49 protein-coding genes and 1 pseudogene (1 of these 50 running past the window's edge) are annotated in these 57671 nt (G+C 65.0%); 34 read left to right on the top strand and 16 right to left on the bottom strand.

Going from position 1 to position 57671, the window contains the following annotated elements; genetic code table 11:
* A protein-coding gene (locus IHE57_RS12185) for an LLM class flavin-dependent oxidoreductase (protein ID WP_209373306.1) crosses the window boundary here: on the top strand, positions 1-644 show its 3' portion. The gene continues 343 nt to the left of window position 1, outside the view; only the last 644 of its 987 coding nucleotides appear in the window; the start codon falls outside the window, past its left edge; it ends in the stop codon at positions 642-644.
* A gap of 9 nt (positions 645-653) precedes the next feature.
* Here IHE57_RS12185 and IHE57_RS12180 read toward each other — a convergent pair whose 3' ends face one another.
* Positions 654-1595, bottom strand: coding sequence for a LysR family transcriptional regulator (locus IHE57_RS12180; protein WP_209373304.1), 942 nt, complete (start codon positions 1593-1595; stop codon positions 654-656).
* A 77-nt stretch (positions 1596-1672) separates the two neighbouring features.
* Between IHE57_RS12180 and IHE57_RS12175 the strand changes: the two genes are divergently transcribed.
* The 5 genes from IHE57_RS12175 (at position 1673) to dld (ending at position 8862) form a co-directional block, all read left to right on the top strand.
* Positions 1673-3457, top strand: a complete 1785-nt coding sequence (locus tag IHE57_RS12175; protein WP_209373302.1) for an FAD-binding protein — start codon at positions 1673-1675, stop codon at positions 3455-3457.
* Positions 3458-3581: 124 nt separating this feature from the next.
* Positions 3582-4235: a GntR family transcriptional regulator gene (locus tag IHE57_RS12170; protein WP_253720244.1), complete on the top strand. Its 654-nt coding sequence runs from the start codon at positions 3582-3584 to the stop codon at positions 4233-4235.
* Between the two features lie 90 nt (positions 4236-4325).
* On the top strand, positions 4326-5609 hold the full coding sequence (locus tag IHE57_RS12165) for an MFS transporter (RefSeq protein WP_253720219.1): 1284 nt from the start codon (positions 4326-4328) through the stop codon (positions 5607-5609).
* Positions 5610-5722: 113 nt separating this feature from the next.
* Positions 5723-7054 (top strand): replication-associated recombination protein A, encoded by a 1332-nt coding sequence (locus IHE57_RS12160; protein WP_366933941.1) that lies wholly within the window; start codon positions 5723-5725, stop codon positions 7052-7054.
* 86 nt (positions 7055-7140) lie between these two features.
* Positions 7141-8862 carry a D-lactate dehydrogenase gene (gene dld / locus IHE57_RS12155; RefSeq protein ID WP_209373298.1) on the top strand — a complete coding sequence of 574 codons (1722 nt, stop codon included), beginning with the start codon at positions 7141-7143 and terminating at the stop codon, positions 8860-8862.
* Between the two features lie 260 nt (positions 8863-9122).
* On the opposite strand, the gene IHE57_RS12150 is transcribed toward dld, so the two are convergent.
* The 6 genes from IHE57_RS12150 to IHE57_RS12125 all read right to left on the bottom strand — a co-directional run bounded on the left by IHE57_RS12150 (position 9123) and on the right by IHE57_RS12125 (position 13773).
* The gene (locus IHE57_RS12150) at positions 9123-9692 is read right to left on the bottom strand and encodes a hypothetical protein (RefSeq protein WP_209373296.1); all 570 of its coding nucleotides are present in this window, start codon (positions 9690-9692) and stop codon (positions 9123-9125) included.
* The gene (locus tag IHE57_RS12145) at positions 9689-9901 is read right to left on the bottom strand and encodes a helix-turn-helix transcriptional regulator (RefSeq protein WP_209324968.1); all 213 of its coding nucleotides are present in this window, start codon (positions 9899-9901) and stop codon (positions 9689-9691) included. Before IHE57_RS12145 ends, IHE57_RS12150 begins: the two co-directional genes overlap by 4 nt.
* Positions 9902-10095: 194 nt before the next feature.
* Complete coding sequence (locus tag IHE57_RS16590; protein ID WP_301541238.1) at positions 10096-10872, bottom strand: DUF3618 domain-containing protein; 777 nt, start codon at positions 10870-10872, stop codon at positions 10096-10098.
* A 16-nt stretch (positions 10873-10888) separates the two neighbouring features.
* The gene (locus tag IHE57_RS12135; protein WP_209373294.1) at positions 10889-11356 is read right to left on the bottom strand and encodes a phage holin family protein; all 468 of its coding nucleotides are present in this window, start codon (positions 11354-11356) and stop codon (positions 10889-10891) included.
* A gap of 13 nt (positions 11357-11369) precedes the next feature.
* A complete protein-coding gene (locus tag IHE57_RS12130) occupies positions 11370-12212 on the bottom strand; it encodes a hypothetical protein (protein WP_209373292.1) in 843 nt (280 codons plus the stop codon).
* Positions 12213-12534: 322 nt separating this feature from the next.
* Positions 12535-13773 carry an MFS transporter gene (locus IHE57_RS12125; protein WP_209373290.1) on the bottom strand — a complete coding sequence of 413 codons (1239 nt, stop codon included), beginning with the start codon at positions 13771-13773 and terminating at the stop codon, positions 12535-12537.
* 191 nt (positions 13774-13964) lie between these two features.
* Here IHE57_RS12125 and IHE57_RS12120 point away from each other — a divergent pair, with 191 nt between their 5' ends.
* On the top strand, positions 13965-15005 hold the full coding sequence (locus IHE57_RS12120; protein WP_209373288.1) for an LCP family protein: 1041 nt from the start codon (positions 13965-13967) through the stop codon (positions 15003-15005).
* A 72-nt stretch (positions 15006-15077) separates the two neighbouring features.
* Here the strand turns inward: IHE57_RS12120 and IHE57_RS12115 are convergent, their stop codons facing one another.
* Positions 15078-15545 (bottom strand): hypothetical protein, encoded by a 468-nt coding sequence (locus IHE57_RS12115; protein ID WP_209373286.1) that lies wholly within the window; start codon positions 15543-15545, stop codon positions 15078-15080.
* Positions 15546-15973: 428 nt separating this feature from the next.
* Here IHE57_RS12115 and IHE57_RS12110 point away from each other — a divergent pair, with 428 nt between their 5' ends.
* Together IHE57_RS12110 and fdxA (IHE57_RS12105) are read left to right on the top strand one after the other, a co-directional pair.
* Entirely contained in the window at positions 15974-16723 is a 750-nt protein-coding gene (locus tag IHE57_RS12110; protein WP_209373284.1) for a Crp/Fnr family transcriptional regulator, read from the top strand.
* Positions 16724-16896: 173 nt separating this feature from the next.
* Complete coding sequence (gene fdxA, locus IHE57_RS12105) at positions 16897-17229, top strand: ferredoxin (protein ID WP_209324976.1); 333 nt, start codon at positions 16897-16899, stop codon at positions 17227-17229.
* An 85-nt stretch (positions 17230-17314) separates the two neighbouring features.
* On the opposite strand, the gene pgm is transcribed toward fdxA (IHE57_RS12105), so the two are convergent.
* Both pgm and IHE57_RS12095 read right to left on the bottom strand, forming a co-directional pair.
* Positions 17315-18955 carry a phosphoglucomutase (alpha-D-glucose-1,6-bisphosphate-dependent) gene (pgm, locus tag IHE57_RS12100; protein ID WP_209373282.1) on the bottom strand — a complete coding sequence of 547 codons (1641 nt, stop codon included), beginning with the start codon at positions 18953-18955 and terminating at the stop codon, positions 17315-17317.
* A 147-nt stretch (positions 18956-19102) separates the two neighbouring features.
* Complete coding sequence (locus IHE57_RS12095; RefSeq protein ID WP_209373280.1) at positions 19103-19408, bottom strand: hypothetical protein; 306 nt, start codon at positions 19406-19408, stop codon at positions 19103-19105.
* A 294-nt stretch (positions 19409-19702) separates the two neighbouring features.
* Here IHE57_RS12095 and glsA point away from each other — a divergent pair, with 294 nt between their 5' ends.
* Both glsA and IHE57_RS12085 read left to right on the top strand, forming a co-directional pair.
* Positions 19703-20704 carry a glutaminase A gene (gene glsA / locus IHE57_RS12090; protein ID WP_209373278.1) on the top strand — a complete coding sequence of 334 codons (1002 nt, stop codon included), beginning with the start codon at positions 19703-19705 and terminating at the stop codon, positions 20702-20704.
* Between the two features lie 70 nt (positions 20705-20774).
* Positions 20775-22415, top strand: a complete 1641-nt coding sequence (locus IHE57_RS12085) for an MFS transporter (RefSeq protein ID WP_253720217.1) — start codon at positions 20775-20777, stop codon at positions 22413-22415.
* Between the two features lie 272 nt (positions 22416-22687).
* Here IHE57_RS12085 and IHE57_RS12080 read toward each other — a convergent pair whose 3' ends face one another.
* A complete protein-coding gene (locus IHE57_RS12080; RefSeq protein ID WP_209324980.1) occupies positions 22688-23017 on the bottom strand; it encodes a rhodanese-like domain-containing protein in 330 nt (109 codons plus the stop codon).
* Between the two features lie 256 nt (positions 23018-23273).
* On the opposite strand from IHE57_RS12080, the gene IHE57_RS16585 reads away from it, so the two are divergent.
* From IHE57_RS16585 to IHE57_RS12035, 9 genes are all read left to right on the top strand, one after another.
* Positions 23274-24485 (top strand): pyridoxamine 5'-phosphate oxidase family protein, encoded by a 1212-nt coding sequence (locus tag IHE57_RS16585; RefSeq protein WP_301541237.1) that lies wholly within the window; start codon positions 23274-23276, stop codon positions 24483-24485.
* A gap of 100 nt (positions 24486-24585) precedes the next feature.
* Entirely contained in the window at positions 24586-25899 is a 1314-nt protein-coding gene (locus IHE57_RS12070) for an FAD-dependent oxidoreductase (protein WP_209373276.1), read from the top strand.
* A 73-nt stretch (positions 25900-25972) separates the two neighbouring features.
* Positions 25973-26830, top strand: a complete 858-nt coding sequence (locus IHE57_RS12065; RefSeq protein ID WP_209373275.1) for an ABC transporter permease — start codon at positions 25973-25975, stop codon at positions 26828-26830.
* Entirely contained in the window at positions 26823-27665 is an 843-nt protein-coding gene (locus IHE57_RS12060; RefSeq protein WP_209324983.1) for an ABC transporter ATP-binding protein, read from the top strand. The genes IHE57_RS12065 and IHE57_RS12060 overlap by 8 nt, the downstream gene beginning before the upstream one ends.
* 27 nt (positions 27666-27692) lie before the next feature.
* Complete coding sequence (locus tag IHE57_RS12055; protein WP_209373273.1) at positions 27693-28235, top strand: acyl-CoA thioesterase; 543 nt, start codon at positions 27693-27695, stop codon at positions 28233-28235.
* A gap of 73 nt (positions 28236-28308) precedes the next feature.
* Positions 28309-28653, top strand: a complete 345-nt coding sequence (locus tag IHE57_RS12050) for a hypothetical protein (RefSeq protein ID WP_209373271.1) — start codon at positions 28309-28311, stop codon at positions 28651-28653.
* A 149-nt stretch (positions 28654-28802) separates the two neighbouring features.
* A complete protein-coding gene (locus IHE57_RS12045; RefSeq protein ID WP_209373270.1) occupies positions 28803-30074 on the top strand; it encodes an MFS transporter in 1272 nt (423 codons plus the stop codon).
* Between the two features lie 320 nt (positions 30075-30394).
* On the top strand, positions 30395-31207 hold the full coding sequence (locus IHE57_RS12040; protein WP_209373268.1) for a GVDTG sorting domain-containing protein: 813 nt from the start codon (positions 30395-30397) through the stop codon (positions 31205-31207).
* A 34-nt stretch (positions 31208-31241) separates the two neighbouring features.
* Complete coding sequence (locus tag IHE57_RS12035; protein WP_253720215.1) at positions 31242-31931, top strand: class F sortase; 690 nt, start codon at positions 31242-31244, stop codon at positions 31929-31931.
* Positions 31932-32200: 269 nt separating this feature from the next.
* Here the strand turns inward: IHE57_RS12035 and IHE57_RS12030 are convergent, their stop codons facing one another.
* Complete coding sequence (locus IHE57_RS12030) at positions 32201-33109, bottom strand: sulfite exporter TauE/SafE family protein (RefSeq protein ID WP_209373266.1); 909 nt, start codon at positions 33107-33109, stop codon at positions 32201-32203.
* A 257-nt stretch (positions 33110-33366) separates the two neighbouring features.
* Here IHE57_RS12030 and IHE57_RS12025 point away from each other — a divergent pair, with 257 nt between their 5' ends.
* The 11 genes and pseudogenes from IHE57_RS12025 to IHE57_RS11975 all read left to right on the top strand — a co-directional run bounded on the left by IHE57_RS12025 (position 33367) and on the right by IHE57_RS11975 (position 46361).
* Positions 33367-34221 carry a sirohydrochlorin chelatase gene (locus IHE57_RS12025; protein WP_366933939.1) on the top strand — a complete coding sequence of 285 codons (855 nt, stop codon included), beginning with the start codon at positions 33367-33369 and terminating at the stop codon, positions 34219-34221.
* Between the two features lie 213 nt (positions 34222-34434).
* Complete coding sequence (locus IHE57_RS12020) at positions 34435-36159, top strand: nitrite/sulfite reductase (protein ID WP_209373432.1); 1725 nt, start codon at positions 34435-34437, stop codon at positions 36157-36159.
* Positions 36156-36893 carry a phosphoadenylyl-sulfate reductase gene (locus tag IHE57_RS12015; RefSeq protein ID WP_209373265.1) on the top strand — a complete coding sequence of 246 codons (738 nt, stop codon included), beginning with the start codon at positions 36156-36158 and terminating at the stop codon, positions 36891-36893. Before IHE57_RS12020 ends, IHE57_RS12015 begins: the two co-directional genes overlap by 4 nt.
* Positions 36890-37831 (top strand): sulfate adenylyltransferase subunit CysD, encoded by a 942-nt coding sequence (cysD, locus tag IHE57_RS12010; protein WP_209373263.1) that lies wholly within the window; start codon positions 36890-36892, stop codon positions 37829-37831. The genes IHE57_RS12015 and cysD overlap by 4 nt, the downstream gene beginning before the upstream one ends.
* On the top strand, positions 37831-39120 hold the full coding sequence (locus IHE57_RS12005) for a sulfate adenylyltransferase subunit 1 (protein WP_209373261.1): 1290 nt from the start codon (positions 37831-37833) through the stop codon (positions 39118-39120). Before cysD ends, IHE57_RS12005 begins: the two co-directional genes overlap by 1 nt.
* Positions 39117-39917: a uroporphyrinogen-III C-methyltransferase gene (gene cobA / locus IHE57_RS12000; RefSeq protein ID WP_209373259.1), complete on the top strand. Its 801-nt coding sequence runs from the start codon at positions 39117-39119 to the stop codon at positions 39915-39917. Before IHE57_RS12005 ends, cobA begins: the two co-directional genes overlap by 4 nt.
* Complete coding sequence (fdxA, locus tag IHE57_RS11995; protein WP_209324993.1) at positions 39914-40240, top strand: ferredoxin; 327 nt, start codon at positions 39914-39916, stop codon at positions 40238-40240. The genes cobA and fdxA (IHE57_RS11995) overlap by 4 nt, the downstream gene beginning before the upstream one ends.
* Before the next feature lie 13 nt (positions 40241-40253).
* Positions 40254-41663, top strand: a pseudogene (locus tag IHE57_RS11990) (FAD-dependent oxidoreductase).
* 128 nt (positions 41664-41791) lie between these two features.
* Positions 41792-42856 carry a YihY/virulence factor BrkB family protein gene (locus IHE57_RS11985; protein ID WP_209373257.1) on the top strand — a complete coding sequence of 355 codons (1065 nt, stop codon included), beginning with the start codon at positions 41792-41794 and terminating at the stop codon, positions 42854-42856.
* 268 nt (positions 42857-43124) lie between these two features.
* Positions 43125-44753 (top strand): APC family permease, encoded by a 1629-nt coding sequence (locus tag IHE57_RS11980; RefSeq protein ID WP_209373249.1) that lies wholly within the window; start codon positions 43125-43127, stop codon positions 44751-44753.
* Positions 44754-45371: 618 nt separating this feature from the next.
* The gene (locus IHE57_RS11975) at positions 45372-46361 is read left to right on the top strand and encodes an NADPH:quinone reductase (protein ID WP_216630021.1); all 990 of its coding nucleotides are present in this window, start codon (positions 45372-45374) and stop codon (positions 46359-46361) included.
* Positions 46362-46394: 33 nt separating this feature from the next.
* On the opposite strand, the gene IHE57_RS11970 is transcribed toward IHE57_RS11975, so the two are convergent.
* From IHE57_RS11970 to IHE57_RS11955, 4 genes are all read right to left on the bottom strand, one after another.
* On the bottom strand, positions 46395-47351 hold the full coding sequence (locus tag IHE57_RS11970) for a universal stress protein (protein ID WP_209373247.1): 957 nt from the start codon (positions 47349-47351) through the stop codon (positions 46395-46397).
* Between the two features lie 15 nt (positions 47352-47366).
* Complete coding sequence (locus IHE57_RS11965; protein WP_209373245.1) at positions 47367-48317, bottom strand: universal stress protein; 951 nt, start codon at positions 48315-48317, stop codon at positions 47367-47369.
* Between the two features lie 100 nt (positions 48318-48417).
* Positions 48418-49386 carry a universal stress protein gene (locus IHE57_RS11960; RefSeq protein ID WP_209373244.1) on the bottom strand — a complete coding sequence of 323 codons (969 nt, stop codon included), beginning with the start codon at positions 49384-49386 and terminating at the stop codon, positions 48418-48420.
* Positions 49387-49482: 96 nt separating this feature from the next.
* Positions 49483-51471, bottom strand: coding sequence for an acetoacetate--CoA ligase (locus IHE57_RS11955; protein WP_209373241.1), 1989 nt, complete (start codon positions 51469-51471; stop codon positions 49483-49485).
* A gap of 237 nt (positions 51472-51708) precedes the next feature.
* On the opposite strand from IHE57_RS11955, the gene IHE57_RS11950 reads away from it, so the two are divergent.
* From IHE57_RS11950 to IHE57_RS11940, 3 genes are all read left to right on the top strand, one after another.
* Positions 51709-52704, top strand: a complete 996-nt coding sequence (locus tag IHE57_RS11950; RefSeq protein WP_209373239.1) for a hypothetical protein — start codon at positions 51709-51711, stop codon at positions 52702-52704.
* Entirely contained in the window at positions 52701-54851 is a 2151-nt protein-coding gene (locus IHE57_RS11945; protein WP_209373237.1) for a glycosyltransferase family 4 protein, read from the top strand. The genes IHE57_RS11950 and IHE57_RS11945 overlap by 4 nt, the downstream gene beginning before the upstream one ends.
* A 92-nt stretch (positions 54852-54943) precedes the next feature.
* Positions 54944-57271 carry a glycosyltransferase family 4 protein gene (locus IHE57_RS11940; protein ID WP_209373235.1) on the top strand — a complete coding sequence of 776 codons (2328 nt, stop codon included), beginning with the start codon at positions 54944-54946 and terminating at the stop codon, positions 57269-57271.
* The last annotated feature ends 400 nt before the right edge of the window (positions 57272-57671 follow it).

Below are 57671 nucleotides of genomic sequence, written 5' to 3'. Positions count from 1 at the left end.
GAATGACGGCCGAGGCGCTCGCCCGGTCCTCGGCCGAACCGCAGAACTTCGCGCAGAACATCTATGACCTGCAGGGTTGGTTCGGCGAACGCGGGCAGGCGCACAGCACGCCGATCAAGTCCGCGGTCTCGGCGGGCACGGACGTTCCCATCTGGGTGCTCGGCTCGACGATGAACGGGGCGTCGATCGCCGGTCAGCTGGGTCTGCCGTTCTCCCTGGCCTCGCACTTCGCGCCCTCCCAGATCGACGCGGCGATCAAGGTCTATCGCGACTCCTTCACCGCCGAGGCTCCGACCGCCCAGATCGACGAGCCCTATGTCATGGCCGGGATCAACGTCATGGTCGCCGACACCGACGCCGAGGCGGACCGTCAGTTCACCTCGGTCCAGCAGATGTTCGCCGACATCGGCCGCGGTCGCAGCCGCGGACTGCAGTCGCCGATCGACCCGGCCGATATCGCCGCGCAGGGCGGCGCCAATCCGATGCTCGAGATCAGCGCGGTCGGCTCGCCGGACAGGGCCACCGCCCAGATGGCCGAATTCGTCGAGCGCACCGGTGCCGACGAACTCATCACCATCACCTACGCCTTCGACCCGGAAGTCACCCGGCAGTCGATGACGCTGCTGGCCGACGCCTGGTTCTGAATCAGCGCCTCACCCCGCCAGCCGCACATGCGCGGCCAGGCCCGTGTCCTCGGAGGCCATCGCCCGCGCGGTCGCGAGGATCGTCTCCTCCATCGCCGAGGCGGCCCTGGTGGCACGCACGTCCGCGCGCTCGGCGAGGCTGACCGTTCGCGACAGACTCGGGTCGACCAGCTGCGCCGAGGTCAGTCGCGGGCGGTCGACGAGCACCATGGCCGGGACGATCGCGACCCCGATCCCGCGTTCGACGAACCGCAGCACCGCATCCATCTCCGCACCCTCGACGACGACATTCGGGCTCAGTCCCGCTGATTCGAAGGCCGCCGAGGTGGCCTCCCGCAGGTCGTAACCGTGATGGAACAGCACCTGGGGAAGGTCGGCCACCTCGGCGAGGGTGATCCGATCCCTGCCGCTCAGCCGGTGACTGTCGGCGGCGTCGATGACGACGAGGTCCTCGCCGAGGACCTCCTGCAGGTCCAGCCGCGGCATCTGCGCGCCGAGGTCGAGGGTGCGGGTGATGAGCGCCAGGTCGAGCCCGCCGGTGCCGAGGGACTCGATGAGCTCGCGTGATCCCTTCTCCACGAGCTCGAGTTCGATGCCGGGATGCTCGTGATGGAAGCCGCTGATCGCCTCGGCGACGAGGCTCACGCACAGCGTCGGCGTCGCGCCGAGCCGGATCCGACCCCGTCGGAGGCCGGCGAGTTCATCCATGTCGCGGCGGACCGCCTCGGCGTTGGCGAGCATCCGACGAGCTGTCGGCAGCAGGGTCTCCCCGGCCGCGGTCAGCGAGATGTGCCCGTGTGCACGATGGAAGAGCTCCGCGCCGAGCTCCTTCTCCAGGGTCGAGATCTGGCGGCTCAGCGACGGCTGGGCCAGATGCAGACTGGCCGCCGCCTTCGTGAAATGACCGGTGGCGGCGACCTCGACGAAGCTGGTCAGCTGTTCCAAATTCATGCCGATAGCATATCGCTATCGAGTCCACTCAGACAATGCATTGGACGTATACATTAGGCGAACCTAACGTGGAATCCATGAACACCACACAGGGACAATCCCACCAATCCCGCCAGGGCCACGGCTCCGTTCGCAGAGAGCACGCGGTCTCCACCTCGGTGCTCGTCATCGGCACCGGCGGATCGGGCCTGCGGGCCGCGATCGAGGTCGCCGAGGCCGGAGTCGACGTCCTGGCCGTGGGCAAGCGTCCGAAGGAAGACGCCCACACCTCGCTCGCCGCCGGCGGCATCAATGCCGCGCTGGCCACGATGGATCCCGAGGACACCTGGGCCCAGCACGCGGCCGACACGATCAAGGAATCCTATGACCTCGCCAACCCCCGCACCGTCGAGATCGTCACTCAGGGCGCAGCCGAGGGCATCGCCGACCTGGAGCGATATGGAATGGACTTCGCAAAGGAGGACGACGGTCGGATCTCACAGCGCTTCTTCGGCGCCCACACCTGGCGTCGCACTGCTTTCGCCGGCGACTACACGGGGCTCGAGATCCAGCGCACCCTCATCCATCGTGCCGGAGCCTTAGAAATACCGATCCTCGACCGCGTCTACATCACCAAGCTGCTCGTAGCCGACGGCCGCATCTTCGGCGCCTACGGGTTCGACGTCATCGACGGCACGGGCTATCGCATCCATGCCGACGCCGTCATCCTCGCCGCCGGCGGACACAACCGCATCTGGCGGCGCACCTCCTCGCGCCGGGACGAGAACACGGGCGACTCCTTCCGCCTGGCCGTCGAGGCCGGGGCGCGCCTGCGCGACGCCGAGCTCGTCCAGTTCCACCCATCGGGCATCATCGAACCCGAGAACGCCGCCGGAACCCTGGTCTCCGAGGCGGCCCGCGGCGAGGGCGGGATCCTCACCAACGGGCTGGGGGAGCGGTTCATGGAACGCTACGACCCCGAACGCATGGAGCTGTCCACCCGCGACCGCGTGGCCCTGGCCGCCTACACGGAGATCGCCGAGGGCCGCGGGACGGAAGGCGGCGGCGTCTGGCTCGACGTGTCCCACCTGCCGCGCGAGACGATCATGAACCGGCTGCCCCGGGTGTTCCAGACGCTCATGGAGACGCAGATGCTCGACATCACGCGCTCGCCGATCGAGATCGCCCCGACCGCGCACTACTCGATGGGCGGGGTGTGGGTCGACCCTGTCGATCACAGCACCGACGTCGAGGGCCTGTGGGCCATCGGCGAGGCCTCCTCCGGACTGCACGGGGCCAACCGGCTGGGCGGGAATTCGCTCATCGAACTCCTCGTCTTCGGAAGGATCGTCGGCCGGTCCGCCGTCGCGTACTCCGATGGCCTCGAAGCGCAGGTGCGTTCGCGGGACGCCGTCGCCGAGGCGCGGGACGAGATCGCTGATCTGCTCGCCTCCGAGGGCACGGAGAACGTGCGCGCCCTCCAGCGCGAGGTCCGCAACCTCATGACCGAGCACGCCGGGGTCGTCCGCGACGAGGCCGGCCTGCAGGCAGGCCTGGAGAAGCTCGCAGCGATCGAGGAGCGGATAGCGAATGTCGGCATCCACCCGGATATCGCCGGGTTCGCCGACCTCTCACATGCCTTCGACCTCAAGTCCTCGGTGCTCGCGGCCCGCGCGACGCTCGAATGCGCCCTCGAGCGCCGGGAGACGCGCGGCTGCCACAACCGCAGCGACTACCCGGAGCAGGATCCGTCGCTGCAGGTCAACCTCGTGTGGTCGCCGCAGGCCGGAGTCGTGCGCGAAGGGATCCCCGAGGTCGACCCCGAGGTCGCCGCACTCATGCGCACCGACGAGATCAGCCAGGTCGGCAAGCTCGTGGAGTGACGCCCCTTCTCGAGCTGTCTGACGGCCCTGCAGCTTCATGTGAGGCTGCAGGGTCGCCGTGTGAGCACGGGATGCCGTTGCATCTATCAATGCATGCATCTGTTAGTCTGGCGACGTGAACGACATGCTGACGCTCCCGTGGGAGCGCATCGACGACAGCTCACCGATCGCCGCGAAGATGGCCGCCTGGGCCGCCCGCGAGATCATCGAACAGCGATTCGCACCCGGAATCCTGCTCACCGAGGCTGAACTCGCCGCAGCGCAGGGTGCCAGCCGCACCCCTGCGCGGGAAGCGATGCTCCAGCTCGAGAGATGGCGCCTCGTCCGACTCGTACCGAAGAAAGGCGCGATCGTCACCACGGTGACGGGTTCGGAGCGCCGCGACCTGCTCGCCGTCCGCGTCTTGTTCGAAGTCGACGCCGCCCACGCTCTCAAGTCCGCGAGCGGACTCGAGCCGGTGGCCGCCGACCTGCGCACTCTCCTCGATCGACAGCGGCAGGCCCTGAACGCAGGCGACACCCTCGGATTCGCCAGCGCCGACTACAGCTTCCACGCCCGCATCATCCGCAGCGGCGGCAACGCCGTGGTCGATGAGATGCTCACCACGATGGGCCCCCGCCTGGCTCGACTGACCTATCAGGCCGTCATCGACCGCCCAGGCTCCCTCGACACCCTCTTCGACGAACACGCAGAGCTCACCGACCTCGCCGAACGCAGCGATGCCGACGCCTTCGGTGCGCTCATCCGCCGACATATCGACGCGACGCACTTCGCCTGAAATCGGGACTCCGCCCGGGGTGCCGAGGAACCATGGCACCCCGGCCGATGCCCCGGACAGCCACGCACAGCCGACCCGGAGTCGTCAGACATGACCTCAGAACCAACCACCGATGCTCCCGCACACACAACGATGGCGGAAGCATCGAACGCCGACACCCTCCCCGCTGAGTCCGACGCCCACCCTCGCCGAGGCGGGTCCTGGCTGCGCGTGGCACCGGCGGTCTTCCTGCTCGCCTGGGGCGGGAACCACTTCACCCCTCTCGTGCACATGTATGAGGCGGACGGCGGGTACGCCGTCTGGCAGGCGAACCTGCTGCTGGGCATGTACGTCGGGGGACTGATCCCGGGCCTGCTGGTCGCCTCGGCGCTGTCGGATCGACGCGGACGCAAGCCCATCCTCGTCGGCGGAGCGATGGCTGCGATCATCGGCAGCATCTGCCTCGGGCTCGGCTACGACCTCTTCTGGCTGCTGTGCGGCGGGCGAGTGCTCGCAGGCATCGGCGTCGGCGTCGCGATGTCGGTGGGCACGAGTTGGATCAAAGAGCTCTCGGCCCCGCCGTTCGATTCCAGGGCCGACATCACCGCCGGCGCTCGCCGCCCGGCTCTGACGCTGACAATGGGGTTCGCAGCCGGTGCTGCGGTCACCGGATGCCTGGCCCAATGGGGACCGGTCCCCGAGGCGCTGCCCTACGCGGTCCATGGTCTCCTCAACGTCCTGGCTCTGCTCATCCTCCTGACCGCGCCCGAATCCCTCCCGAAGGGCAAGCGCTCGAGCCAGCACTGGTGGCGGGGCCTGCACATCCCCCTGGTCGCCCATCGCACGTTCATCAGGCTCATCGTCCCTGCCGCCCCGTGGGTCTTCGGTGCCGCCGGCATCGCCTATGCGGTCATGCCCGCACTCGTCCAGGACGAGCTGGGGGAGTGGACGACGCTGTATGCGACCGTGCTCACCGTCGTCACCTTGGGAGTCGGCGCCTCGGTGCAGAATCTGGTACCGGCGATCAACCGCTGGACCGGCGGGCGCGCACTCGTCATCGGACTCGGACTGATGACATTCGGCATGGCGTCGGGCATCGTCGCGGCGCTGACCGTGGACCCGATCCTCGCTTTCGTCGTCGCCGTCGTGCTCGGACTCGCCTACGGCATCTGCGTCGTCGCCGGCCTCATCATCGTCCAGGCCATCGCCGAACCCGACGAGCTCGCGGGCATCACCGGCGTCTACTATTCACTGGCCTACTCCGGCTTCCTGCTGCCGACCGTGCTCGCAGCGCTCCTGCCGGTCATGCCCTATGCCGTCTCCTTGGGCGCAGTGGCGGGGATCTGCCTGCTCTGCCTCGGCGCTGTGGGACTGGGATCGCGGAATCGACGGTGAATGGCAGCACGTGGTGAGCGCTGCGGAGGGGCCTGTCGGCCCTTGCCGCCGGGAACTAGGATGAAAACGGAGTCCTCACCCGCAGGCGGATCCACGACGATGGAGGTGACACAGTGAGCCAGGAACCACCGTCATTGTTCGAACCCGACGACATCGGGCGGCCCCTCGCCGACCGTCTGCGTCCGAAGACTCTCGAAGACGTGCTGGGGCAAGACCACCTTCTCGGGCACGACGGGCCGATCGGCCGCATGGTCGACGAGCGCCGACTGGTCTCCATGGTGCTGTGGGGGCCTCCGGGGTGCGGGAAGACCACCATCGCGCGTCTGCTCGCAGACCGCACCGGATTGGCCTTCGAACCGCTGTCAGCGACCTTCTCCGGAGTCGCCGAGCTCCGCAAGGTCTTCCAGGCGGCTGCCAAACGCCGCGAGATCGGCCAGGGCACGATGCTGTTCGTCGATGAGATCCACCGCTTCAACCGAGCTCAACAGGATTCCTTCCTTCCCTATGTGGAGGACGGCACGGTGATCCTCGTCGGCGCGACCACGGAGAACCCCAGCTTCGAACTCAACTCCGCACTGCTCTCTCGCTGCCAGGTGTTCGTCCTCAAACGCCTCGACGAGCAGACGCTGACCACACTCATCGAACGTGCAGAAGCCGCCACGGGGAAATCACTTCCGCTCGACGAGCAGGCCCGGCACGCGATGGTGGCGATGGCCGACGGCGACGGCAGGTACCTGCTCAACCTCATCGAGCAGCTCCAAACCGTCAGCGAGACGCTCGACACGTCCGGCCTGACTGAGCTGGTTCAGCAGCGCGCACCGATCTACGACAAGGGGCAGGAAGGCCACTACAACCTCATCTCTGCGCTGCACAAGTCCATGCGCGGATCCGACCCGGACGCGTCACTGTACTGGTTGACGAGAATGCTCGACGGCGGCGAAGACCCGCTCTACATCGCCCGACGTCTGGTGCGGTTCGCCAACGAGGACATTGCCATCGCCGACCCGCAGGCCGTCCACCAGGCCCTGGCGGCATGGGACGTCTACGAGCGGCTCGGTTCCCCGGAGGGCGAGCTCGCGATCGCCCAAGCCGTCGTCTACCTTGCCACCGCGCCGAAGTCCATCGCGGTCTACTCGGCATTCAATGCGGCCAAGCGGCTGGCGAAGAAGACCGGCTCTCTCATGCCGCCGGCGAATATCCTCAACGCCCCGACGAAGCTGATGAAGGACCTCGGCTACGGAGAAGGCTACGAGTACGATCCGCACACGCCGGGAGGATTCTCGGGTGCGAATTACTTCCCCGAGGAGATGGAGCCGGAGAGGCTGTACCGGCCCACCAGCCACGGCTACGAAGGTGTCATCGCCGAGAAACTCGCCGAATGGCACAGGATGCGTGCGGAGAAGCGGACGCAGGATGGGCAGGACGACGACGGAACCGAGACCTGATGATTGGACTGCCGGGCCGCCTCGGCGCGCATCGACGACGTTCCACGATGAAAACAGCTCGCAACGACCAGAGAGGGAGCGACACCATGCTCGGAAGATCACGACAGGAAACATCACCGGCGGTCAGCGCCTTCATCGACATCATGGGCAGGCGGCACGTGCTCACCTCGAAGCGGGCGACCGAACCGTATGCCAAGGGCAACCGGTTCGGCGGCGGCAGTGTGCTGGCCGTTCTCAAACCGGGCAGCCTCGTCGACATGTGGCGGGCCCTGCAGGTCTGCGTCGATCACGACCTCATCGTCATCCCGCAGTCGGCCAACACCGGCCTGACCGGTGGTTCGGGCCCCGGCGCGCAGGACTACGACCGCGAGATCGTCATCATCTCGACCCTGCGCATCAACGGCATCCATCTCATCAACGACGCCCGCGAGGCCGTGTGCCTGGCCGGATCCACCCTCTACGAGCTCGACGAGGCGCTCGCCCCGCTCGGACGCGAACCGCACTCGGTCATCGGCTCGTCCTCGATCGGTGCCTCGGTCGTCGGCGGCATCGCCAACAACTCCGGCGGCAGCCAGGTCCGGAAGGGACCGGCGTTCACGAAGCACGCGATCTTCGCCCGCGTCACCGAGGCGGGGCGACTCGAACTGGTCAACCACCTCGGCGTGGAGCTGGGGGAGGACCCGGCCCACATCCTCGACAAGCTGCAGCGCGGCGACTGGTCCCCGGCGGATGTCTCCCCGCCGCCGGAGGACACGATGGAGACCGAATACGGCGAGCATGTGCGCGAGATCGTCGACTCGCCCGCGCGGTACAACGCGAACCCGAAGTTCCTCTATGAGGCCTCCGGTTCGGCCGGCAAGCTCATGGTCTTCGCGGTGCGCACCCGCACGTTCCCGAAGGAGACGGGCGCGACGACGTTCTACGTCGGCACGAACAGCCCCGCCGAACTCGAGGGACTGCGTCGGGCGATCCTGACCTCGGACATGCCTCTGCCGATCTCCGGGGAGTACATGGGGCGGCCCTCATTCGATCTCGCGGAGAAGTACGGCAAGGACACGTTCGTGTCCATCAAGCACGCCGGCAGCCGTGAGCAGATCAAGCTCTTCGCGCTGAAGAACTGGGCCAACGGGGTGTTCGCGAAGATGCCGTTCTTCGGCGAGACCGTCGCCGACACCATCGCCCAGCGGGCCTTCGGCCTCCTGCCGCAGCAGCTGCCGAAGCGCATGCTCGAGTTCCGCGATCGCTTCGAGCATCATCTGCTGCTCGTCGTCAGCGGCGAGGAGAAGGAGCGGATGGGTGCCTTCCTCGACGAATTCTTCGCCGAGGCGGGTCGCGGTCCTGAGCACGACGGAGACTACTTCGTCTGCGACGCCGATGAGGCTCAGTCCGCGATGCTCCACCGGTTCGGCGCCGCGAGTGCCGCGACCCGGTACTTCAACCTCAACCGCGAGGACTCCTCGGCGATGATCACCTTCGATGTCGCGCTGCGCCGCGATGAGGACGACTGGCTCGAGGTCCTGCCCGACGAGATCGCCGAGCAGCTGCACATCAGCTCCTACTACGGCCACTTCTTCTGTCACGTCCTCCACCAGGACCATGTGGCGAAGAAGGGGGTCGACCCGGTGGCGCTGAAGCAGCAGATGATGGAGCTGCTCGAGGCCCGCGGCGCTGCCGTGCCCGCCGAGCACAACTATGGTCGCCTCTACCACGTGCCGCCGGAGATGGAGGCCCACTTCAAGGAGCTCGACCCCTGCAACGTCTTCAACCCCGGCGTCGGCGAGACCTCCCCACGCAAGAACTGGGCGTGAGAGCAGTGTTCGGTGAGCGTGAGAGCAGTGTTCGGTGAGCGGTGGCTGCTCCTGAGCCGGCCCCGTGCCTGGTCGCCGGCTGAGCGCACCGTTGGCGTCAGCGCCTACCCTCACTGACACAACACCCTCTCCCTCGCGCATCCTGCTTCGTTAGTGCCATAACCCCCTGGTGCAACGGGATGTCATGACGCTGACGGTGAGGGATGCTCGGCGGCGCTGAGGCGGCTGGCCCGGCGCCGGCACTGCCGGGCGTCGCCTGTTCAGTCTTCGTCCTCGATGTCAGCGGCTGCGGCCGCCTCGGCGCGGGCCTGCTTGATCTTGCGCGACCGCGAGATCGACATCGCCACGATGGCACCGACGAATCCGACCGCTGCTCCGATGGCGATCGACGACGAGCTGGTCACTCCGCTCAAGTCGCTTCCGAGGCTGACGTCGATGAGAGGACGGCCGACGGTCATATGGAAGACGAGGGCCGCGACCCACGCAATGGCGAACCCGGCCCCGACGACATTGGAGATGAGCAGTCTTCTCGGGGAGACGCGGGCAATCGCCATCGAGAAGTCCACGTTCTCACGTTTGCAATAGGCCGAGACCGCCACACCGGTCAGACCCGAGGCCAGGATGATCAGCACGGACCACATCCCGGCGCCGATGGCTGCGAAGACGAGGCCGAGGGCGAAGAACGCATAGGTTGAGATGACGGAGCCGAACGTGTAGGCGCGCAGGATGACGTCACGTTCGCGTTCGTCCCCCATGGACGGGTCGTCGAAACCGACGATCCTGTCGGCCAGTGAATTGGTGCGGGGCTTCTTTCCGCTCACGTTGCTCATTGGTATTCCTCCTGAAGCGAGAAGATCTCTTCCACTGTGGTGTTCAAGGCGCGTGCGATACGCAGAGCCAGATAGACGCTGGGGGCGTAGTCGCCCTTCTCAGTGGCGATGATCGTCTGTCGCGATACTCCGGTCACCTGTGCCAGCTGCGCCTGAGTGAGCCCCGACGCTTTGCGAACCTGCTTGAGATCCGAGGTCTGCACTTCCATACGGTTCCTTGATGTCAAGTTTCTTTTACACAAAAAGTAAAGCATTCTTAACGCCTCAATGTCAATGATCGTTGACATTTCCGGGGTGGGTGCGCGGCTTCGATCGGGTGGCAGGCAGTTGGGCGCACGACAGCGGCTCCGGGAGAATCCCGGAGCCGCTGGACGCTCGAGTGAAATCCTGGCCGAGGTCGGCGCTAGTGCCGCGCGCCCGGCTGGTCGGTCTGCGGGGCGATCCGCGGAGGTTCGCCGAGGCGGCCCGGCGTCCCGTCGGGACCTGAAACTCCGGCGCTCGTTCCGCCGGCACCCGAGGCACTGGCACCCGATCCGCCGGCACCCGAGGTACCTGCGCCCGTTCCGCTGGCAGGCGCAGAACCTCCGGAATCGCTGATGGTGCTGCGGGCCTCTTCTGCCTGGTCCTTCACATCCTGGGCGGCGTCCTGGCCCTCGTCCTTGACGTTCTCGGCCGCGCCCTGGGCCGTGTCCTTGACCTCGGCGGCAGCTTCCTTGGATGGCTGCTTCATGTCCTCGGCAACTTCCTTGGCTGCATCCTTGATGTCGGAGACCAGAGGTTCGCTCTCGTCCTTGATCCGCTGGGCCGCGTCCTTCTCCTTCTGGCTGGCAGGCAGGAGGGCTGCGGCGAGCAGGCCGGCACCGAAGGCGATGAGACCTGCGGCGACAGGGCTGCCCTGTGTCTGCTCTTTGACCATGCGCGGTGTGTCCCGGACGGCGTCGGCTGCGTCCTGTGCCTTGTCCTGCATGACGTCCTGTGTCGTCGCCCCGCTGTCGCCGGTGTGGTCGGCCTCGCCCATGATCCGGTTCTTCAGCTGTTGGGCCTTGCCGCGGGCGTCGTCCATGCCGCGCTGGGCGATCGAGGACGGGCTGACCTTGTGCTCGACGGCGTCGACGTCAGCGCCCAGCTCGGCTCGGGTCGCTTCGATGTCTCGACGTATCTGCTCTGGTGGTTGACTCATGATTCATCGCCTCTTCTCACTCGAATGCTTTCGGGATCTCTTTGACGGTCTCAGCTGTTCGAGGTACACCCTCGATGGTTTTCAGTTCCTTCTTGCCTGTCAGCGCGAGGATCGCGGCAACGATCGCCCAGATGACGGCGACGATGATCGCCGACCAGACCAGGCCGGTGAGGTAGGAGATGCCGACCCAGACCGCCAGCGAGAGGAACAGCAGCACCATGTAGCCGCTGAGAGCGGCACCGGTGAACATGCCGGCTCCCTTTCCTGCCTTGGTCGCCGACTCGCGCATCTCTGCTTTGGCCAGCTCGACCTCCTGACGGATGAGCGTCGACAGGTCCTCACTGACTTCCTTGAGCATGTCGCCCAATGACTCGCGGCGGGCGCGCAGATCGGCGGCGTCCTCGGAGGCTCGAGGCTCCCCAGTGCCTCCGGGAGGACCGTCGGGTGCTGCGCTCCCGACGTTCGGGTTGTGTGGTTCCGTCATGTGCCGTCCCTCCTCAGCTCAGCCCTCGGGCGCCGTCGTCGGGGAAGGTCGGCTCCAGCGAACTCGGCCGACCTCCGGGGGCGGTCGCGGGATAGCCGGGCGCCTCCGAGGGATATCCGTCCACCGGCTGCGCGAGAGTCTCCTCCGGCGGCTCCACATTGCCGATTCCGCCTCTGAGTGCGCCTCTTGCGGCTTCTCCCTCCGGGCGGGTCCCCGGAGGCGCTGTCTGCGATTCGGGCCCGGAACCTCCACCGTCGCCGGCGTCCTTGAGACCGCGTGCGAGACGCCCGGCAAGCAGCCCGGCTCCCGCCGCAATCGCGAGGAAAGCGACAGGACGATTGCGAGCGAATCGTTTGGTCTCGTTCAGCACCGAGGCGGGATCACGCTCATCGAGCCATCCGGCAGCGCTTCCGAGCCGGCCTGCGGCCTCCTTGACCCATTGGGTGGCCATGCCGGGCTGCTCCGAGTTGTCCGCCATCGAATGCAGCTCGTCGCTGAAGGAGCGCAAGCCCTCGGCCGCTCTCTGCTGCTGATGCGCAGCCTGGTCGTTGAGTTCGCTCTGCAGAGTGCGAGCGAGGTTCTGGGCTTGGCCCTTTGCCTCCGCGGCGACGTTCTGAGCTTCGTCCTTCGCAGTGTCGGCGACGTGCTTTCCGGCAACCTGTCCTTCCCGGCCGACCTGGCGTGCCTCGTCCTTGGCCGCTTCCGCGCGAGAACCGTCCTGGACCGAATGTCTGCCCTGCTCCGGGGCGACATCGGCGTCTTCAGTCCCGGCTATTCCCGTGGCCGGCAGGGGTTCGGTCGGTGTCGCCTCCGGTGGGTCGGGCAGGGGGTCGTTGCGAAAACTCTCATTGCTCATAGCGCTTCCTCCTTGTGCGGGGGTGCTTCGTCAGTGGACTTCGCCAGCGTTTCCGAACAGCAGATCGAGAGACAGCAGATCGAGATGGTGGAGGCGCCTGTTCGCCGCACCCCAGCGCTCGAGGGATCCGAGCCGAACTCGAGAGCTGCTGTTCGGATGACCGACTCTACGCCCGAGGAGGTCTTTGAGAAGGCGGGCTAGGAACTCACTGACAGTACCCGCGGGGGCAGGTGCCTTTGATGCACAGGCGTCCGACACCGCAGACACACAACGCCCCGTCGCAACGGGGCGTTGTGGCATCAGCGGGACGTATGGGGCGCCGTTACTTGTCGACGCGCACCCGGCGGGCGTCCTTGGCCAACCGGACCTCGTGGCTCGACCGCGAGGGGTTGAGCAGTTTGAGCAGCGACAGCGCGATGATCGCCCCGAGCACCGCGCAGCCGGCGGGCAGCAGCATCGCGGTCTTCGCATTGTGCGCATCGATGATGTTGCCGGCGATCGCCGACCCGAAGGCGACGCCGAAGCCCAGCGAGGTGCCGAGCCACGCAAACGCCTCCGTGAGTCGCCGAGGCGGAGCGAGCTGCTCGATGACCGAATTCGCTCCGATGAGGCTCGGGGCGATCGCCGAGCCGACGACGATGAGGATGATTCCGTAGCTGACCATGTTCTGTGCCAGCAGCATCATGCACGCCCCCACCGCCAGGCACGATACGGCGATGCCGAAGCGGTGATGCACTGCCGAATTCCAGTTCCTGGCTCCGTACAGCGCGCCGGAGATCAGCGATCCCAGCGCCAGACATGACAGCAGCACTCCGGCCGAGGATTTCACCCCGAGCTCGTCGGCGAAGGCCACGGCGATGACATCGATGGCACCGAAGTTCACGCCCAGGAAGATGTTGACGATGATGATCGCGAAGATGCCCGGGTTCGAGAACACGTGCCCCTTGGCTTCTGTGGTGCGCTCGACCGGTGGGGGTTCTGTCGACTTCTGGATGTAGAGCAGCAGCGAGCCGACTCCGACGGTGACCATCGAGAGGATGATTCCGGCCGGCGGCCAGACTGCGGTTGCCATCGCCGTCGCGAGCACGGGTCCGGAGACGAACATCAGCTCATCGGCCACGGACTCCCAGGAGAACGCGGTCTGCAGCTTCTTCGGCGAGTCGACGATATGCGACCAGCGCGAGCGCACGAGCGAACCGACGGACCCGACTGTGGCACCGCCGATGCCGGCGAAGACGAAGACCAAGCCCGTCCACCATTCCTCGTACACGGACACGATGAGCAGCGTCAGCGCTGTCAGGTGGATGACGACGATGGGCGCCATGACCCGCGACTGGCCGTGGCGGTCGACGAGGCGAGCGATCCCGGGGCCGGCAAGTGCCTGGACGATCATGTACACGGCGGAGACGATGCCGGCCATGCCGTATGACCCGGTCACGCCCTGGATGAAGAGGACGATACCCAGCCCCAGCACTGCGATGGGCATCCGGGCGACGAGACCGGCCAAGGAGAACTTGAGAGCACCGGGAAGCGACAGAATTTCCCGATAGTTGTTGAACACCAGAAAAGTCTACCCAGCCCGCAGCGGCGCCACCATCCGGAACGGGTCCTGGTGCCGGTGAGTCGCCTCACCTCGGCGGGGAGCGAGACCGAGGTGTCCTGGGGTTTGTAACAAAAGCTATATAATTGCCGAGATTGCAATTTTCTCCCCCGTCGGCGTGAGTGCCGCACCGACATGACCCCGGAGTGCCGATGACGGACAACACCACTTTCGACGATCTCTTCGACCACCAGCCCGAGGAGCAGCGACCGCGGAAGAAGAAGCGCGTCTGGCGCAAAGTCCTCGTCATCCTGCTCATCATCGTCATCCTCGGCGTGCTCGGCATCGGACTCTACGTCTGGAGCGTGGGACGCTCCTTCGACAAGAACGCGAACCAGCTGTCCGACGAACAGGTGTTCGGCAAGCAGAAGTCCGGGGACAAGGGCGACGGCGGAACGAACATCCTGCTGCTGGGCTCCGACGAGCCGATGGACGAGGTCGACGTCAACGACTCCCGCGGCCTGCGGTCGGACACGATCATGGTCATGCACCTGCCCGAGGACGGCGGCAACGTCCAGATCATGTCGATCCCGCGCGACACCTGGGTCGACGTCGAAGGCCACGGCAAGTCGAAGATCAACTCGGCCCTGTCCTACGGCGGTCTGCCGCTGGCCGTGTCGACGATCTCGGACTTCATCGGCACCGACCTCGACCACGTGGCGATCATCGACTTCGAAGGTTTCAAGGCTCTCACCGACAGCCTCGGCGGGGTGACCGTGAACTCCGAGCAGTCGTTCGAGAAGAACGGCTACACCTTCACCAAGGGCGAGAACGTCCTGGGCGGCGATGAGGCCCTGACCTTCGTGCGTGAGCGCAAACAGTTCAAGGACGGCGACTTCCAGCGCGCGCGCAATCAGCAGGCCTTCATCCGCGGCCTGACGAACGAGATCATCTCCGCCGACACCCTGTCGAACCCGGGCAAGATCCAGGACATGGTGAAGAACTTCGCGCCGTACATGTACGTCGACTCGGGGCTGGATGCGAAGTACATCTCGGCCACCGCCTTCGATATGCGCGACGTCCGCCCCGGGGACATCGAGTTCTTCACGGCTCCCGTCGCCGGCGTCGGCACCTCGCCGGACGGGCAGTCGATCGTCAACGTTGACGAGGAGGAGCTTACGAAGCTCCAGGACGCGTTCAAGAACGACACCGTCGACGACTACGTGCAGAACGCGCCGGAGGCGCATCTGTAGGCCTTCCCGCTGACAGGAGCCCCGCACCGATCTTCCGTCGGTGCGGGGCTCCTGTCGTTCGCCGAGGTGGCTTCACCCTTCGAATCTGATGCTGTGCACCGCATTGGGTTCGCCCCACTCGCCGCCGTTGTGCACTGCCTCGGTGGGCAGACCGAGGGTCATCTGCTCGCCGGTGACTGTGTTCACGTAATCGACGTAGGTCGTGCCGGCGGCGCCTCCGACCCGCGTACGGTCCCAATGGGTGACGTTGTCGTCGCTGTGTGCGTTGATCTTGTCCACGACGTCGGCCGAGGCGAACGCCTCGACACGATCGGTGTTGTCATTGCCCCACGCCCGGACGAGTTCGTCAGCATAGACAGCGGGGTCGGTCGGGTAGTGGACGGACTGAGTGCCGGCATCCGAGGAGGCTGTCTGCGATGACGAATCGGCGAGGGCGGCCCCGTCGGCCATGGCTGGACCGCCGGCGAGGCCGATGCCGGCGAGTCCCGCGACGCCGGCGATTCCCAGGGCTGCTGCGCGGTGGCGGATGGTGGACTTCATTGTGTCGACCCCTTCTGCTCTTCTGCTGCCGCCGCAAGGCGGCATGGTGTCTGTCGCAGATCAGTATCGTGACCGAGTATGAGCCGATGACAACGCCGCCTGAATAGCGACTCGGAGCCGGTCACAGCTCGACGACGATTCTGTTGCAGTCATGCGGCGACGGCTGCTGCTCGTGCACGAGCGAACAGTTGAGGGCAGCAGAACCTGCTTGCGAATCCGGTGGTGGCCGCGCCGCATCGGAGGCGCTGCTGATGCCGCCCGAGGTTCGGGACGGGCAGCGGATGCGACGATTCCGACGACGCAGCGATATGTGATCGTTGTATCCGCGTTCTGCAGCGGTGGCGGAGTCCGCGCTGAGGCGGACGGAGTAATGTTGGCGTTCCGAAGGCAGAGTCTCTGCGGCAGCGAAAGGAAAGGATGAGGACACCATGCCCGACCACCTCCCGCTTCCGCTTTCGCCGCTGTCACCGTGTTCGGCTGCCCCGTCCGCGTGCCAGCACTCGACTCGTCTCGAGGCTCTGACCAAGGCACCCCTCTTCGCGGCCCTGCCCGTGGATGAGCTCCTCGAGCTTGAGGGACGGGTCAGTGCTCCCGGCTACGTCGCAGGCGAACGGGTCTACCGGGCGGGTGAGCGCGCTGCTTCTCTCTTCATCGTCGCCTCGGGCGCGGTCAAGCTCCTGCGGCCGTCTCCCCATGGGGACGAGGCCGTCGTGTCGGTGCTCGGGCCGGGAGACAGCTTCGGGACTCTCACCCGCACCGAGCACTGTGGGGAGACCGCTGCGGTCATGGTCGATTCGTGCATCATCGGCATTCCCGTCCGCGTCGTCCGCAGTGTCCTGGAACGTCACCCGAAAGTCGCCATGGCGGCATTCGATGAACTCGCCGAGCGTCTCGAACAGTCCTACCAAGCGCTCGAGCAGCTCTCCGTGGGCAGCGCGGACAAGCGCGTGGCCGCCGTGCTGCTGAACCTGTCGGAGAAGCTGGGCCGTCCGGCACAGGGAAGGATCGAGCTGTCCATTCCCCTCAGCCGCGCTGATCTCGGTGCCATCGCCCGGATCACGCCGGAGTCCGCGAGTCGCGCGCTGGCACGACTACGCGCGGCCGGAGCAGTCGATTTCGGACGGCAGTGGACGTCGATCGTGGATCCGGCGATGCTGCACGACATCGCCACGAGCTGACTGCACCAGGGGGACGTCAGCCGAGTGTGTCGAACATGATCGGGATCATATGCGCCCGCGCCGTTCTTGCCTATGGTGGGCACTGACCCTGGAATCTGGAAATCGAGTCCGGAATCGGGACCGCGGAGGTCGCCGGAGAGCCCGTACGACCTGAAGGAAGGCGGTAGGAACGCATGACCTATGTGATCGCGCAGCCGTGCGTGGACGTCAAGGACAAGGCCTGTGTCGACGAATGCCCGGTCGACTGCATCTACGAGGGCGAACGCAGCCTCTACATCCATCCGGACGAATGCATCGACTGCGGTGCCTGCGAACCGGTGTGCCCGGTCGAGGCGATCTTCTACGAAGACGACGTCCCGGATGAGTGGGAGGCCTATTACAGCTACAACGTCGAGTTCTTCGACGAGCTGGGCTCACCCGGCGGCGCTGCGAAGCTCGGCAACACCGGCCGGGACCATCCTGCCGTAGCCGCCCTGCCCCCGCAGAACCAGGACTACCAGGGGTGAAGTCACAGCGTTGCACGCACGATCGACCACAGCACCGCGCACGACCGGCCAGGCGCCGTCGAGGCTCGGCAGCGGAACGGAGCAGCTACCCCAGCACGCCGTCGACCAGAGTCCGGGCATCGTGCTGGACGGTGCGCAGGTGGTCCTCGTCGCGCAGGGACTCGGCGTAGATCTTGTAGACGTCTTCCGTGCCCGAGGGACGCACAGCGAACCAGGCGTTGTCCGTGGCGACCTTGAGGCCGCCGATGGGTGCGTTGTTCCCCGGCGCCGAGGTGAGCACCGCCGTGACCGGTTCCCCGCCGACGGTCTTCGCGCTCACCTGGGAGGAGTCGAGGGCGGCGAGCTTCGCCTTCTGCTCCCGCGTGGCCGGAGCGTCCTGACGGGCGTAGACGCTCGTGCCGTAGTTTGCGGCCAGGCCCGCATAGCGCTGCGAGGGCGTCTGCCCGGTCTTCGCCGTCATCTCGGCGGCGAGCAGAGCGAGGATGATGCCGTCCTTGTCTGTCGACCACACCTTGCCGTCTCGGCGGAGGAACGAGGCACCGGCCGACTCTTCGCCGCCGAAGGCCAAGGTTGAGTCGAGCAGACCGGGGACGAACCATTTGAAGCCGACGGGAACCTCGACCAGAGAGCGATCGTGGGCGGCCACGATGCGATCGACGATCGACGAGGTGACCAGAGTCTTGCCGATTCCGGCATCGCTCGGCCAGTCCGTGCGGGAGCCGAGCAGGTAGTCGATGGCGGCAGCCAGGTAGTGGTTGGGGTTCATCAGCCCCGCATCCGGGGTGACGATGCCGTGCCGGTCCGCGTCGGCGTCATTGCCCGTGGCGATGTCGAAGTCATCGCGGGAGGCGATGAGGCCTGCCATCGCGTACGGCGAGGAGCAGTCCATGCGGATGTTCTCGTCCCAGTCCAAGGTCATGAACGACCAGGTGGGATCGACATCCGGGTGGACGACGGTGAGGTTGAGGTCGTAGTCCTCGGCGATCGCCGCCCAATAGTCGACGCTGGCTCCGCCGAGCGGATCGGCACCGATCTTCAGCCCGGAGGAGCGGATGACGTCGAGGTCGATGACGGATTCGAGGCCGTCGACGTAATTCGAGACGTAGTCGAAGTTCTCGGTGTTCTCCAGGTGGAAGGCTCGCTGGAAGGCGGTGCGGGGAATCTTCTCCCAGCCGTCGACGAGGTACGCGTTGGCGCGTTCGGCGATCCAGGTCGTGGTCTCGGTGCCGGCCGGTCCGCCGTGCGGAGGATTGTATTTGATGCCGCCGTCGGTGGGCGGGTTGTGGCTGGGGGTGACGATGATGCCGTCGGCCTGCGCGTCCGTGCGGGACATCCCGGCGTTGTAGCCGAGGATCGCATGCGAGACGGCCGGGGTCGGGGTGAAGCCGTCGCGATCGTCGATGAGCGCGGGCACCTCGGCGGCGGCGAGGACCTCGAGGACGGTGAGGAACGCGGGCTCACTCAGGGCGTGGGTGTCGCGGCCGAGGAAGATCGGCCCGCGGATTCCCTTGTCCCTGCGGAAGTCGACGATGGCGGCGGTGATGGCCGCGATGTGCGCCTCGTTGAAGGAACGGTTGAAGCTCGATCCGCGGTGCCCTGAGGTGCCGAAGCTCACGGCCTGAGAGGGCACGGACGGGTCGGGAACGAGATCGTGATAGGAGTCGAGAAGCGCGGGGATGTCCACGAGATCCCGATCCTGGGCCAACTGGCCGGCGCGAGTAGTCATGTTCCTACCTTGCCAAATCCCCACGACCCGGCACAGTTGTGTCCACGTAGTTCTTGCATGGTGGACGCGTCGAGTGCGTGCGGGCGAGATCCTCCGCCTCGGGAGGCGCGCTCGCCGAGAGGGGTATCCCGCCTGCGCAGCGCGTGCTCAGTCCGGCGGCTCCGAACTGGTGTCCTCGTCCTCCTTCGTGTCTCCGCCGCGCACATCGCGGTCATCATCGTCGGAGGAGGAGGAGGCAGCGCCTTCGCCTGCGGCTTGGGCTTCCTTGGGGTCCCGGTCGACGGGCACATCGTGCTCTGCGGCAATGCGCTCGAGCTTCTCCTCAGGAGTCTGCGAACTGCCTTCGGCTTCTGTCTCGGAGTCCACGCTGACGGAGGAGGAATCGATCTCCTTCTCGTCGTCGTGGTCCTCTCCTGTCGCACCGTCGGGCAGGTGCTTCTTCTCGTCGCTCATGGGTTGCCACTCCTTTCGGAGGTTTTCGAAAGATGACCATCGTCGCCCCGTTCGCTGCGGGGTCGGGTGATCAAGGGATGGTGCGATCCGTGGTCTCGACGCTAGACCCATCGCGGCGCGGGATCAAGGCCCTGGTGCACGGTTCATCCCGGAACGGTTCCCTGTCCGGAGATTTCTCTGATCATTCCTGGTCAGAATCCTGTGCAGGAGGAAAACCCTGTTATAGAGTGAAATCACTCTGCGGGCAGGCGCCGAGAGGCCTGTCCCCATTCGAACGGGACGAGGAGCTCAGACATGGTCGGTGCCGACGAGGAATCGATCAGACAGCGAGCGTTCACCGGTGAACTTCCCTCCGACGGTTTCATCGACGCGACGCTGGCTGACATCCATCAGCGCTACCGCGGGCTCGACGACGGTGAGGTCGCCGACTACATCCCCATCCTCGCCGAGGCGGACCCGAGCTGGTTCGGCCTCAGCCTCATCGAATCCGCCGGGACCGTGCATGAGATCGGTGAGGCGGACATCGGATTCTCCATCCAGTCGATCTCGAAGGCCTTCGTCTTCGCGCTCGTCTGTCAGGCCCGCAGCACCGAACTCGTCCATGAACGCGTGGGCGTGAACAACACGGGACTGCCGTTCAACTCGGTGATGGCCATCGAACTCAACGGCGGCAAACCGCTGAACTCGATGGTCAATGCCGGAGCCATCGCAACGACCGCGCTCATGCCCGGCACGACCCCGGCGGAGAAGTGGGAGAACATCCGATCCGGCCTGTCACTCTTCGCCGGTCGGCAGCTGAGCCTCGACGGGCGAGTCTACGAATCGGAGATGCAGACGAACCAGCGCAACAAGGCGCTGGCTCGGCTGTTGGAGAGCTACGGGCGCATCATCACCGACCCGCTCGACACCGTCGACATCTACACCCGGCAGTGCTCGCTGTCGGTGACCGCGCACGACCTCGCAGTGATGGGAGCGACCCTCGCCGATGGCGGAATCAACCCGCTGACCCGTCGACGTGTGGTCTCGGCCGAGGTCGCCCGCGACACCCTGGCCCTGCTCGCCTCGTGCGGAATGTACGAGAACAGCGGCGAGTGGCTGTTCGAGATCGGCCTGCCCGCGAAATCCGGGGTCGCCGGGGGAATCGTCGCCATCGCTCCGGGCAAAGGCGCGCTGGGCGCCTTCTCGCCGAGGTTGGACTCCGCCGGCAACAGCGTGCGCGGGCAGCGAGCCTGCTTCCACATCTCCCGCGTCCTGGGCATGAACCTCTTCGCATCGAACGCCGTCGCAGACAGATAGGGGACGGGCACACTTCGAGCCGCCTCGGCGAGATGAACGGAATAGTCGAACGCACACGGAAAGGACACCGATGAGCACCGAGACCGCGCCGCACGACGAGATCGAGGAGCGCCGTTCCTGGGCGCCGATGATCGGGCTCTTCCTCGCCCAGGTCCTCATGTCATTCAACGTCGCCGCTCTGCCGATCTCATTGGGCGGCATGGTCGAGGACTTCGGGGTGCCGCCCACGGTCGCCTCGTCGACCATCGTCGTCTACGGACTCGCGGTGGCGGCCCTCGTGATGACCGGTGCGAAGCTGGGCCAGCGGATCGGGTGGGTGCTCATCTTCCGGATGGTGCTCGTGGTCTTCGCGGTCTCCTCGCTGCTGATGATCTTCTCCCGCACCGTCACATGGGTCATCGCCGGTCAGCTGCTCGCCGGGGCCGCCGCCGCGATCATCGTCCCGGCGCTGGTGGCCCTCATCGCGGAGAACTACCGCGGCGCCCAGCAGGCGGCGGCGGTCGGTTCCCTCGGTTCGGCGCGCGCCTTCTCGGGGATGAGTGCCTTCCTCATCGGCGGCACGCTGGGCACCTTCGTCGGGTGGCGGCCGATCTTCATCATCACCCTCGGCCTGGCCGTCATCGTCTTCGCACTCACCTTCACGCTGAGATCGGACAAGGGGAATCCGTCGATCCGGATCGACCTGGTCGCCTCGGTGCTCATCGGCCTCGCCGTGGTGCTGCTGACGATGGGGTTCAACAACCTCAACGCCTGGGGCATCGTGCGCGCCGAGGACGGGGCTCCCTTCGCCGTCGCCGGGCTCTCGCCGGCACCGGTGTTCATCGTCGTCGGGGTCGTGTTCGTCCAGCTGTTCTTCATGTGGACGAAGCGCAGGATCGCCGGGGGCAAGGTGCCGCTGGTCGACATCAGCGTGCTCGGCCGATCGAGCGAACGCGCCGCGGTGTATGCGATGTTCGTCATCGTCGCGATGGAGGCGGCGGTCAACTTCACCGTCCCGACCTACATCCAGGTCGTCCAGGGGCGCACGCCCTTCGACACGTCATTGGCGATGCTGCCGTTCAACCTCACGGTCTTCGTCACCGCCACCCTCATCGTCCGTTTCTACAAGCGCTACGCCCCGCGCACCATCGCGCTGTTCTCGTTCGGGCTGACGACCCTCGCACTCGTCTGGCTGGCGCTCGTGGTGACGAACAACTGGGAGACGCTGCCCACGATCCTCGGGCTCATCGTCTTCGGCATCGGTCAGGGCGCGCTCGTGACCTTGGTGTTCAATGTGCTGGTCACTGCAGCGCCGAAGCGTCTGGCCGGCGATGTCGGATCGATCCGCGGCACCGCTCAGAACCTCGCCTCGGCGGTGGGCACCGCCGTCATGGGTGCGCTGCTGGTCACAGTGCTGTCGACGGGGATCCTCGGCGCCGTCGAGGACCATCCGGAGCTGCCGGAGGAGCTCGTGGCGCAGGTCGATCTCGACAACGCGAACTTCATCGGCAACGACGAGCTGCGTGAGGCTCTCGAGACCACGACGGCGACACCCGAGCAGATCGAGCACGCGGTCGAACTCAATTCTGAGCAGCGTCTGCGCACGCTCAAACTCGGCTTCCTCGTCCTCGCCGGAATCAGCCTGGTCGCAGCCCTGCCGGCCTCCCGACTGCCGAAGTACCGACCCGACGAGATCCCGGACCCCGCCGAGGAGACTGTTCCGGAGCAGTGACGGGTCCCGCCGAGGAGCCTGTTCCGGAGCAGTGACGGGTCCCGCCGAGGAGAACCGGCGTGAGGCGCTGGCAGGCGGAGAGAAGCGCCTCATCCTCAAACAGCGGTCACGTTCGGATACTTTCTATGCTGGAAAGTATCCGAACGTGACCGCTGTTTCGGTGCGGGCGTATCAGCCCCCGACCGTCGGGCGCTTAAGTGGGCGAAATGGGCGGATCTTCCGCGGACAGTCCCGTTCAGGGGCCCCAGGCCCCTCACTTCACCCGAGGCCCCTCACTTCACCCAGGGCTCCTCGCCGGTCTCGGAGACGATGGGCTTGCCGTTGTCGAGGTTCCAGGAGCCCATTCCGCCCTGGACGTCGAAGGCGTCGAAGCCGTTCTGGTTCAGCCAGGCCACGGCGCGGTTCGAACGTCCGCCGGTGCGGCAGATGACATACATATCGTCATCGAGGGGGAGATCGTCGAGGCGGGTGGGCAGTTCGCCCAGCGGCACGTGGTACGCGCCTTCGATGTGCCCGGCCTCCCACTCGTCGTCCTCACGGACGTCGATGATCGCGGCACCTTCGGGAATGTCGTTGACGGTGACGGTAGTTTCTTCATCCATGGCCCCAGTGTAGGCACGCAGCTGCGCTGTCCGCACCCGTCCCGGGCCAAGCGACGGAGCCCTCAAAGAGCCTGCGCAGCCCCTCCGACCGAGCCTGCGCAACCCGTCCGACCGCGCGGGCGCGACCCCGCTCCAAGGGGGCTGTTGCCCATCGGAATGGCGTGTGAGAATGACCGTACAGTCGTCCATGCGCTCGCCGACTACGGCTCGTGCTAACGACTGAAGTGCCAGGAACCGTCTGCGAAGGGAAATGGTCATGGTCAACAGAGACAAGAGTGACGAGTCCGCTGCTGAGGAGAAGGCACGCGACGTCGCAGCCAAGCTGGACGAGACGACGGAGCCGCTGGGCGGCACGTCGAACATGGAATCTCACGCCAGAGTCGGATACACCGAGCACAACGTTGAAGAACGCGCCCAGAAGACCGCCGAGGACGAAGGTGTGACTCTGCATCGCAACCCCGATGGATCACACACCGCGATCGATGAATCGAACGCCGCCGAGGTGACCCCGGGCTCAGGCTCCAAAGAATCCGGAGTCGCCAGCAGCACCCCCGCCGGCAGCGCGCCGTCGGCCGTCGCGCCAGGAGCCGGTGCCGCGGTCGGCAGCACCTCCGGCGCCGACGAGGGGGACCGCGAGAAGTCCGGCCCCGCCGTCGCTCCGGGAGCCGGTGCCGCAGTCGGCCACACATCCGGTTCCGACAACGGGGCGAACGAGGACTCCCGCCCCGCCGTGGCACCGGGGATGGGCGCGGCGGTCGGCACGACGAACGAGACCGACGACATCGACAGTGTGCCGGGAATGGGAACGTCGGTCGCCAGCACGGCAGGGGGCGGCGCCGCGAGCGCCGCGGCTGCCGCGTCGTCCGGCACCGACCCCGCACCCGGCGGCAGCGATCCCGCGGCTGGCGGAGCTGGTGGAACCTCCCCCAGCGACGACACCGAAGGCGGCCAGGCCCCCGGCAATGACCGGCAGAAGCCCGCAGGTGAGGCGGCGACGGACGAACTCGGTCAGGCCGATGTCGTGAAGATCCTGCGCGGCAGCGATTCCGTCATGCTCGCCACCGCACTGGCCGACGGGAAGATCCTCGCCCACCCGATGGCCCCTCAGCAGGTCGCCGAGGACGCCGACGTCTGGTTCTTCCTCGCCCTCGACGGAGATCAGGCGAAGGCGCTGCGGACGAACCCCGAGGTCAACATCAGCGTCGCCGAGGCGGGCAATTGGCTCTCCGTGGCCGGTCGCGTCGAATTCGTCGACGACCAGGCGAAGATCGATGAGCTGTGGTCCGATTCGGCCAAGGCATGGTTCGATGACCGCAAGGATCCGAACCTCGGGCTCGTCAAGGTCGTCACGGACTCCGCACAGCACTGGGGTCTGCCCGGCGGAAAGGCCTCCGGCCTGTTCCGCATGGTCAAGTCCAAGATCACCGGAGACCGCCCGGGCGGCGGCACTCAGACCACGGAGCTCTGAGGCCGCAGACGCCTGGGGCGACAGGGCGCCCGGCACGATCAGTCCTCTGGTCGAGTCGGGTGCCCTGTCTCGTTCCGGCCCGAGGGCTAGCATGGGAGACATGAGCAAGCGGATCGTCATCATCGGTGCAGGGCTGGCCGGAACCACAGCGGCTCGGGAACTGAACGAAAGCGGTCAGGCGGTCACCGTCATCGACCCGCAGGCCGGAGACACCTGCGAGCGGCCGCCGCTGTCGAAGCACCTCTTCGACACCTCCCGCCACCACCTGCCCTACCGGCTCGAGTCGACCGAACACATCACGTTCGTCCGTGACTGGGCAGAGGAGATCACCCTCGCCGAGGCGGCCGCCGAGTCCCGCTACACCGCCGAGACCCAGCGACACCCGCAGCGCCTGGAAGACCACCACGACACCGTCGGCACCGTCCACCTGGCCTCGGGGGAGTCGATCGACTTCACCCACTGCATCCTCGCCACAGGGATGGAGGCGAACCGGCCGCAGATCCCCGACTACCCGGAGGCGCTGCCGGTCTACGACCTCGCCGATGCCGAATGGATCCTCAACCGGGTCGAGGAGGCCATGCAGCCGCTCAACGTCGGAGTGCTCGGCTCCGGTTACCTCGGGATGGAGGTCGCCACCTCGGCGGTCGCGGCAGGGCATCATGCCACGGTCTACCTGCGCGGGGACGAGCCGCTGCGCAGACAGCTGTCCGCACCCGTGAGACAGGCGCTGTTCGACGCGCACAAGGCCGCAGGTGTCGAATTCATCACTCACACCTCGAGCCCGGATGACATCGACGGAAATATTCACGATCTGTTCATCACCAGCGTCGGAGCCCGGCCCCGGCTCATTCCGATCGACGGCGATCGCCCCGCCGAGGCGTGGGAGGTGAATGAGAGCTTGGCAACATCCCATCCCGGCATCTTCGCCGCCGGAGACTGCGCGATCGTCACCGCCGGACCCTACGCTCTCGACCATCCGTGGGCCTGCGAACCGGTGGCCGAAAGCCACGGAAAGTTCCTCGCCGAACTCCTCACCACCACCTCGGATGAGACCCCGACCCCCGGCGCAGACGCACCCACGGAGACCGACGAAAACCCGGCCGAGACGGCACCGAGAGCGTGGTCGGACGTGCCCTGGCACTGGAGCTTCCAAGGCCCGGAAAAGGTGTTCACGGCGGGCCTGACAAGCCCCGATGCCACCGACACGATCATCAGACGCGATGCGAGCGGGAAGAAGTTCCAGGTCTTCCACTTCGACGGCCCCGAACCGGAGTCGAAGCTCATCGGTGTCGAGACGTATAACTGGCCGCCCATGCAGGCCGCCGCACGACGCGTACTCGGCGGTAACCACATCCCGACGAGGGCCCAGTTGGACGACCCGGAGTTCGACTTCAAGGCTCACAGCCGACTGTGAGTCTGCGCTAGTCTCATCACGTAGACTTTTCATCTGTTCTATCCCCAGTCGCCGACGAGAGAATCTTCTGTTCATGGATATGGCCAAGCTTGCTGCCGAGCACGGACTCGACAGAGTGGGTGGACGGCCGTCTTTGCCCCAGTACGTCAAACAGCTGATCAGCCGCAGCGACTTCACTTACACACTGGCGAAGTATCGGATGCAGTCCGAGAACGAACGCAACCGCCTCGGCATGCTCTGGGTGCTGCTGCGCCCCTCGTTCTCCGCCCTCATCTACGGCACGGTCTTCGGCGTCATCATGCAGGGCGCGACCGCTCGTCCGCCGGACTTCGCCCCCTTCGTCGTCATCGGCGTCTTCGTCCTCGAGTTCTTCAACACCTCGATGAACGGCGGCGCGAAGTCGATCATCAACAATGCCTCGCTCGTCCAATCCCTGCCGTTTCCGCGCATCGTTCTGCCGATCGCCATCGTGTTCCAGAACCTGCTCAACTTCATCCCCACCTTCATCTTCATGGCGCTGTTGGCGATGATGTGGGGCGGCAGGCCGGACTGGGACTGGTTCCTCTTCATCCCCCTGTTCTTCCTGTTCTGGGTCTTCAACCAGGGTGTGGCGTTCATCTTCGCCCGCGTCACGGTTCATTTCCGCGACCTCTCGCAGGTCACTCCGTTCATCTCCCGCATGATCTTCTACACCTCGGGCGTCTTCTTCGAGCTCAAGACCATGGTCGAGAAGATCAACCCGGATTTGCAGCCCTTCGCCGACTGGCAGCCGATCAACAACGTGCTCTCCATCGCCCGCGGCATCCTCATGAAGGACGGTGTCGTCCCCTACGACTACTTCTGGCACCTGGCCATCTGGGCCTTCGGAATCTTCATCTTCGGCTTCATCTTCTTCTGGCAGGCCGAGGAAAGGTACGGTCGCGATGAATGAACATGACGATCTCAGTTTCGGCGCCATCTTCAACGACACTGGAAGCCGGTCCGAGCCAGCCAACACTGCGGCAGCCTCCACCGACGAGCCCGTCGTCATCTGCGATGGCGTCCACGTCCGCTACAAGACCCTGGCCACGGGCAAGAAGCTCAAGCTCGGCGGGGGAGGCGGCATGCTCAAACGCCAGCGGGGCATCCAGGAGGTCCACGCACTCAAAGGCGTGAGCTTCGTCGCCCACCGCAACGAGTCCATCGGGGTCATCGGCACCAACGGTTCCGGCAAGTCCACGCTCATGCGCTCGATCACGGGGCTGACCCCGACCTCGGAGGGCGCGATCTATGCGAAGTCCCGTCCGAACCTCCTCGGTGTCGGGGCTGCGCTCATCCCGGATCTCTCGGGCGCCCGCAACATCATGATCGGGTCCCTCGCCCTGGGGCTCACCCGTTCGCAGGTGGAGGAGAAGTTCGACGATATCGTCGAGTTCACGGGGCTCGAGGACTTCATCGACCTGCCCATGCGCACGTACTCCTCGGGGATGTCCCAGCGGCTGAAGTTCGCGATCGCGACCTCGGTCCAGCATGAGATCCTCATCGTCGACGAGGCGCTCAACGTCGGCGACAAGAAGTTCCGTGACCGTTCGGAGGGGCGGATCCGCTCGATCCGCGAGAACGCGGGCACCGTCTTCCTCGTCTCACACTCGATGCGTACGATCAAGGACACGTGCAATCGGGCGCTGTGGATCGAGAAGGGCGAGCTTCGCGCCGACGGCCCGGCCCTCGATGTCATTCGGGAGTACCAGGCTTTCAACAAGGAAGCGAAGGAACGGGGCGAATAATAGCCTACTTGTGAGTAACATGTCGGTATGCACTTCTCTCGGATGATCCTCCAGCTGCTCAAGTCCCGCCGGCGTCCTTGTCAGGGACTGTGGGACGCCTCTCGCCTGTCGCTGCGGGTGCTGCCGACGGAGATCGACATCTTCGGGCACGTCAACAACGGCATGTACTTCTCGATCATGGACCTCGGGCGCCTCGACATGATGGTCCGCAGCGGGGTGTGGAAGACTCTGCAATCCAAGGGGTGGAGCGGAGTCGTCAGCGCGGAGACGATCAGCTTCCGAAAGTCCCTCAGACTCGGACACCGCTATGACATCGACACCAGGCTCATCGGGGTCGACGGGCGCACCGTCTTCTTCGAACACCGGATCGTCGTCGACGATGAGATCTTCGCTCGCGCCTATGTCGGCACACGTCTGACCGCGAAGAGCGGCACGATCACGCGAGACGACATGATCGAGGTCTTCGGTGCCCCACCGGAGGATCTGGAGCTGCCTGACTGGCTGATCGAATGGAGCCGAAACAATTCGCTGCCGAGCCGCAGGCAGCCGGCGCCCCACGACTGGAGGTGAGCTGTGCGGAGACGCCATCTGAGGCTCGACGCGCCCTAGCCGCACCCCGGTCCGCTCGGTACATTCGGAAGGTATGGACAACAGTTCACGGGAGCCGATCGACTCGAACCGCATCAGCGACCAGCCTGCGCTGCGCAGCTCGTCCGGCACGATCTGGATCGTAGCCGGCGCGCTGTTCCTCGTCGTGATCGCGGGCGTCCTGGCCGCAGTCATCTCCTCCGGGGGACCTGCGATCGGGTATGCGATCACCACGACCGCGGTGGCAGCTGCGTTCTACCTCGTCCTGCTCATCTCCCGATTCGCGATTCGCCCGGGAAAAGTCCGCCTGTGGGTGATGGCCGGGTCGATGATCGGCATGGCCCTCGTCGCGGTCATCGGTCTCATGCTGTGTGTGGGGGCCGCCTCGGCGGGGGCCTGAACCGACGCCACCCAGTGAGACGGTCCATTGCGTTCGAACACCCGCAGATTATACTCAGCAGCTGATAGATGAGCGCGCCCGCGGGGCCGCATCAACCCCGGATGACGAGCAAAGGCGCATGCATCCCTGACGAGATGTAGAGGTAGGCCATGAGTGCATCGGCTGTGGAATCGAGTGCGGACAGGGCACGGGTGAGGAAGGCCGTCGTCGCGGCCGGATTGGGCAATGCCCTCGAATGGTACGACATCATCCTCTTCGGCTTCATGGCGACGTCCATCACCGCAGTCTTCTATCCGGGCGAAGGGCTGTCCGCACAGCTGATGACCTGGGCGACCTTCGCGATCACCTTCGTCGTCCGCCCCCTCGGTGCCGTCATCATCGGCCGCCACGCCGATAAGCACGGCCGCAAATCCGCGCTGTCACTGACGATCGGCCTGATGACCCTCGGCGTGTTCATCATCGTCGTGCTGCCCGGAGAATCGGTGCTCGGCATCTGGGCGGCGATCATCCTCATCATCGCCCGCATCATACAGGGCATCTCTGCCGGCGGCGAATTCGGTTCGGCCACGGCCTTCCTGACCGAGAACGCGAAGCACGGCAAGGCCTTCTACGCCTCCTTCCAGACCGCGACGCAGGGGATCTCGATGGCCATGGCCGCCGGCGTCTCCTGGATCTTCAGTTCGGCACTGAGCGAGGACGCCCTGCACTCGTGGGGCTGGCGCGTGGCCTTCGCCATCGGCCTGCTCATCGGCCCCGTCGGCTGGTACATCCGCTCGAAGATGGACGACACGCCTGAGTTCCAGGCCGCTGAGAAGACCGACAGCCCGCTGCGGACCCTGCTCGGCCAGCACTTCGGACGCCTGCTCTCGGCGTTCCTCATCATCGCCATGGCCACGATCTCGGTCTACCTCATCACCTTCCTGCCGCAGTTCGCCGTCGACAACCTCGGCCTCGAGCCCTGGGCGGCGTTCCCCGGCGCCGTCGTCGCCGGCGTCATCACCCTCATCGGCTCCCCGTTCGCCGGGAAGCTGGCCGACAGGGTGGGCCCGACGACCATGATGATCCCGACCACCATCGTCGGCGTCATCGTCGCCTGGCCGATGTTCATCCTGCTCACGTCCAACCCCTCGATCGGCGTCCTCACCCTGTGCGAGGCGATCGTGGGCCTGTTCATGGTCTTCTACTTCGGGCCGATGCCCGCCCTGCTCTCGGAGCTGTTCCCCGTCCAGGTGCGCAGCTCGGGCATGACGATCGCCTACAGCCTCGGCGTGGCGATCTTCGGCGGCTTCGCCCCGCTCATCCTCACCGCCCTGCTCAGCGCCACCGGCGAGCTGACCGTGCCCGGCTTCTACTACGCCGCACTGTCGCTGCTCTCCCTCATCGGCGTGATCGCCGCGCGGAAGGCGTACAGGCAGCGCTGACGTCGACGGCCGCCGTGAGCGTGCCACGTCCTCCTTCGCGGAGGCGGCTCTGAACCCGCCGAGGCGGGACTGACGTCACCGCGGAACCCGTCGTTCATGGCGTGGCGCGGCCGCAGAACCCGTCGTTCAAGGCGCAGCTCGGATCTCCAAGCGAGCACGGACCGATATCCGAACGCGCCGTTGAGCGAGGCGTCAGAGCAGCGAAGGCTGACCGATCTGCAGAACGGATGCGAAACCGATCCATCTGTTCTGCCGACTGCTCCGAATCATCCGTGTTCGGTCCCGACTGGAACCGTTCGACAATGAGGAGGAAAGACACCATGCGTACAGCGAAGAAGCTCATGCTCACTCCGGTCCTGGCCCTGACCGCTTTCGGCCTGGCAGCAGGTCCGGCGGCTGCGGCAAGCGCCGACAGCGGTGGTTCCGAAGACGGCTGGACCTACCAGGCGGATCTCGAGGAAATCAATGACAGCGGTGCTTCTGGCGACATCATGATCACCGTCAAAGGCGATCAGGCGATGATCACCGAACACGTCGAAGGGCTGGCTGAGAACTTCCAGGACGGTCCGTACCCTCACGTTCAGCACATCCACGTCAAGGCCGATGGCAGTGCGGAGTGCCCGACGTCCTCAGCCGATGAGAACGGTGATGGAATCGTCAACACACCCGAAGGTGGAGCCGCCTACGGCGATGTGTCCACGACCCTGACTGACTCCGGCGACACGAGCGCCGATGCTGCGGTCGACGTCGATCACGCCGGCATCAAGGGAGGTTCGGCGACGTACAAGCGCACCATCGACCTCGATGCCAAGACGAAGGATGCGATCAAGGACGGCCGAGCCACAGTTGTCGTCCACGGCCTCGACCCCGCGGATCAGTCGAAGGACGTGCAGGACGCCAAGAGCCCGCTCGATGACTCTCTGCCGCAGGCCGCGACGGCTCCAGCGCTGTGCGGGACGCTCGCAGACAGCCAGATGGGCCAGCCTCCCAAGGGCGGACCGGACACCGGTGGTGGCAGCACGGCGAGCACCGATGACACCGTGATGCTCGCAGCCGGCGGAGGAGTCCTCGTCGCAGCGGGGGCCGCCTTCGCAATCTCGCGGAGGAAGAAGCCATCGACTGGCGCTCACTGATCACCTCCGGGGCTGAGACAGGACGACGAGAAATATGAAAGGCAAGCAGAGCAGGCCCGGCCGCGGCAGAATCGCATGGTTCGCGGCGGGCCTGACCCTGCTCGCCCTCGCCGTCGCGCTCATCACTGCCGGTCTTCTCGCCGATCACTCTCCGCCCCAGCCTGACGGAGACTCCAACAATGATCACACGACCAGACAGACATCGGATCCCTCGAAGACTCGGACCTCTGCGGACGCCCACGACGACCACCCAGCCGGGATGAAAGCCTCGACTCCCACCCGTCTGAGGATTCCTGCGATCGATGTCGACACGACCCTCATGGACCTGGGACTGACTGACAGTGACGAGCTGGAAGTCCCTCCATTGGGCAAGAACGCGCCCGCTGGCTGGTACGAGCGCTCACCCACCCCGGGTGAAATCGGTCCGGCGCTCATCGTCGGTCACGTCGACTCCGCCTCGGAGGGGCCCGCGGTGTTCTACCGACTCGGTGCGCTCGAGCGCGGAGACACTGCTTCAGTCACCCGCGAAGACGGCTCCACCGCCGAATTCACGATCGACGATGTCACCGACTACGGAAAGGACTCCTTTCCCGAGTACCGGGTCTACGGCAACACCGACCGCCCTGAGATCCGTTTGATCACATGCGGCGGGGACTTCGATGACGACACCGGCCATTACGAGGACAACATCGTCGTGACAGGACACCTGAGGAACACCCGCTGATTCCCGTCCTGATCTGACACCGCCGACGAGACAGCCTCCTGACCGAAGTCCCGACCGAGGCGTCGGGAGGGCACTTGGATACGTGCGTGTCCAGAGAACCCCTCATTCAACGTCCAATGCGGTTTTCGCGAGGAGGCAACCGCGAAAAGCTGACTGCCCGTTGAACGAGCGGCGGGTGTTCGCGAGCCTTCACCGGTCGGGGACCTGATCAGCCGGGCCGCCCGCAGTCCGTCGGCCGTCGGCCCGCCCGCAGTCCGCCGACGGGAGCCTCACCTGCCGACCGAAACCGAGCTCGCCGCGTCCTCGGCCGCCCGAGCAGCTGAGACCCGGCGCTCGAGGCGGGCGACGCGGACCAGCAACGCGAACCAGACGACTGCCAAGGCCCCGAGGACCAGCCACACCGCAGTCGGTTGCATCCCGAGGGCGAGCAGAATGGTGCGGGCGTTCGTGAGGACGATGATGCCTCCGGCGGCGATCGCGAGGACACGCGCGGGCAGGAGCTTCACCAGCCATGCGGCGAACGGTGCGGCGACGACCCCTCCGATGAGCAGAGCAGCCACGATAGTCCATTCGATGCCCTGCGAGCCGAGGGCGATGAGGAATCCCAGGGATCCGCCGACGGCGACGAGGAACTCGCTCGTGTCGACCGAACCGATGACCTTGCGCGGTTCCAGACGCCCCGACGACAGCAGAGACGTCGTCCCGATCGGACCCCAGCCGCCTCCGCCGATGGCGTCGAGCGCCCCGCCGACGAAGCCCACGGGCACGAGCATCCCGGCGCTCGGCCGTGATCGGAAGGTCGGGCGTCGACCGCCCAGGGCGAGGAACCGCCAGATGACATAGACGCCGAGGGCGAGCAGAATGCCCGAGACCCACGGCGTCACGGCCTCACCGTTGAGATTGGCCAGAACGGTCGAACCGATGAGAGCTCCGATGAATCCCGGTCCCGCGAGGATGCTCACCGTCCGCCAGTCGACGTTGCCGAACCGGTGGTGCGAGATGCCGGAGACCAGGGTCGTCCCCAATTCGGAGAAGTGCACCGCCGCCGAGGCGGCCGCCGGTGCCGTACCCGCCGCGAGCAGCAGAGTCGTCGACGTCACCCCGTAGGCCATGCCCAGCGATCCGTCGATGAGCTGGGCGAGGAGGCCGACGAAGCCGAGGACGATGAGCTGACGCATGTGCTTGCCTTTCGGAGAGACACTGAGAATGCACACACTATCCAATCTGTTGAGCAGAATGCCATGCGGCAGGGGCTCCTGACGAACTCGGTCGCTTTGCGTCGAAAAATGACATCGAACGCCCAAAGTGCCCGGGTGACTGCGGGTTTAGGCCAGACGCTCGGGTTCGGATAGCCTGATCGGATGAATGCAATCGACATGGACCGCATCGGCGCGATCGACAGGACAGTTGAGCAATCATCGGAAGGGTGGGCGTGGTGACGGTCCGTTCATCCCCCGGCTCGCCCGCCGCGACTTCGGCGAGCTCGTCCTCGACAGGGAGGTCTGCATCCGGTCTGCCTTCGCTCGGGCTCATCTCCCACGGGACCTCATCGGCCCAGGGCCAGGCTCTCATCGAGGCGCTCGCCGCCGCGGTCGCTGACGACCTGCGTGAACGGGGATTCGTCGACGAAGTCGTGCTCGGCCACGTCGATGTGCAGCAGCCCGATGTCGACGAGGTGATCGACCGACTGCCGTCCGACTGCCCCGCGGTGCTCGTGCCCCTGCTGCTCTCGCCGGGCTACCACGTCCACGTCGACCTCGCCGAGGCCCTCGAGCGCGCCGCCGACCGCGATGTCCGCCTGGCCATGACCCTCGGCCCCGATGCGCGACTGGCGAAGATCCTCGCCGACCGTCTCCCGCCCCTGCGTGAGGACGACGAGGTGGTGCTCGCCGCCGCCGGCTCGAGCGACGAGCGTGCGAACAGGTCCTGCGAAGCGATGGGCGAACTGCTCGCCAGTGAACTCGGCCGGGCTGTCTCGGTGGGATTCCTCGCCGGCGGGGGAGTGCCGCTCAAGAGCTTTGTTGAGCAGAATCGACCGGACGGTTCCCGCCTTATCGCGGCCAACTATCTGCTCGCGCCGGGCTTCTTCGACGACCTCGCCAGGTCCCTCGTGACCGACCCCGGCCCGGGGCAAGGAGGCAGCGAGCAGTGCCTCCTTGCCCCGCCCCTGCTCGCCCCGGGTCCCGACACGTGCGCCGCCCAGAACCCGGTCGAGGCCCGAGTCCAAGCGGTTCCCGCGGAGCTCGTCGACATCGTGCGCGACCGCCTGCTCGACGTCTTGGGCGACTGACCGCCACCCCCGTCCCTCGCACACCTCCTCCCGTCGCCCCGCGGGACCTCTGCCGCCGGCGGGCCTCCAGCCGCCCCGCCCGAGAGCGCCGCCCCTGGTTCTGTGACGTCATATGTCGGCCGGTGATATCCATTCAACGCGTGAATTTGTTGAGCAATCCAAAGTCTTGTAGCGTGACTCATCACTGGTTCCCCGCAGCGTTTGGAGATGACCATGTCCACTCAGGTGGAAACGAGCAAGAAGAGCCCTGGTGACCGGGCCGCAAGGAAATCGACGCGCCCGAAGAAGTCCAATGGGCAGTGGAAGGTCGACGGCCATGAACCGTTGAACAAGAACGAGATCGACAAGGCCGAAGACAACGGGCTCAATGTCCGCGACCGGATCGAGAAGGTCTACGCGAAGGGCGGATTCTCCTCGATCGATCCTGATGACCTGCACGGGCGCTTCCGCTGGTGGGGCCTGTACACGCAGCGCAAACCCGGCATCGACGGCGGCCGCACCGCCACCCTCGAGCCCCATGAGCTCGAAGACGAATACTTCATGCTCCGGATTCGCATCGACGGCGGAAAACTCACCACCGAACAGCTGCGCACGATCGCGGACATCTCGAACGAATTCGCCCGCAGCAGCGCCGACCTCACCGACCGCCAGAACATCCAACTCCACTGGGTCGAGATCGAGAACGTCCCCGAGATCTGGCGCCGACTCGAAGCAGTCGGACTGCAGACGACCGAAGCCTGCGGCGACGTCCCGCGCGTCATCCTCGGTTCACCCGTAGCCGGAATCGCCGCCGACGAACTCATCGATCCGACTCCGGCGATCGAGGAGATCTCCCGCCGCTACATCGGCGACCCGAGCCTCTCGAACCTGCCTCGGAAGTACAAGACCGCGATCACCGGCCACCCCAGCCAGGACGTCGTCCACGAGATCAACGACTGCTCCTTCGTCGCCGTCGACCACCCCGAACACGGCATCGGCTACGACCTGTGGGTCGGCGGAGCCCTGTCGGTTGTGCCGCGCTTCGCCGAACGCCTCGGCGCCTGGGTCGCCCCCGACCAGGTCGTCGACGCCTGGCTCGGCGTCACCTCGATCTTCCGCGACTACGGCTACCGCCGCCTGCGCAACAAGGCGCGCCTGAAGTTCCTCCTCGCCGACTGGGGGCCGGAGAAGTTCCGCGAGATCCTCGAAACCGAATACCTCGGTTTCAAGCTCGCCGACGGACCCGCCCCGGACAAACCGCTCACGGCCGGCGACCACGTGGGCGTGCACAAGCAGGCCGACGGCCGGTACTTCATCGGCGTCAGCCTCATCGCCGGACGCGCCTCGGGCACTCTGCTCGGCCAGGTCGTCGACCTCGCCGAGAAGTTCGGATCCACCCGGCTGCGGACCACCCCGCACCAGAAGATCCTCCTGCTCGACATCGAGGAATCCGACGTCGACGATGTCGTCGCCGGACTCGACGCGCTCGGCCTGTCGAGCCGCAGGGACCTGTTCCGGCGCTCGACGATGGCGTGCACGGGCATCGAGTTCTGCAAACTCGCGATCGTCGAGACCAAACAGACCGCCGCCGACGCGGTCGCCGTGCTCGAGGAGCGCCTCGCCGGGCTCGACCTGCCCCACCCGATCAGCCTCCACCTCAACGGCTGCCCGAACTCCTGCGCCCGCATCCAGACCGCCGACATCGGCCTCAAGGGCCAGATCGTCACCACCGACGACGGACAGCAGGTCCCCGGCTTCCAGGTCCACGTCGGCGGGGGACTGGCCTCACAGGACCGCGACGAGGCCGGACTCGGCCGCACCGTGCGCGGACTCAAGGTCACCGTCGAGGACCTCAACGACTACGTCGAGAAGCTCGTCCGCCGATTCCTCGACGGCCGGACCGAGACCGAGACGTTCTCCGAATGGGCCCACCGCGTCGACGAGGAGGAACTGAAATGAGCACGACCGCTGCCAAGCGCCCCATCGACGAACTCAAGACCCTCGCCGAGGCGGGCGCCCGTGAACTCGGCGGCGACCCGGAGGCCGGCGTGGCCGAGTCCAACCCTGCCGACGTCATCCGCTGGGTGTCGCAGCACTTCGACACCGCCGCCTGCGCCGTGGCCTGCTCGATGGCCGACGCGGCCCTGCCGCACTATGTCGCCCAGTACCTGCCCGGCGTCGACGTCCTCTTCCTCGACACGGGCTACCACTTCCCGGAGACCTACACCACCCGCGACGAGGTGGCCCGCAGAGTCGACGTCACCATCGTCGACGTCCTGCCCGAACAGACCGTGGCCGAACAGGACGCCGAGTTCGGCAAGGACCTCTTCGCCCGCGACCCCGGACTGTGCTGCGCCCGCCGCAAGGTCGCACCCCTGAAGAGATCGCTGGCCGGCTACGAGCTCTGGTTCACCGGCGTCCGCCGGGACGAGGCCCCGACGCGGACGAACACACCGCTGATCACCTTCGATGACAAGAACGGCCTGGTCAAGGTCAACCCCCTGGCCGCCTGGTCGTTCGACGACCTCCTCGACTACGCACGAGCCTTCGACGTGCCGGTCAACCCACTGCTGTCACAGGGCTACCCGTCCATCGGATGCCAGCCCTGCACCCGTCCCGTCGCCGAGGGAGAAGACCCCCGCGCCGGACGCTGGGCAGGAACGACGAAAACAGAATGCGGACTCCACACATGAGCATCACCGACCCCACCATCGACCAGACCACCCGAACGGCCCGGACAACCCTGTCGACCCTCGACGTCCTCGAATCCGAGGCCATCCACATCATCCGCGAGGTCGCCGCCGAATTCGAGAGACCCGTGCTGCTGTTCTCCGGCGGCAAGGACTCAGTGACCGTGCTCCACCTCGCGGCGAAGGCCTTCTGGCCGGCGAAGATCCCCTTCGGCCTCCTCCACGTCGACACCGGCCACAACTTCCCGGAGATCATCCGCTTCCGCGACGAGACCGCGCAGCGTTTCGGCCTCGACCTCACGGTGGCCCGTGTTCAGGACTACATCGACGACGGCCGGCTGCGCGAACGCCCCGACGGCACCCGCAACACCCTGCAGACCCAGCCGCTCCTCGACGCCATCGCCGCCGGCGGCTTCGACGCCGTGTTCGGCGGGGCCCGCAGGGATGAGGACAAGGCCCGGGCGAAGGAGCGGATCCTGTCGCTGCGCGACGAATTCGGCGGGTGGAACCCCAGCAGCCAACGCCCCGAGCTGTGGAACCTCTACAACGGCCGCCACCTGCCCGGCGAACATGTGCGCGTGTTCCCGATCTCGAACTTCACCGAACTCGATGTGTGGAGCTACATCGCCCGCGAGGACATCGCCCTGCCCGAGCTCTACTTCGCCCATGAACGCGAGGTCTTCGACCGCGACGGAATGTGGTGGGCCACCGGCGAATTCTCCACCCCGCGCGAGGACGAGACCGTCACCCGCCGCACCGTGCGCTACCGCACCGTCGGCGATATGAGCTGCACGGGCGCCGTCGAATCGACCGCGAGCGACATCGACTCCATCCTCGCCGAGGTGGCCGCCACCACCGTGACCGAGCGCGGAGCCACACGCGCCGACGACCGGATCTCGGCCGCGGCCATGGAAGACCGAAAGAAGGACGGGTACTTCTGATGACACTCCTGCGCTTCGCCACTGCCGGATCCGTCGACGACGGCAAATCGACCCTCGTCGGCCGTCTGCTCCACGACGCGAAGGCGATCCTGGCCGACCAGCTCGCCGCCGTGACCGCCACGAGCGCCGAACGCGGCTTCCTCGGCGGGGAGTTCGACTTCGCGCTGCTCACCGACGGCCTCCGGGCCGAACGCGAACAGGGCATCACGATCGACGTCGCCTACCGCTACTTCGCCACCGACCGCCGCTCCTTCATCCTCGCCGACTGCCCCGGGCACGTGCAGTACACCCGGAACATGGTCACCGGCGCCACGACCGCCGATGCCGTCGTCGTCCTCATCGACGCCCGCAACCGGCCCACCGAACAGACCCGACGCCACCTCACCGTCGTCTCCCGGCTGGGCATCCGGAACGTCGTCATCGCCGTCAACAAGATCGACCTGCTCGACTATGACCAGGCCGCGATCGAATCCGTCGCCGAGGAGGTGAAGGACCTCGCCGCAGAGATCGGCCTCGACACCCCGCATATCATCCCGATCTCCGCGCTGGCCGGGGACAATATCGCCGCCGCCTCCGACAACACCCCCTGGTACACGGGACCGGCGCTGCTCGAACTCCTCGAGACCCTGCCGAGCACCGAGGAGGACACCGCCGACCTCGAACCCTTCCGCCTCGACGTGCAGACGGTGCTGCGACCGCAGGGCGGACTGGCCCCCGGTCTCGACCCGGACGCCTTCCGCGACTACCGGGCCGTGGCCGGACAGATCACCTCGGGGCGGGTCCGCCTCGGCGATGAGATCGACATCCACCCGGCAGGGGTGCGGTCGACCGTGGTCGGCATCGACACCGCCGACGGGCAGCTCGAATCCGCGGGTGCGCCGTTGTCGGTGGCGCTGCGACTGGCCGATGACGTCGACACCGCACGCGGCAGCGTCATCGCCGCCGGCGGCACCCTGCCCCCGGCTCGCAGGCAGCTGCGCGCCGAAGTGTTCCCCTTCACCGCCGAGGGTCTGCGCTCGGGCGACCGAGTGCTCATCAAGACCGGAACGACCAGTGCCAAGGCCATCGTCACCATCGACGCGAAACGCAACCTGGCCACCTCGGCGCTCGAGGACGCCGAGGTGCTCGCCGGCAACGACATCGGTCTGGCGCAGGTCAAGCTCGCCGCCGCCCTGCCGGTCCCGGACTTCCGCGAGCACGGCCCGGCCGGTGCGTTCCTCATCATCGACCCGCAGACCGGCAATACGCTGGCCGCCGGGATCCACACACCCGAACAGGAACTCTCATGAGCCTCTTCCTCGCACAGGCCCCGGGCAGCGTCATGCTCATCGGCGCCGGCCCCGGCGACCTCGGCCTGCTCACCGTCACCGGTCTGCGCGCCCTGGAAGCGGCCGACGTCATCGTCGCCGACCGCCTCGGCGCGCGCTCGATCATCGATCAGCTGACCGAGGAGAGGGGAGCACCCCTCGATGCGGTGGTCATCGACGTCGGCAAGCAGCCGGGCCACCACCCGGTGCCGCAGGAGAGGATCAACGAGATCCTCGTCGAGGAGGCCCGGCGCGGCCGCCGCGTCGTCCGGCTCAAGGGCGGGGACCCCTTCGTCTTCGGGCGCGGGGGAGAGGAGGTCATCGCCTGCCGGGAGGCCGGGATCGACGTCCAGGTCGTGCCCGGAGTCACGAGCGCGAACTCCGTTCCCGCCGTCGCCGGCATCCCGCTCACCCACCGCGGGCTGGCCACCTCCTACACCGTCGCCACCGGCCACGACCAGCTCACCGAGATCGGCGGCGGGCGCGACCACACGGTCGTCGTGCTCATGGGCATCGGCACACTCGTGCATTCGGCGATGGTGCTCGCCCGCGGCACTCGCGGCCCCGACTGCCCGGTCGCGATCGTCGAGGACGGCTTCGGCGATTCCCAGCGGGTGACCATCGGGACGCTGGGCACCATCGCCTTCCACGCCGCCCGCCGCAGCGTGCGCTCGCCGGCCGTCATCGTCGTCGGCGACGTCGTCACCCTCAGCCCCTATGCCGCAGGCGCCTTCGACTCCGCGGCGGCACCGCACCCCGAACTGGCAAGGAACCCATGACCTACATCATCGCCCAGCCCTGCGTGGACGTGAAAGATCGCGCCTGCATCGAAGAGTGCCCGGTCGACTGCATCTACGAGGGCAAGCGCTCCCTGTACATCCATCCCGACGAATGCGTCGACTGCGGCGCCTGCGAACCCGTCTGCCCCGTCGAGGCGATCTTCTTCGAAGACGATGTGCCCGAGGAGTGGGAGGACTACCACGCCGCGAACGTCGACTTCTTCGACGACATCGGCTCCCCGGGCGGGGCCGCCGCCCACGGGGTCATCGACAAAGACCACCCATTCATCGCGGGACTGCCCCCGCAGAACACCGACGACTGACCGAGGAGCACCCATGACGACAACACCCTTCCGCGTGGCCATCATCGGCGCCGGACCCGCCGGCATCTACGCCGCGGACCTGCTGACGAAGGCCGAGCACGACCTCGACTTGAGCATCGACCTGTTCGAACGCCTGCCCTCACCCTTCGGCCTCGTCCGCTACGGCGTCGCCCCGGACCATCCCCGCATCAAAGGCATCATCAACGCGCTCATCAAGGTCCTCGACCGCGGCGACATCCGCCTGTTCTCCAATGTCGAATACGGCGCCGACATCAGCCTCGGCGAGCTCACCGATCGCTATGATGCAGTGATCTTCTCCACCGGCTGCTTCAGCGACGCACCGCTCGAGCTGCCCGGCATCGACCTGCCCGGTTCCTACGGGGCCGCGGACTTCGTCAACTGGTACGACGCCCACCCGGACGTCGACCAGACGTGGCCGCTGGAGGCCGAGAAGGTCGCCGTGCTCGGCAACGGCAACGTCGCCCTCGACGTGGCCCGGGTGCTCGCGAAGCAGGCCGATGACCTGCACACCACGGAGATCCCCGACCACGTGTACGAAGGGCTGAAGTCCTCACGCGTCACCGACGTCCACATCTTCGGCAGGCGCGGGCCCGCCCAGGCGAAGTTCACCCCGCTCGAGCTGCGCGAGCTCGGGCAGGTCGCCGACGTCGACATCATCGTCTACCCCGAGGACTTCGAGTTCGATCAGGGTTCGCTCGAGGCCATCGAGTCGAGCAACCAGGTCAAATAGGTGACGAAGACGCTCACGGACTTCGCCATGCGGGAGGAGACCGGGGCGAAGCGGAGATTGCACCTGCACTTCCTGCATGCACCGGTGGCCGTCCTCGGCGAGGATCGGGTGACTGGTCTGCGCACCGAACGTCAGGAACTCGACGGCACCGGCGCGGTTGCGGGGACCGGTCAGTTCCACGACTGGGACATCGACGCCGTCTACCGCGCCGTCGGCTATGCGGGCACGCAGCTGCCGCAGCTGCCCTTCGACGAGGCCAAGCGCGTCATCCCCAACCACGAGGGACGCGTCGTCGACGCGAAGACCCAGGCACAGGCCGCCGAGGCGGACGTCATCCCCGGCGTGTACACCACCGGATGGATCAAACGCGGGCCCGTCGGCCTCATCGGTCACACGAAGGGTGATGCGCTGGAGACGATCACGCACATCCTTGCCGACCAGGACGCCGGGGCGCTGACCGATCCCGTCTACCCGGAGGAGGACGCGATCGTCGAGCTGCTCGAGGCCAAGGGCGTCGACTACGCCGATTGGGCCGGCTACCACCGCCTCGAGGCGGCGGAGAAGGCCCTCGGCGAGGCCGAGGGCCGCGAACGGGTGAAGATCGCAACCCGTGAGGCCATGCTCGCCGAGGCTCGCGCTCATCTCACCGCCGAGGCGAACGCCGCCGGCTGACATGGTCGGCTGACGCGGTCGGCGACGAATGTGTGAGTCATCTGGAACCGAGATTGTCCGTTGTCGGAGGCACATGCCGGTGATAGCTTCGTCAATTGTCCCGAATCGTCCTTCGAGAGGAGCATTCGATGTCAAAGCATTCCCGGGGCAGTGCTCGAATCGAGCAAGAGCACGCCCCTCCGCCAGATGACCACCGGAAGCCCGACTCGCCTGCGGACATCACGAAGCCCTCGTGGGCGTTCATCTTCAGATCGACGATCCGCGAATTCTCCGCCGATGGCTGCACCGACCTCGCCGCGGGGCTGACCTATCGCACTGTGCTGTCGATCTTCCCGGGTCTCCTCGGCCTCGTCTCGATCCTCAGCCTCGTCGGACAGAGCACCGCGGTCTCCACCGTCCTCGACCAGGTGCAGGGAGTCGTTCCCGCTGATGCCTGGAAGTCCATCCGGCCCGCCCTCGAGAACGTCCTCTCGGCCCCGGCCCCGGGCATCGGCCTCCTCATCGGTCTGCTCGCAGCCCTGTGGTCGGCCTCCGGGTACGTGAAGGCCTTCGGCAGGGCCATGAACATCCTGCACGACATCCGCGAGGGACGCGGATTCATCAAGTTCAACCTCCAGATGTACCTGCTGACAGCTCTGATCCTCGTCCTCGGGGCGATCGCGCTGCTGATCTTCGTCCTCTCGGGACCGATCGCCGAGGCCGTGGGCAGCGCGATCGGCTTGGGTTCGGTCGCACTCATGGTGTGGAGCATCGCGAAGTGGTTCGTCCTCGCCTTCATCGTCGTCTTGGTTCTCGCTCTTCTCTACTACGCGACCCCGAACGTCCAGCAGCCGAAGTTCCGGTGGATCAGCCTCGGCGCGTTCATCGCCATCGTCGTGATCGTCATCGCCTCGGCCGGGTTCTTCTTCTATGTTGCGAACTTCGGCAATTACAACAAGACCTACGGCGTCCTCGGCGGGGTGATCGTCCTGCTGCTGTGGACGTACATCGTCAACGTCATCCTGCTCTTCGGTGCCGAGATCGACAGCGAACTCGAACGCGGCCGCGAACTGCAGGCCGGGCTGCCCGCCGAGGAGGACCTCCAGCTGCCCCCGCGCGACACCAAGGCCAGCGATAAGAAGGAGCGGAAGCGCCAGGAGGACATCGAGCGTGCCCACAATCTGCGGAGAACTGAGGGGGAGAGCCAAGAGTAGAGGGTATGCCTCGGGCAGGCAGCAGACGCGACTAACTGCCCCACCCGCAGGCCCCACATAGTGACCCGAAACGTTCCACTATTCGGCCCCGCCACCAGGAATCCGACCGCATCGCCGCTCGGCGCCGCGGCCTCGGCGGATGCGGCTCCGATAGTGATTGACATAACAGGACTGCAGGAGAAGACTGACCGCGGAGATTCTGCCGTCACAATCCTGGGAGGCGAAGGTGCCCTCAAAAAATCCCCTGTCATCCGGCTCGCACACGAGCGTGACAGTCGTCCATGACAAAGGACTCAAACGCGATATCGGCAAGACCGGACTGCTCTTCACCGGAGTCGGGTCGATCATCGGTTCCGGTTGGCTCTTCGGCGCCTTCGACGCCGCCAGCATGGCCGGCCCGGCCGCGATCCTGTCCTGGGCGCTCGGCGCGGTCCTCATCATCTTCGTGGCGCTGAACTACTCCGAACTCGGTGTCATGTTCCCCGTCGCCGGCGGTGTCGTGCGCTACCCGCACTATGCGTTCGGTTCGTTCGCGAGCTACACCAGCGGGTGGATCACGTGGCTGTCGGCGGCGGGAACCGTCGGCATCGAGGTCCTCGCGGCCGTGCAGTACGCCTCGAGCTATATGCCGTGGCTGATGGAGTCGAAGGAAGGCGTCCTCGTCCTCACAGTGCCGGGCATCCTCGTGAGCATCGCGATGGTCGCAGTCTTCTGCATCATCAACATGTTCGGGGTGAAGTTCTTCGCTCAGTTCAACAACGTGCTCGTGTGGTGGAAACTGCTCGTCATCGTCCTCGTGTTCGTCGGACTTGCGCTGCTGGCCTTCAACCCCGGTCACTTCCACATGCCCGAGTTCGGCGGATTCGCCCCCAACGGCATCGCACCGATCTTCGCGGCCCTGCCCGCGGCGGGCATCGTCTTCTCCTACCTCGGCTTCCGCCAGGGCGTGGAGTTCGCCGGTGAGACGAAGAACCCGCAGAAGAACGTGCCGTTCGCCGTGATCGGCTCGATCGTGCTCACCGGCATCATCTACATCCTCCTGCAGGTCGCGTTCATCGGGGCCATCCCCACCGACCTGCTCAAGGACGGCTGGGGCGGACTGTCGTTCTCGAACTCGGCAGGACCGTGGGCAGAGATCGCGATCATGCTCGGTGCGATGTGGCTGGCGATCATCCTCTACATCGATGCCGTCGTCTCCCCGGCCGACACCGGCCTGATCTTCACCGCGCTCACCCCGCGCCTGTCGTACTCGCAGGCCCGCGTGGGCAATGCCCCGAGTGCGATGACGAAGCTGAACAGGAAGGGCATCCCGTGGTTCGGTCTGGTGGTGACGTTCATCGTCGCCTGCTTCCTCTTCTTCCCGTTCCCGTCGTGGGCGAAGATGGTCGGGTTCATCACCTCCGGCACCGTCATCTCCTTCGGATCCGGCCCGGTCACAGTGGCGGCGCTGCGCCGTCAGCTGCCGGACCAGGAGCGTCCGTTCCGGCTGCCCGGCGGGGACACCCTGCCGTTCCTCGGATTCCTCGCCGCGAACCTCATCGTGTTCTGGACCGGCTGGGACACGAACTGGAAGCTGTTCCTGGCGATGGTGCTCGGCTACGTGGTCCTCGGTCTGCACTACGCCTTCAGCGACCGCAGCAAGATTCCGCCGCTGCAGTTCAAGTCCGGCTGGTGGATGATCCTGTGGCTCGGCGGTCTGGCCGTGCTCAGCCTGCTGAGCAACTATGGCGAAGGTGCCATGGGCGTGCTCACATTCGGATGGGGCGAGCTGATCTGCACTGTCTTCACCGCCATCGTCTTCTACGTCGGCATCAAGACCCGCCTGAAGTCGCAGGAAGTCATCACCAACGTCGAGAACACCAAGGAGACCCGCGCCGAACACATCGACGGGGAATGATTCGTCGTCCGAACCAGACGGGCCGCCGCGTCAGATCTCACTGACGCTGCGGCCCTCGTCCTAAGGTTGCCTCGTCTCGACCCCGACACGTTCCGGGCCTGCGAACGGGGCCGATACATTTCGGCCAGCCGATCATTGGTGTTTTTCTCTACGCTGCCAAGTGAGTTGAAGCGCATGGTGACGCGAGCAGTCTGTCTGAGTCATGTGGGGTGATTGACGGTGCTCGGCCGAGAGCCCAAGATGAAATCAAGTCGCCGCTCGGTGACTTGTGCCAGTTGAGACCGGAGGGGTTTTACTTCGGGGCATGATTCGAGGAGGTCGACGATGGGAAGAAAAAGAAGCAGTTCCGGACACCGTGGAGCATCCTGACGATCGGAACACGGGGGAAGACAAGGAAAAGACGGAAGCCGGGGAAGCTGTCTCTGACCAGGCGGAGGACGAGTAGCTCGAAGAGTGTTCCGAGACGGGGTCGTTTGAAGAATTGGCTCACGCGATAGTCCGCAGCCCTTCTGCAGGGGGTTCAATCGTGTCACCGTCCGCTTGACGATGAATTATGGAACTGACACACATGAAGAGCTTCACGAGGTGAACGATTCATTCGCTGAGGAGATGAGACCGGTGGACGTTCCGGACCGGATGACAGCCGCTTACATCGAGGCCACCGGAGGGGTCGAGAACATTCGGATCGGCGAGCTGCCCGTCCCCGAACCGGGCCCGACCGAGGTGCTCGTGCGGATGGAGGCCAGCGAGGTCAACCACGTCGATCTCTTCGTCCGCTCCGGCGCATTCCCCACACCGATGCCATTCCCCTTCGTCATCGGCCGGGACCTCGTCGGCACCGTCGTCGCCGTCGGCGAGGCGGTCGAGGCATTCAGCCCGGGTGATCGAGTGTGGTCCAACAGCCTCGGCCACGACGGCCGTCAGGGCGCGTTCGCAGAATACGTCACCGCTCCGGCCGCACGGCTGTACCCGCTTCCCGAGGGCATCGATCCCGCCGAGGCGGCCCCGGTCCTCCATGCGGCCGGAACCGCCTACATCGGGCTCGTGCGCGAGGCACGGCTGCGCCCGGGCGAGACCATCGTGGTCAGATCGGCAAGCGGGGCCGTGGGCACCGCGATCGTCCAACTCGCCGCGGCCATGGGCGCCCACGTCATCGCCGGTGCCTCGACCGGCGACGAACAATGGGTCGCCGACTGTGGTGCCGAGGACGTCCTCGCGAAGCACGCCGATGACTTCTGCGAACGGGTCGAGCAGGCCGCCCCGCACGGCGTCGACGTGTGGTGGGACCCCAGCGGAGATGACGATTTCGACCGGTCCGTTCCCCTGCTCGCCCACGGTGCCCGCATCATCGCGATGGCAGGGATGCAGGCCACGCCGAGGCTGCCGCTGGGTCAGCTCTATACGCGTGATGCCAGCGTGCTCGGTTTCGCGATCAGCAATGCCTCGGCCGCCGACCTCGCCGAGGCGGCCCAGGCGATCAACCAGATGCTGGCGACCGGGCGCCTGCGCGGTCGCACCGGTGCGACCTTCCACCTCGCCGAGGCGGCCGAAGCCCACCGGGCCCTCGAAGGCGGGGGAGTGCGGGGCCGGATCCTCATCCTGCCCTGACCGGGACGCGCAGAGACGGCAAAGCGGTGGGAGCTATCGCCCGGCCTTCCCGGTCGGCACCACCATGACGGGTCCTCGCGCACGGTTGAGGACCTCGCGGCTGACGGAACCGAGCAGTGTGCTCTTCATCCCGCCGCGACCGCGAGTGCCGACCACCGTCAGCTGCGCCGTGCGGGTCTTCGCCTCGAGGAGGTCGGCCGGGTCGCCGAGTTCGACCTCGACGGAGATGTCGAGGCGCGTATGGCGTCGACGCAGCCAGGCGATCTCCTGCTCGACCGATGCCTGCAAGTTGCTCCGGCGAAGCTCGGTGATCGTGTCGAACTCTTCGAGATCCGGGTACCAGTACTTCCACTCTCTCAGCAGCGGCAGCGCGGTCAGCACCTGCAGTGGAACCTCGAATTGCTTCGCCTGCTGTGCGGCGAGAAGCAGCACCATGCGGCTGCGCTCGGACAGGTCGATTCCAGCCACCACCGGCGCGGTGTCCCGATCGTGTGTGAAGAACTCGGCGCCCGGCCCGTCTCCCGGTTGGTAGTCCTGCGGGATGACGATGGTGGGGCACTGCGCATGGCCGGGAAGCGCCGCGGCGACCGAACCGAGGAGCTGTCCGATGAAGCCGCCGCGACCATGGGCGCCGACGACGACCGTCTGCGCACGAGCACTGAGTTCGGCGAGTACTCCGGTCGGGCTGCCCTCCGCCGAAGAGAACGTCACTTCTCCCGGGTAATCGCGCAGATACTCCCGAGCGTCGTCGAGGAGCTGCTCGGCACGATCCCGTTCGGCTCGGGCTTCGGCCGTGACCAGAATCGCCGGCTCACCGGTGTACATCATGGGAGGGAGCCGGTAGACGGTCACGACCGTGAGGGCCGCGCCGCTGCTGAGTGCTTCTGCAGCGGCGAAATGCAGTGCGGACCGGGCATGATCCGAACCGTCGAAGCCCACCAGCACGCCGAAGTCGCGATCGGCGGAATCGAAGAGAATCTCGTCGTTCATGACCAGAGCCTCAGGCTATGACTGGCGGGGAACGATCATCACCGGACCCTGAGCACCGTTGAGCACACCGCGAGAGACGGAACCGAGCAGCGCGCTTCGCACCGCACCGCGGCCTCTGGTGCCGACCACGGTCAGCTGCGCCGTCGCACTCCAGTCACCGATGACGTCCACGGCGTCGCCGATCACGACATCGACGGAGATGTCCAGGTTCGAGTGCTCGTCGTACATCCATGAGTGGTTCTCTCGGATCGTCTTCTCGAGTTCGCTCTGACGACTCTGGCTCGACTTGTTCTGGAGTTGGACGTCGGGATACCAGTACAGCCATTCCTCCGCCAGCGGCATGACCATGAGGATCTTCAGCGGCGCGGCCTTCTCCTCTGCCACTTGTGCCGCCTGCTTGAGGACCTCGTCGCTCTGCACTGAGCCATCGATCGCGGCGACGATCGGGCCGCTCTGCTTGTGCTCGGCACCGGTCTCGTTCTTCGCAGTCGCCTCAGCGGAGGGGGTCCCGGGAAACACGATCGTGGGGCAGTGGGTGTGAGCCGGAAGCGCCGCGGCGACCGAACCGAGAAGCTGCCCGATGAAGCCGCCGCGTCCGCGAGCACCGACGACGACCAGCTGGGCCTGCTTGGAGAGTTCGGCAAGGGTGCCGGTGGGATTGCCCTCGGCGGCGGCGAGGATGACTTCGCCAGAGTGGTCTTTGAGTTGTTCCTGGGCCACCTCGAGTGTGGCTTCGGCGGCCTTCCGTCGGGCGCGATCTTCCGGCTCCGAGGGCAGAGACGCCATATTGGGATAGATCGGGACAGGGACTGTGTAGGCGGTGACGACAGTGAGAGTCGTCTTCCGGCGAAGTGCTTCGCTCGCTCCGAACTGCAGAGCCGATTCGGCGTGGTCTGAGCCGTCGAAGCCGACCAGGACTCCGAGATCACGGGTGCTCAATTCAGCGGCTGTTACATCCTCGTACATCGTGAACCTCCTGCCGGGGTTTCTCAGATCCCGAGCGACGGCGACAACCCCGAAAGCGAAAGCACCGTCGTCCGATTCCACTATATCAATGTTTTCTACATTATGTAGAATTCCTTGCGTCCATATCGCTGGTGCTGTTGGGAACGATCAGAACGGGCGATCTCGCCTGGTTGAGCACACTCCGACTGACCGAGCCGAGGAGCAGGCTGGCGACACCTCCGCGACCGCGGGTGCCCAGCACGACGAGTGCTGCTGTGCGTGCCGCTTCAGTCAGTGCGACCGCTGCCGAACCCTCCGGCAGCTCGAGGCGCACGCTAAGCCCTTGGTGACGCTCCTTGACGGCCTCAGCCAACTCTTCGAGATGGTGCGCGTATGCGTGAGGCGTTGTGGCTTCCCCTCCACCACGCCCACTTGACGCTTCAGTGGGGACGGCTGAGACGAAAGCGAGTCGACGGCCGCTGAGCTCAGCGGCACATGCGGCGACCTCGGCGACCGGCAGAGCAGAGGAATCCAGGTCGATTCCGGCGACGACCTCATCCTCGAAATTCGTCCGACCCTGGTGAGGCTCCGAAGACGATCCAGGAGAGTTCTCCCGCGTCAGTGCTTCTTCGTCGACATCTGTGTCCGGGAACGGCACCACCAGCACGGGGCAATGCGAATGTGCAACGAGCGCGCCCGAGACGGTGCCCAGCAGTCGGCTCGCCAGCCGGTTGCGTCCGCGTTTGCCGACGACCGCCAGCCGCGAGTAGCGACTGGCTTCGGCGAGCACTTCTGCCGCGTCTCCCTCGATGGCCTGCGCAGAGGCCTCGACGCCCGCGCTCCGAGCCTCCGCGGCAAAGTCTTCGAGCATCCCCTGCGTCGCATGCCCGATGCTGCGATGGCGCTCGTCGGAGATCGTCGGAGCGTGACGCCGGGGAATCACCGGGACGCTGTAGGCGCCCACCACCCGAAGCGAACACCCGTGCTCTTCGGCGATGGAGACGGCGGTCGTGAACGCCTGCCGGCTGTTGTCCGATCCGTCCACTCCGACCAATAAATCCGCCGGTGGGAGGGTGAAGAGAGCAGTCATGGCCTCACCGTACGCGAAGTGCCTGATTCATGGGAGGGGCGCCTCGCCGAGGCGGCGCCCGGCCCAGGCATCCCCGCGTCCCGGTCACGCCGGGATTCAGTCGGCGGAGTCCTTCTCCTCGGCGAACCGAGTGAAGTAGGTCAGCGTCTCGAACACGTCGACGGCGTCGGGGTTGGCCACCCGTGCGAGCGGGTGGCCCTGGATGAGCCGCTTGACGGGAACCTCGAGCTTCTTGCCCGTGCGGGTGTGGGGCACCGCCGGCACGTCGATGATGTCATCGGGCACATGTCGCGGGGAGGCCTTCGTGCGCAGCTCCTCCCTGATCTTCTCGCGCAGCCGGTCGTCGAGTTCGACGCCTTCGGCCAGGACGACGAACAGCGGCATCCAGTATCCGCCGTCGGGCTGTTCGGCGCCGATGACCAAGGATTCGGTGACCTCGGGGATGCCGTCGACGACGTCGTAGATGTCGGCGCTGCCCAGCCGCACGCCGTGTCTGTTGAGCGTGGCGTCCGAGCGTCCCGAGATGATGACGCTGCCGCGGTCGGTGATCGTGATCCAATCACCGTGGCGCCACACTCCGGGGAACATCGAGAAGTAGGTGTCGCGGTAGCGCTGCCCGTCGGGATCGTTCCAGAACTTCACCGGCATCGACGGCATCGGTGCGGTGATCACCATCTCCCCGACCTCGCCGATGAGAGGTTCGCCCGCATCGTCCCAGGACTCCAAGGCCACACCCAGGACCGGGGCCGACAGTTCTCCTGCCCATACGTCGAGGTTCGCGGCCGAGCCGGCGAAGCCGCTGACGACGTCCGTGCCTCCGCTCGTCGAGGCCAGCTGCACGCGCTCGCCGACGGCGTCGCGGACCCAGGGGAAGCAGTGGGCGGGCACCGGTGCGCCGGTGGCGCCGATCGTCCGCAGCGCCGACAAGTCGAGCTCCTCACCGGGTTTCAGCCCGGCCTTCATTCCCGCGAGGAAGATCCCCGGGCTCACCCCGAGGACGTTCACCTCGTTCTCCGCGGCGATCTCCCACAGCCGGCGTGGGCCGGGGTAGAGGGGGCTGCCGTCGAAGCAGACGGTGGTCGCACCTGCCAACAGCGCCGAGGCGACCAGGTTCCACATCATCCAGTTCGTATTCGTGTACCAGAAGAAGCGGTCGCCCGGGCGAAGGTCGAGGTGCAGTCCGAACAGGCGCAGATGGTCGATGACGACACCGCCGTGGCTGTGCACGATGCCCTTGGGGATCCCTGTGGTGCCGGAGGAGTAGAGCACCCACAGCGGGGTGTCGAAATCGACCCGGACGAACTCCGGCGGCGTATCGCCGGAGGCGATGTCGTCCCACGCGACGAGATCAGTGATCTGATCCTGATCGTCCCAAGATCGCGCGCCGAGGTTGTCGATGCCGACGACTGCCCGCAGCGTTGGGACGCGCGCGGCAAGGTCGGCGACCTGGTCGCGGCGGTCGAAGGCAGTGCCGTTCCAGAAGTAGCCGTCGGCGGCGAAGAGCACTGTCGGTTCGAGCTGTCCGAGCTTGGCGGCGGCGCCTTCGGCTGCGTAGTCCTGGGCGCAGGCCGACCAGATGGCGCCGATCGAGGCGGAGGCGAGGAAGGCCACGAGCGTGTGGTGGGTGTTCGGCAGATAGCCGACGACGCGGTCTCCCTGCTCGACTCCGCGCTCGCGCAGCCATGCGGCCACCGATCCGACCTGGCGTCGCAGCTCACGCCACGTGACCTCGATACGGTCGCCGCCTTCGGTGACGGTGATGATCGCCGGCTCGTCCACCAGCTGTTCGTCGAGGGCAGCGCGCAGGGCGTGTTCGGCATAGTTGACGTGGGTTCCCGGGAACCAATCGGCGCCTGGCATGGACCGGTTCGCCAGCACCTCGGTGTAGGGCTCGTCGGAGACGACGTCGAAGAAGTCCCAGACAGCACCCCAGAACCCGTCGAGATCGCTCACCGACCATTTCCACAGATCGTCGTAATCAGCCAAAGTCTGGCCGGTGCGCTGGTTGGCGAAGTCGATGAAGTCGACAATCTGCGGACGTGGGGACTGATCAGGGTCGGGAAGCCAGATCGGTTCAGCGGTCAATTCTTCTCCTCAGCACAGCGGTGGGCGGCAGACATGGTCTCCACCAGCGCGAACGAGACGCCCCCATTCGGCTCTGGAGACGTTGAGTCCACCATACGCCGCCGACCGAGCGCCGAACTGATTGCCCGATCCCGGTTGAGGCCGCGGTGACCCCTGTCGGAAACTTCACGCACCATCCGCGAGAGATCAGTCGTTGGTCAATTCGACTATCATGTTGAGAGCCATGAAGAAGTGCAAATGGTCGAAAACTCACCGCCGGGAAGTGCTATGAAATTTGGGACGCTCGCCGCAATTCTGGGAACCATCGGGACCGTGGCAGCCGTGGGATTAATCGCGATCCCCACCCTGGGGCTTCAGCCGCCAGGGGTTGCGATTGCTGTGGCTGTCCTTGCCGGCCTTCTCGGGTTCAATCTGCTTTCGTCCCGGAGACAGCATCGTGCGCTGCTACGCGAAATCAACAGAGTCGACAACCGTGTCAGTCGAGTGGAGTTCAGGACTGAACCTGTGCACGACATTCGTGGCTCTGTCGCTAAGACTTCAGGTGGAATGCGTGAAGCGCTTCAACATCTCAAGACGCTGGTCGATGACGAACGGCCGGCCGCATTCTGGGTACAGTCGCAGTCTGCGGATGGCACCTCCGTGAGTCACTCGTCCCTGTTCGCACCAGGCACTATTCCGGCTAGTCCCATGCAAGCACGCCCGAAGATGCACGTGCCTGGAAGAGATGCGGCGCAACAAGACATGAAGGTGTCGAGCGGACGAAATCTCGGACACCTTTTGCAGGCCCCAGATGCTGCACTGGAACGGGAAATCGCATTGGTGGGAGGAAAAGCGCTGGTCACCAAGCTCGAGTCCGCCGGCACAGTCACCATCGTGACTCCGGGTATGGCGGAGAACGCGGTCGGGCCCACCACCGCATTTCTCGTCATTGACCTGGAGACACTGTCGGAATCACCGTGGCGCGGAGTGCTGGAAGCAAGCGGTACCCGCCTCTATCAAGAACTGCACACCGCTGTGAAAGCCGCTCGTAAGCGTGGGACGGTAGTCGTAGTGCATGGAGATAGCGTGCCGACTCACTTCACGGCTTCTCTCGAAAAACTGGCACATGTTCGTCTGAAGAACAACGAACTGGAACCAGCTCGATGGGGAGACGACATACATTCCGAAGTGATCAAGGCGATTCGCGATTTCGAGAAGCATGTTTCCAAAGATGAGGTGGCACAACACCGATGAAGATCCTGATCTTCGCTGACCTCGATGTACGACTGATCGACGGATCCTCAACGTGGTTAGCGTCTCTCGCCGAGGTTCTCTCTGCGGGTGGGCATCGAGTGCAGCTCCTGTCCAAAGTGCGCTTCGATGAAAGCAGAGTTCTGGATCGGCTCGGTGGCCGCTTTCCCGACATCAGCATTGACATGCCGGAAGATGACGACTCTGCACTAGATCCGAATGCGGCAGCAGCGCGTGCTTCACGACTTCATGAGCAGCACGACTTCGACGCCATCATCGTGCGCGGTTTCAATGCCTGCTTCGCCTTCAGCAAGCACCAGGATCTGTCACCGAAATTGTGGTCTTACATCACCGATCTGCCGTTCCCTATCGACGAACTTTCAAAGTATCAATCGGATCGTCTTGAACAGGTCGCCAGCAGAAGCTTTCGGATGTTTGCTCAGACAGAGGCAGCACGGTCGTATCTCGAAGCGGCGGCGCCTTCTGCGTCGGGCAAGACACTTGTGCTCCCACCGATGGTTCCGGACGAAGCCTTTGAATCTGGCTCCCGGAATATCGGACAGGGAACGCCGCTGCGCCTGATCTATGCCGGAAAACTGGCTAAGCAGTGGCACACACGTGAGATGCTTGCACTTCCTGAAACTCTTCGCGATCGCGGTATAGATGCGGAACTCGTTGTCGTGGGGGATAAACTCCAGCATGACGTCGACGACCCGGCGTGGGGAGACGACATGCGCGGGGCATTGATTGCAGCCGACGAGGATGAGAACAGTAGTGTGACGTGGCTGGGCGGACTCCCTCGGAATGAAGTTCTTCAACAGCTCAGCCGAGCACACATCGGTATCGGGTGGAGAAGTCCTGCCCTCGACTCAAGCCTCGAGGTCTCCACAAAAGCCCTCGAGTACGCAGCGACTTCGACGTTACCCTTGCTCAACCTTTCTACGGACCACCTTTCGCTGTGGGGTGAGGATTACCCACTATTTGTCAGGAGCGAGGATTCTGTGCATGACGTTGCCGATCGCATCGTGGCGGCCATGCCCAAGCTGGCAAACGCAGTTGCTTCAGTGCGGTCGACAGCTTTCGACTTTTCGATGGATGCAGCCGCAACTCGTCTTAACCGCCAGTTAGTCCGCAGCGTGAGGAAAACGCCTTCGGGACGCAGGCCGGCGAAGGTCGTGATCAGTTCTCACGACTTCAAGTTCCTGGGTGAGCTGGTCGACGGGCTCAACCAGCAGCCCGACCTTGAGCTGGCGTTCGACGGATGGACGAGCTTGCACAATCACGACGAAGCATTGAGCAGCGAGATCAAATCCGACGCTGATGTCGTGTTCTGCGAATGGGCGGGACCTTCATTGGTGTGGCATGCGGAAAATAAGGTCCCTGGTACGAAACTTATTGCCCGCCTCCACGGATTCGAACTTCGTGGTCCGTGGCTCAAGAACCTGATGGCGGAAGCAGTGGACCAGTGGGTTTTCGTCTCGGAACGTTATCGAGCTATGGCGATCGATCAGCTGAACCTCGATTTCGACTCAACCACCGTCATACCGAATATGATCGATGCCGAAGATTTCAACCGTCCCAAGCTAGCGGGAAGTGGATTTCAACTCGGAATGGTCGGCATCGTCGGCTTTGGAAAACGACCGGATCGAGCGCTTGACCTGTTGGAACAGCTGCTGGAACACGACGACCGGTATATTCTGCGAATCAAGGGCCGGCCGCCGTGGGATTATCCGCATGAATGGCGAGATCCGCTTCAACGGCAGCTGTACCTCGACTTCTATTCACGGATTCGCAACAGTGAGGCTCTGAGAACTCATATCGCTTTCGAATCTTTCTCTCCTGATATCGCCTCGTGGCTAAGGGGTATCGGCTTCGTACTGTCACCGAGCCATAATGAGAGTTTCCACCTGGCGCCGGTTGAGGGCATGGCGAGTGGCGCTGTGCCGATCGTCTGGCAGAGGGAGGGAGCAGAAGAGATCTTCGGCAGGGATTGGCTTGTCGAGAATACACACGAAGCAGCGCAGAAGATTTTGAGCCTGAACTCCAACTCAGAGCGATCGCGAGCAGCTTCGCGAGCCAGAGAACAGTCGCTGAAGTGGGATCGAGACAGGGTCCTGCAACTGTGGTACGAAATCTTGGAGGTGAAATGATATTTACGTCAGACGTTGCAGGCGAACAGGATCAGGACTTGCGGCCTCACCTGGTCATGGCTGTCGGAAACTTGGTAGTCGGAGACTCTCGAGTGGAAAAGGCAGCTATCACAGCCAGGGATCTGGGATACAAGGTGACCGTGGTCGGCATTCGCCGTCGAACTGTGCAACAGGTCTCATTTATCGATGGAGACATCCCTGTTATACGTCCGCCCGTCGGCAACGAGCATCACTCCCGAGTTGCTGATGCGATTGCGAAGCGACAAGAACGCCTCCAAGAGCGCCGTCGACAGATCAATCGCCTACCTCAGCGGCTGAAACGCCCCGCATACATTGCGCATCGCATTGGCGTTCGCAGCCGGGATGCACGAGTCAAGGCAAGCAGGCGGCTCGGACGTTCGTGGAGGACGCTTTGGCCGCATCTAGTTGACTATGAGGCGACGTTCTTCGACGCATTCAAAGCGTTGGAACCTGACCTCATTCATGTGCATGACAGGCATCCACTACCTGGGGCCGCCAGGTACTCCCTCTGGGCGAACAGCACTGTTGGTGTGCGTCCCGTAAAGTGGCTCTACGACGCGCACGAATTCGTGCCGACGCAGCATTTGCCGCCGCCCGTCGAACATGAGCAGGCGTGGATCGCAGTCGAAAGCGAATGCATCAAACAGGCCGATGCCGTGGTGACTGTCACCGACAAGATCGCTGAACTCATCCGTCAGCGCCACCGCTTGAAGAGTGTGCCGGCTGTTGTCAGAAATCTGCCAAGCCAGAAGCAAGCTGAACAGAATTCACTACACTCGGATGTGCGAGGTGAATTGGGGCTGTCGCCGAACATCCCACTGGCAGTCTACGCTGGGGGCATCACTCCGCAGAGGGGTCTAGGGACTCTGCTGGACGCTCAACAGCTTATTCCTGAACTTCATGTCGCAGTTATCTGTAAGAATGACACACAACAGAGGGATGTACTTCGTGAGCAGTCCCAGAAATTAGGAACCGAAGAACGACTTCATTTCCTCGACTATGTGCCTTCGTCGCACGTCAGCAAATTTATCTCGACAGCAGATATCGGCATCAGCGCGCTCTTGCCAAGTGCTGCTCATCAGGAAGCAGCGCCGACGAAAGTCTCAGAATATCTCCACGCTCGCCTGCCGGTCGTCGTGAGTGATATGCGTGCGCAAGCCGAACGAGTTCGACGACTCGGTTTCGGCACCGTCTATCCTAGCGGCAACCCGACTGCAATGGCGGAAGCTATTACGCATGTACTAGGCAATGTGTCCGAATTCAAAAGACATATCACCAAAGAGGTTATTCTCAAAAATTCATGGGAGGCTGATGCTCCAGTTCTAGAGATGATTTGGCAAAGACTCTCGCCGGATGATCGAGAGCTGACGTTCCCATCGAAACCTCAACCCTATCTATCTCTAATCACTAGTGACCACGGGGTAATTCGTGGGTGGGAGAGTGCCTTCGATAAAATAGGAGAGAGAACGCGAATCCGCACAACACTGCCCACTATCAATCGTATGCATGGCGATCTTACCGACGGCCGCTTCATCTTGACAGACGAGGGTTTGCGATTCTTGGAATTCTGGAGGAGCGAGGTCTCACAGCTCAGAGGTGTCTTTTATGACGAGCCAATTTCGTTAGTAGATGGATGGGACCCGGCCCTGACGACCGGAATTCTGACGATGTCCCAGAAGCCAGCAGTTCGAATAATCGCCGGTAACAGTTGCATCGACGTTGATCGACTGCGGGAGCACTACCCATATCATTGGTTGCACGAAGTTACTGAGACGGAGGATGAAGCACATCGAATCAGGTTCACACAAATTCGCGAAAGCATTCGAGTAAATGACAGGCGCGTCATTACTAACAGTTTGGCCACAGCGTACTCTTTAGGGAGCATGTGTATATTCGTGCCGTGCGCGAACACGGTAAGTACTCCGCGCACTTGGGCCGAAGACGCACCCCTGCGGCTTGGTTGGGCAAAGGGCCAGAGACGATCCGAGGCAGAGAAAACTGCGTTAGCACTCCTGCGTGCCACAGATGCCAAAGAACTCGAAATCCACGAGCTGTCTGATGTTGAACAATCAAAGACGATGCAAACCGTTGATATTTTCATTGATTCGCTTTCTGAAGATTTTCCAACGGGACACGGTTTCAAAGCGTTGGCTGCCGGATGTGTGTTGGTTACCGGAACCTCCGCGGGAAACGCACGCGATGAAATGGGAGTGGCCTCGGTTGGACTTGTTGAGAACATACCTGCAATAAATACATCGCCGGACAACCTGGGGCATGTGATAGACCATTTGCTGAACGATCGTAAGGTAGTTTGCCGGTTGAATGCCGAGGCGATCGAATTCTCTTTACGCGAGGTGGCGGAAGAATCGGTAGCAACCAAACTCTCCAGTATCAATTAGTATGTCTTACAATGGAATTTGCCGAACTCCGAATACGGTTTTGTAAGATATTCGCATCCAATTAAATCCTGATACCAGAGCGTTCGCATTACAAATCCTCCGCAACAGGAATGGAAGATGCGTTATCTGGCCGATTACCACTGGTTGCAAGAAACGAACTTATGAGCAGTCATAGCAGTCGCGTACCTCAGCCGAGCTATAAACGCTATAAGTAGTACGAGAAACGAGCTGCCAGCCGACTCTGTGTTGTGAAGTGATGTAGTCAATTGCTGCAAAATTGATAACCTCGCACTGGCTGTTTAGCAAACCCAGCTTGTCCGGACGAAAAAGCCTGCGACAATCGCATTGATCACTCCTTGTCAACTGCAGGAAGCGACCTCCGTCACCTTGCGATACTGGC

The organism is Brevibacterium renqingii (assembly GCF_017808105.1).
Classification (GTDB): Bacteria; Actinomycetota; Actinomycetes; order Actinomycetales; family Brevibacteriaceae; genus Brevibacterium; species Brevibacterium renqingii.
This window is presented reverse-complemented; position numbering and strand designations above follow the sequence as displayed.

Bases quoted from the DNA above. Each gene is read 5' to 3' on its own strand.
- IHE57_RS12180 (WP_209373304.1), bottom strand. From the start codon at position 1,595: ATGAATTTGGAACAGCTGACCAGCTTCGTCGAGGTCGCCGCCACCGGT.
- IHE57_RS12175 (WP_209373302.1), top strand. From the start codon at position 1,673: ATGAACACCACACAGGGACAATCCCACCAATCCCGCCAGGGCCACGGC.
- IHE57_RS12170 (WP_253720244.1), top strand. From the start codon at position 3,582: ATGCTGACGCTCCCGTGGGAGCGCATCGACGACAGCTCACCGATCGCC.
- IHE57_RS12165 (WP_253720219.1), top strand. From the start codon at position 4,326: ATGACCTCAGAACCAACCACCGATGCTCCCGCACACACAACGATGGCG.
- dld (WP_209373298.1), top strand. From the start codon at position 7,141: ATGCTCGGAAGATCACGACAGGAAACATCACCGGCGGTCAGCGCCTTC.
- IHE57_RS12150 (WP_209373296.1), bottom strand. From the start codon at position 9,692: ATGAGCAACGTGAGCGGAAAGAAGCCCCGCACCAATTCACTGGCCGAC.
- IHE57_RS12145 (WP_209324968.1), bottom strand. From the start codon at position 9,901: ATGGAAGTGCAGACCTCGGATCTCAAGCAGGTTCGCAAAGCGTCGGGG.
- IHE57_RS16590 (WP_301541238.1), bottom strand. From the start codon at position 10,872: ATGAGTCAACCACCAGAGCAGATACGTCGAGACATCGAAGCGACCCGA.
- IHE57_RS12135 (WP_209373294.1), bottom strand. From the start codon at position 11,356: ATGACGGAACCACACAACCCGAACGTCGGGAGCGCAGCACCCGACGGT.
- IHE57_RS12130 (WP_209373292.1), bottom strand. From the start codon at position 12,212: ATGAGCAATGAGAGTTTTCGCAACGACCCCCTGCCCGACCCACCGGAG.
- IHE57_RS12120 (WP_209373288.1), top strand. From the start codon at position 13,965: ATGACGGACAACACCACTTTCGACGATCTCTTCGACCACCAGCCCGAG.
- IHE57_RS12115 (WP_209373286.1), bottom strand. From the start codon at position 15,545: ATGAAGTCCACCATCCGCCACCGCGCAGCAGCCCTGGGAATCGCCGGC.
- IHE57_RS12110 (WP_209373284.1), top strand. From the start codon at position 15,974: ATGCCCGACCACCTCCCGCTTCCGCTTTCGCCGCTGTCACCGTGTTCG.
- fdxA (WP_209324976.1), top strand. From the start codon at position 16,897: ATGACCTATGTGATCGCGCAGCCGTGCGTGGACGTCAAGGACAAGGCC.
- pgm (WP_209373282.1), bottom strand. From the start codon at position 18,955: ATGACTACTCGCGCCGGCCAGTTGGCCCAGGATCGGGATCTCGTGGAC.
- IHE57_RS12095 (WP_209373280.1), bottom strand. From the start codon at position 19,408: ATGAGCGACGAGAAGAAGCACCTGCCCGACGGTGCGACAGGAGAGGAC.
- glsA (WP_209373278.1), top strand. From the start codon at position 19,703: ATGGTCGGTGCCGACGAGGAATCGATCAGACAGCGAGCGTTCACCGGT.
- IHE57_RS12085 (WP_253720217.1), top strand. From the start codon at position 20,775: ATGAGCACCGAGACCGCGCCGCACGACGAGATCGAGGAGCGCCGTTCC.
- IHE57_RS12080 (WP_209324980.1), bottom strand. From the start codon at position 23,017: ATGGATGAAGAAACTACCGTCACCGTCAACGACATTCCCGAAGGTGCC.
- IHE57_RS16585 (WP_301541237.1), top strand. From the start codon at position 23,274: ATGGTCAACAGAGACAAGAGTGACGAGTCCGCTGCTGAGGAGAAGGCA.
- IHE57_RS12070 (WP_209373276.1), top strand. From the start codon at position 24,586: ATGAGCAAGCGGATCGTCATCATCGGTGCAGGGCTGGCCGGAACCACA.
- IHE57_RS12065 (WP_209373275.1), top strand. From the start codon at position 25,973: ATGGATATGGCCAAGCTTGCTGCCGAGCACGGACTCGACAGAGTGGGT.
- IHE57_RS12060 (WP_209324983.1), top strand. From the start codon at position 26,823: ATGAATGAACATGACGATCTCAGTTTCGGCGCCATCTTCAACGACACT.
- IHE57_RS12055 (WP_209373273.1), top strand. From the start codon at position 27,693: ATGCACTTCTCTCGGATGATCCTCCAGCTGCTCAAGTCCCGCCGGCGT.
- IHE57_RS12050 (WP_209373271.1), top strand. From the start codon at position 28,309: ATGGACAACAGTTCACGGGAGCCGATCGACTCGAACCGCATCAGCGAC.
- IHE57_RS12045 (WP_209373270.1), top strand. From the start codon at position 28,803: ATGAGTGCATCGGCTGTGGAATCGAGTGCGGACAGGGCACGGGTGAGG.
- IHE57_RS12040 (WP_209373268.1), top strand. From the start codon at position 30,395: ATGCGTACAGCGAAGAAGCTCATGCTCACTCCGGTCCTGGCCCTGACC.
- IHE57_RS12035 (WP_253720215.1), top strand. From the start codon at position 31,242: ATGAAAGGCAAGCAGAGCAGGCCCGGCCGCGGCAGAATCGCATGGTTC.
- IHE57_RS12030 (WP_209373266.1), bottom strand. From the start codon at position 33,109: ATGCGTCAGCTCATCGTCCTCGGCTTCGTCGGCCTCCTCGCCCAGCTC.
- IHE57_RS12020 (WP_209373432.1), top strand. From the start codon at position 34,435: ATGTCCACTCAGGTGGAAACGAGCAAGAAGAGCCCTGGTGACCGGGCC.
- IHE57_RS12015 (WP_209373265.1), top strand. From the start codon at position 36,156: ATGAGCACGACCGCTGCCAAGCGCCCCATCGACGAACTCAAGACCCTC.
- cysD (WP_209373263.1), top strand. From the start codon at position 36,890: ATGAGCATCACCGACCCCACCATCGACCAGACCACCCGAACGGCCCGG.
- IHE57_RS12005 (WP_209373261.1), top strand. From the start codon at position 37,831: ATGACACTCCTGCGCTTCGCCACTGCCGGATCCGTCGACGACGGCAAA.
- cobA (WP_209373259.1), top strand. From the start codon at position 39,117: ATGAGCCTCTTCCTCGCACAGGCCCCGGGCAGCGTCATGCTCATCGGC.
- fdxA (WP_209324993.1), top strand. From the start codon at position 39,914: ATGACCTACATCATCGCCCAGCCCTGCGTGGACGTGAAAGATCGCGCC.
- IHE57_RS11985 (WP_209373257.1), top strand. From the start codon at position 41,792: ATGTCAAAGCATTCCCGGGGCAGTGCTCGAATCGAGCAAGAGCACGCC.
- IHE57_RS11970 (WP_209373247.1), bottom strand. From the start codon at position 47,351: ATGAACGACGAGATTCTCTTCGATTCCGCCGATCGCGACTTCGGCGTG.
- IHE57_RS11965 (WP_209373245.1), bottom strand. From the start codon at position 48,317: ATGTACGAGGATGTAACAGCCGCTGAATTGAGCACCCGTGATCTCGGA.
- IHE57_RS11960 (WP_209373244.1), bottom strand. From the start codon at position 49,386: ATGACTGCTCTCTTCACCCTCCCACCGGCGGATTTATTGGTCGGAGTG.
- IHE57_RS11950 (WP_209373239.1), top strand. From the start codon at position 51,709: ATGGTCGAAAACTCACCGCCGGGAAGTGCTATGAAATTTGGGACGCTC.
- IHE57_RS11945 (WP_209373237.1), top strand. From the start codon at position 52,701: ATGAAGATCCTGATCTTCGCTGACCTCGATGTACGACTGATCGACGGA.